Raw genomic sequence first — 57,671 nt, forward strand, 5'->3', positions numbered from 1 at the left:
GCGCTGGCGCGCCGGGCCCAGGAGGAGGGGGACGTCGACCCCGCCACCGATCCCGACGAGGTCGGGACCTTCATCTTCGAGACGTTGTTCGGCGTGCGAGTGGTCGCGCACGCGACCGGAACGCTCGACCAGGTGTCCGCCCGCCTGGAGCGGGCCTGGCACTTCATGCTGCCCGCACTGGTCGAGCCGTCGAAGGTCGAGTACTTCCGGCAGTTCGCCCACCGCCGCTCGCGGCGGTGACATCGCGCCGTTCCCGGCCATGACACGGCCCCGACCCGGCGGTGGCCGGGGTCCGGGACGGTCGGTCACCCGGCCTAGAATCGACCGTGGTCGTCGACACGGCGGCCGTACTCGTTCGGCGATCCAGGGGCGGTCACATTCACATGCCATCGACGCTGTCCACGGCCAACCCGGATTCCGGGCAGGCGCATCTTCCGCTCGCGGGCATTGCCCGGGTCGCGCTCGCAGGTGCGGCCTTCGACGCGGTCCGGGACGCCCTCGGTCGTGCGGAACTCGCGCTTGTCGCACCGAACCCCGTCCGGCCCTTCCTCGCGACGGCGATCGCCGAGCACAGTCAGCTGCTGCTGGTCACCGCGACCGGACGCGAGGCCGACGACCTGACGACGGAACTCCGGGAGATTCTCGGTGACGCGGTCGCCCAGTTCCCCTCGTGGGAGACCCTGCCGCACGAGCGGCTCTCGCCCGGAGCCGACACCGTCGGTCGCCGGCTCGAGGTGCTGCGTCGGCTGGCACACCCCGAGAACGCCGACTACGGTCCGCCGCTTCGGATCGTCGTCACCACCGTGCGTTCGTTGGTGCAGCCGATGGCTCCGGGCCTCGGCGAGATCGAACCGGTCAACCTGCGGGTCGGGAGCGAGGTCCCGTTCGAGGAACTGATCACGCGGCTCGTCGAGATGGCGTACACGCGGGTCGACATGGTCGGCAAGCGCGGCGAGTTCGCCGTCCGTGGCGGCATCCTCGACATCTTCTCGCCGACCGCCGATCACCCTGTGCGTGTGGAGTTCTGGGGCGACGAGGTCACCGAGCTGAGGTCCTTCTCGGTCGCGGACCAGCGCTCGCTGCCGGAGCTGACCGTGACCACCCTCATCGCGCCGCCGTGCCGGGAGCTGTTGCTCACAGAGAAGGTCCGGGACCGCGCGTCGGCCCTGGCGCAGGACAACCAGGCCGACGCGGCCCTGGTCGAAATGCTCGACAAGCTCTCCGCCGGTATCCCCGTCGACGGCATGGAGGCGCTGCTGCCCGTGCTGCAGAACGGGGAGCTGGTGCTGCTGACCGAGGCGCTGCCTGCCGGAACCCACGTCCTGCTGTGCGATCCGGAGAAGATCCGCACCCGCGCAACCGATCTGGTGCGCACCGGGCAGGAGTTCCTGGAGGCGTCCTGGACCGCGGCCTCGATCGGTGCCGCCGCCCCGCTGGACACCTCTACCCTCGACACCACCAGCGTCGGGGTGTCCGGCGTGGACCTGGCGGCATCGGCGTACCGGACGCTGCGACAGGTCCACGAGAGCGCGGTGGAGCAGGGACGGCCCTGGTGGACGGTCAGTCCGCTGGCGTCGGGCAGTGACACCGAACTTGTCCTCGACCTGCAGTCCGCCCCCGAGGTCCGCGGGTCGGACGAACTGCTCGCCGAGCTCTTCGTGATGCTGCGGGCCCACGTCACCACCGGCGGGCGCGCCGCGATCGTCGTCGCCGGATCGGGCACCGCGCAGCGGGTACTCGAACGCCTGTGGGACGCCGAGGTGCCCGCAGCACTGCTGGCGCCGGGCGCCGAACCGGCACGCGGGCAGGTGTCCGTGCTGTGCGGCACCCTGCAGAGCGGACTGATCCTTCCGGCGCAGCGCCCCGACGTCGGGCTGGTGCTGGTCTCCGAGTCGGATCTGACCGGCAATCGGGTCGCCGCGGCCGGTGACGGCCGGAAGCTGCCGCCGAAGCGGCGCAACCAGGTGGACCCGCTGGCACTGACCGCCGGCGACATGGTGGTGCACGACCAGCACGGCATCGGCCGATTCGTCGAGATGGTCGAGCGCACCGTCGGCGGCGCGCGCCGCGAGTACCTGGTGATCGAGTACGCGGCGAGCAAACGCGGCCACCCCGGCGACCGGCTGTTCGTCCCGATGGAATCCCTCGACCAACTCTCCCGCTACGTCGGCGGCGAGATGCCCGCGCTGAGCAAGCTCGGCGGATCAGACTGGGCCAACACGAAACGCAAGGCACGCAAGGCGGTTCGGGAGATTGCCGGCGAGCTCGTCCAGCTGTACGCCGCCCGGCAGGCGGCGCCCGGTCACGCCTTCGGCCCGGACACCCCGTGGCAGAAGGAGATGGAGGACGCCTTCGCGTTCACCGAGACCCAGGACCAGCTGACCGTCATCGACGAGGTCAAGGCGGACATGGAGAAGCCGGTCCCGATGGACCGGGTCGTCATCGGCGACGTCGGCTACGGCAAGACCGAGGTCGCGGTGCGGGCCGCCTTCAAGGCCGTCCAGGACGGCAAGCAGGTCGCGGTGCTGGTGCCGACCACCCTCCTCGCGCAACAGCATCTGCAGACCTTCACCGAGCGGATGGCCAGCTTCCCTGTCAAGGTGCGGGGGCTGTCCCGGTTCACCGATCCCGGTGAGTCGAAGGAGATCATCGCGCAGCTGGCCGACGGCGAGATCGACGTGGTGGTCGGGACCCACCGGCTGCTGCAGACCGGGGTGCGGTGGAAGGACCTCGGTCTCGTCGTCGTCGACGAGGAGCAGCGGTTCGGCGTCGAACACAAGGAGCACATCAAGGCGCTGCGGACCCACGTCGACGTGCTCACGATGTCGGCCACCCCGATTCCGCGCACGCTGGAGATGAGCATGGCCGGCATCCGGGAGATGTCGACGATTCTCACTCCGCCGGAGGAACGGCACCCGATCCTCACGTACGTCGGTGCCTACGCCGACAAGCAGGTCGCTGCCGCGATCCGGCGTGAGCTGCTCCGCGATGGCCAGGTGTTCTACGTGCACAACCGGGTCAGCTCGATCGACAAGGCTGCCAAGCGGATTCGTGACCTGGTTCCGGAGGCTCGGGTGGTGGTCGCGCACGGTCAGATGAACGAGGAGACCCTGGAGAAGACCGTGCAGGGCTTCTGGGAGCGCGAGTTCGACGTGCTGGTGTGCACCACGATCATCGAGACCGGGCTCGACATCTCCAACGCCAACACCCTGATCGTCGAGCGGGCAGATTCGCTCGGTCTCTCGCAGCTGCACCAGCTGCGCGGTCGGGTCGGGCGCAGCCGGGAACGTGGGTACGCCTACTTCCTGTATCCGCCGGAGAAGCCGCTCACCGAGACCGCGTACGACCGGCTCGCGACCATCTCGCAGAACTCGGACCTCGGTGCCGGCATGGCCGTCGCGATGAAGGACCTCGAGATCCGTGGCGCCGGAAACGTGTTGGGTGCCGAGCAGTCCGGGCACGTCGCCGGTGTCGGTTTCGATCTGTACGTGCGCCTGGTCGGTGAGGCGGTGGAGGCGTACCGCGCCGTCGCGGACGGCCGGCCGATCACCACCGACGAGGCACCGAAGGAGGTGCGGATCGACCTGCCGGTGGACGCGCACATCCCCCCGGACTACGTCACCAGCGACCGGTTGCGGCTCGAGGCGTATCGCAAGCTGGCGGCCGCGGGCAACGACGACGAGATCACCGCTGTCATCGACGAACTCGTCGACCGTTACGGTGCGCTGCCGGAGGAGGTCGGCCGGTTGGTGTCGGTGGCGAAGCTGCGGTTGCTGTGCCGTGAGTACGGGATCGAGGAGGTGGCCGTCACCGGTACCCAGCTGAAGATCTCGCCGATGCAGCTGCCGGACTCGAAGCAGTTGCGGCTCAAGAGGTTGTACTCGGCGGCGCAGTACCGGGCGACCACCGGCATGGTGCAGATGCCGTTGCCGCGGACCGGGGGTGTCGGTTCCGACCGGGTGCGGGATGTGCAGCTGTTGCAGTACATCGCGGACTTCCTGCTGGCGATGGACGGCAAGGCCGCGGGAGCCGTGGACGTGTCCGTCCCGGTGGGGGCGCCCGCGTGAGCGACGAGGGCGGTCGACTCGGGGACGGTCTCGTCGAGGCCGCCGAGGTGATGGACCGGCTGTGGTCGTATGGCGGCTGGGAGGTCACCCAGACCCACGACTCGCTGCGCCGGTACCTGCTCGAGGAGACCTACGAGCTGCTCGACGCGATCGAGGAGGGCGACCCGGTCGGTCTGCGCGAGGAGCTGGGCGATCTGCTGCTGCAGGTGCTGTTCCATTCGCGGATCGCACAGGAGTCGGCCACCGACCCGTTCACCGTCGACGACGTGGCACGGGGGCTGGTCACCAAGCTCGCCCTGCGCAGCCCGCATCTGACCAACGGTCACACCGGCCCGATCGATGTCGCCGAGCAGGAGCGGGCGTGGGAGGTCGCGAAGGCGGCGGAGAAGGCGCGCGCCTCCTGTCTGGACGGGATCGCGATGGCGCAGCCGGCTCTTGCGTTGGCGGAGAAGGTGATCGAGCGGGCCACCAGGGCAGGGCTGCCTGCCGAGCTGGTGCCCGAGGAGTTGCGGGTCGTGCGGATCGTGGTGGGCGAGAACGCCGAGGACATGCTTCGCAAGGCCGTCCTGGCCTTCGCTGCGCGGATCCGGGCGGCCGAGCAGGCGGCGCGCAGGGCCGGGCCGGACTCCGGGGCGATCGCACCCGCGACCTGGTCGCAGGTCTGGTGACGGCGAGCCGACGGTCCGACCGCGGGATGGTGTGCAGCGTGAGGGTGCCTCCTGCACGCGCCACGCGGTGACGAAGTTCTCCGAGGTGACCTCACTACGGCCGGGCGTGACGGGGGATAGTGAAGGCCGTGCGAATACTCGTGGTGGAGGATGACCGCAACGTCGCGGAGACGGTGCGCCGCATGCTCGTGGCCGAGAGTTGGGTCGTCGACGTGGTCCACGACGGTCGCGAGGGCCTGGAGAAGGCGAGCACAGAGCATTTCGACGTCGTGGTCCTCGACATCATGATGCCCGGCCTCAACGGGTACGAGGTGGTGCGGCAGATGCGGCACGAAGGTGTGTGGACGCCCGTGCTGATGCTGACCGCAAAGGACGGCGAGTACGACCAGGCCGATGCGTTCGATTTCGGTGCCGACGACTACCTGACGAAACCCTTCTCGTTCGTCGTGCTGATCGCGCGGCTGCGGGCGCTGGTGCGCCGTGGTGCACCGGTGCGACCGGCGGTGCTGACCGCAGGATCTCTCACCGTCGACCCGGCGGCTCATGTCGCCAGGCGAGGTGATGTCGAACTGACCTTGACACCAAGGGAATTCGGAATGCTCGAGTACCTGATGCGGCACAAGGGTGAAGTTGTGACGAAGGCCGGGATCCTCGAGTCCGTGTGGGACGTCAACTATCGCGGTGACGAGAACGTCGTGGAGGTCTACGTCAGCTACCTCCGAAAGCGGATCGACGCGCCGTTCGGGTGCAAGGCGATCGAGACGGTCCGCGGTGTCGGGTATCGGCTTGCCGCCGACGGCGGCGGCTAGCCATCCGGCAACGGCAGGGTGAATCCGACGGTGGCACCGTCTCGTCCGTCGGCGACGACCACCTGTCCGTGGTGTGCATGCACGATCTCGCTGACGATCGCCAGACCGAGCCCCGAACCGCCGCTACCCCGTTCGCGGGCGGTGTCGAGGCGGACGAACCGTTGCAGGACACGTTCCTTGTCGGCGTCGGCGATGCCGGGCCCGTTGTCGGAGACGGTCACGCACACGTGGCCGCGATCGGCGTCGACGGTGATGGCGAAGTCGAGGCGGTCACGGGTGTGGCGGGCAGCGTTGTCCGCGATGTTTCGCAGGGCGCGGGCCAGTTTCTCCCCGTCGCCTCGCACTCGGGCCGCCACGATGCGCGCCGTGATCGTGTGGCGACCGAGTGCCTCGAGGCGGGCGACCTCCGCGCTGACCACCTCGTCGAGGTCCACATCGGCGACTCGCAGCGGGACGCCCTTTTCGTCGGCGCGTGCCAGGAACAACAGATCCGAGACCATGCCCTGGAGGCGGAGGGCTTCGGGCAGCATGACCGTCTCGACGGTCTCGGGATCGATGGGCAGCTGCTTCGTTCGGGACAGATCGAGCAGGCCGACCAGCGTGGTGAGCGGGCTGTTCAGCTCGTGTGACGCATCGTTCACGAACCGCATCTGCTGGGTCCGGGCGGTGTCGATGCGGTCGAGCATCGCGTTCATGGTGCTGGCCAGCGTTGCGATCTCGTCGCCGGTGTCCGGTACGGGGACACGCTGATCGAGGTTTCCGCCCGAGATGTCGTCCACCCGTTTGCGGATGTCGTCGACCGGTTTCAGGGTGCGCGCGACGAACCAGTAGGTCAGCAGCGCCGTCCCGAGCACGATGAGCGGGATCACGACTGCGCCCAGCTTGGCGACGAGGTGGACGAGCGAGTCGAGGCGTCCTTCGGATGCGCCCACCTCGACCGTGACCGGACCGTCGTCGGGGGTGGTCACGCCGACCAGCGCGGCTCGGAATCCCGGACCGTCGGGCGTCGTCCTGAGGCCGCCGACCCGCGTCTCCTCGCCAGGCGCCAGACCGGGGCTGAGCGGTCCGGTCGGGTAGCGCACGTCGCTGAAGACGACCCGCCCGGAACCGTCGACGACCTGGATGATGTCGACATACCGGCTTGCGGTCAGCAGCGACGCGTCGAGAGCGCCGAGTCCCTCGGACTCGGCGACCGCCGCGATCTGCCTGGCTCTCGCAGTGGTGGCCACGTCGGCGGAGTGCCGTGACGAGTTGTGGATGGCGACGAGCACCACCGCGGCGGCGGCGGTCAGCGTGACCGCAACCAACAGGGTGGCCAGCAGCGTCAGGCGGATGCGGACCGGTTTCGCCCGCCGCCGGGCCCGGCTCGCCCACGCCGGGATTCGGGGTAGCACGGCTCCGACAGTAGCCGTGCCGCCCGGACCGTCTGTAGCGCTACTCAGCGTCCCCTAAGTATTCCTGGGTCAGGATGAATTCGCGCACAGCGCACCACACCTGCCGCCACCCGCTTGTGACGGGCTGACCAGCATCGTTCGCGACGATCGTCGCGGCGAGGCCGAAGGGACAACATTCATGGCTACTCGTACCGGACGCCGCCTGGCCGCCGTAGGCACGCAGAGCCTGCTCGGCGGCGTCCTGAGCCAGTTCAGCAGCTAAGGGTGGTCGACACCGAGCCGAAGGAACTGTCGATGACGATGCCCGCGCGTGTTCGCGCCGCGTACTCCGCCGAGATGTACGACGCCCGCACTGCGTACGACGAAGCACAGAAGTGGACGCACCTCGAGCAGGCTCACATCCTGTCTCAGCACCACGCGTGGCTGCACACCCGCAACCATCTCGCGATGCTCGCCCTTGCTCTGCGGCAACGGGATTGGCGTGAGGCCGCCGGGCAGCTCCTGCGGATTGTCGTGGCCGCGCCCGCCGCCGCCCTGCGGCGATATCCCTCCGGCAACACCGGACGTACGGCCGTGGGACTCACGACGCACGTTCCGATCCCGGAGGACATGGCTCGGTTCCTCTCCGAGGCCGCCTAGACCGTCGGCGACCGCCTGGAACCCCATGAGTGGCTCCCGGCGGTCGCCGACGAAGGGCAGACCCGATCGGAGCGGGTCAGCCCTCCCGCACGGTCTTCGTCAGCCAGTCGATCGTCTGCATGCCGAACAGGTCGGTTCCCCAGCCGTACATGTTCCCGACGAAACGCTCCGTGCTGCAATCGGTGCCCGCATAGGTGACATCGGTGCCGCCGGCCCGGTACCGGTCGGTGAGATCTCGCGAATCCTGCGCCGGTACCAGCGACATCGGGGAGTCATCGGCGCGGCACGAGGTGATCAGCACCTTCGACCGGGGCGCGGCACCGCGGCCGAGTTCGTTGTCGGCGTAGACGTGCTGAAAGTCCGGGATGTCGGCGGGGGAGGCGCCGCCGATGAACAGTGCATTCAGCGGTGCGAACGGCAACGTGAAGTAGGCGGGGGTCTGGCACTGTGTGCGGTACCAGTCCGCGACTTCCTTGCCGAGTGGGGTCAGCTTCTCGTCGATACGCATCTCCGGGTAACGGGGTTCGAGGCCGAGCAACGTGGCGAAGGCGAATCCCGCGCCGACCGACCCGTCCGCCATCCGGATGAAGTTCCGCTGGTCGACCACCATCCCCTCGAGCACCGTCGCGCGGATTTCGAGCTCCGGCGCATAGGTGTCGTGGTACTCGGCGGCGAAGGCCGCCCCGACGCCGCCACCGGCGATGCCGAACAGTCCGATCGGTGCCTTCGGGTTCAGCCCGGCCTCGTCGAGGGTGAGCGCCGCGCGGATCGCGTCCAGTTGTGCCTTGCCTCCGAAGCGGCCCGCGAACACGCCGTGCGGGTTCGGATCCGCGTCGTTGCCGACGTCACTGATCACCACGGCCTGGCCCCGGTTGAACATCTGTGCCAGCGGGCCGAGCGCGGACCACGACGATCCGTCGAGCGGGTTGGCGCCCGTCCACTGCGAGCTCGGATGGCACTTCGCGCCGATGCTGTCGTTGGCCTGCTGGTAGGAGATCACCTGACGTTCGGAGTTCGGGGTGCCGTCCACCGGAATCATCACGATGCCGGTGCTGATGGTGGGGCTGCCATCGAGATCCGACGTGACGTACATGATCTTCCATGCATCGAGGTTCGCCGGTCGATAGGCGGCGAACTGGACGTCGACCTTCTTCTCCTTGAGCAGGGTGCCGGGACGTTCGGAGCCCGTCAGCGCCGGCTCGGCGTAGAACGGGTCGTCGGCGGCCAGACCCGCGTCGAACTCGGCGCGGGTTGCGAATCGTCCCTGTTCGAGCGCCTCCAGCGAGAAGCCGGTGACGACCTCGCCGATGGCGGGCGTGGACACCGGCGGCGCGGCCGGGTCCGCGGACGCCGGTCCGGCGAAGGCGAGTGCGGCCACCGCCGCCAGCGCAGCGGTGGGGACCAGGGGAGCGATCCGCATCAGGACACCTCGACCTTCGTGTTGCGCAGGGCGGAGTCGAAGAACTGCGGCAACGTCAGCAGGGGACGCTTCGACTCGAACTGGGTCTCGTAGGGTACCTGCAGTTGCGCCTCGAGCACCGGCCAGTTGTTTTCGACCTGGAACTTGTAGCGCGGCAACAGCTCCGCGTTGATGTAGTCCCAACGATCCTCGAAGACCGACCAGTTCCACGAGGGCAGCGGTGTCGTCACCGTAGTGGCACGACCGTCGGGCAGCGTGACGCTCACCTGGATCGGGCGGACGGACCGCGGCGGCGTCACTCCCGCGACCGACGGCGAGGCGGCAACGGTCGACAGGTAGGTGATCGCCTCGCCGACATCGCCCTTGTAGCTGCGCACAGCGTCCCACTGATCCTTGATGATGACGCCCTGTTCGCGGCGCAGCAGCGTCCCGTTGCCCCGGGCGACACGCTCGGCATCGTTCGACGCGATGTCGTACCAGGCGTCGAGGATGTCGTCGCCGAACAGGCCGGCGCGGTGCATCTCCTCGAGCGCCGGCAGGCCGCCGGTCACGTATGCGCGGTGCATCGGCATCAGGTCGGAGAAGATGTTCTTCTGCATCACCAGGATCATGCCCAGGATGTAGCGCAGGTCCTCGGCAGTGATCGTCTCGCCCGCCGAGGCGAGGGCACGCAGCCCCTCTGGGAGCTGGGCCACGGCCTGCGGGCCCGCGGCGTCGGCGACGGTGGTGACGACGGCCCGCGACAGCCGGCTCAGCCCGGGCAGGTCGTAGGCGTCGGTGAGGAGGTCGAAGTCGGCGAGACCGCCACCGAAGTCGGCACCGACCTGGCCGCCCATCCCGGCCCACTGCAGCTCGCGGTGGTCGAGTTGCAGGTCCTCGTAGTAGCGGTACGAGCGGATCAGGTTGTCCCGGTTGGCCTTCACTCCGGCCCGCGGATCCCACGACGCGAGGTCGATACCGGCAGTGCGGGTGACGTCGGTGAGCCAGTACTGGTGCAGCAGGGCCGCATAGCTGGTTGGCGCGACCCCCGCGGCGCGGGCCTGGTCGAGGAACCCGCGCAGCACATCGGGGTCATTGGGCAGAGCGGGATTTGCGCCGCCCGGTGAGACCGAGGCGTCTCGGTTGACCAGCGGCAGGTCGAGGTAGTTGTCGGGGTTGTCGGCCTGCGCCGCGGGTGCGACCAGCGCGACGGTCGTGGTGACCGCGGCGGCGAGCGCGGTGGCCGTGATGGAGCGGCCGGCGCGAATGACGAGCTTCATTGGTCCCCCCGGACATTGTTCCTACTTTCCAGTAAGTATCCGAGGTGGTAGCTGAAGCGTTACTCCCAGACGATGGAGCGGGGACGTGGTGGGGACACCCGGGTAGCGCCGAGGTCGGCTCGGGGACGGTCTCGTCGAGGCCGCCGAGGTAATGGACCGGCTGTGGTCGTACAGCGGCTGGGAGGTCACCCAGACCCACGACTCGCTGCGCCGGTACCTGCTCGAGGAGACCTACGAGCTGCTCGACGCGATTGAGGAGGGCGATCCGGTCGACTCCGTGAGGAGCTGGATGATCTGGTGCTGCAGGTGCTGTTCCATTCGCGGATTGCGCAGGCGTCGGCCACTGACCTTTTCGCAGTCGAGGGCGTCGCACGCACTGTGGTGACCACACTGTCACGGCCCAGTCCCATCTGGCCAACGGTCACATCGGCCGATCGATGTTGCCGAGCAGGAGCGGGTTTGGGAGGTCGTGAAGGCGGCGGAGAAGGCGCCCAGCTGTCGGGACTGGATCGCGATGGCGCAGCCGGCTCTTGCGTTGGCGGAGAAGGTGATCGAGCAGGCCACCAGGGCGAGGCTGCTTGCCGAGCTCGACCCGTTGCGGATACCCTCACGTTTGGCCGATGGTCCACGTCCAGGGTCTTCGAATGCGCGGCATCGTCACAGGAGCAGGCTGGGGGTTGCCCCGGGTCCGCGTCTTTTCCCCGAACAGCAGCGTGTGAAGAACGCGCGTCCTCCGCACGGCTAGTTGCAATGCGATAGGTGCGGCGATACCGGCCACCAGTCCCACGACGAACAGCTCAGGCCGTGCGTGCAGACCGAGATGCTCGAGGGCAATGCGTGAGGCCGCCGTCGCGAAGACGTGGAAAAGGTAGATGCCGAACGAGAATCCACCGATCCACACCAGCACCCGGGCATTCGCCAGGTGGCGGGCTGAGTAGATCAAGACGACTGCGATTGCCCCGACGGCGATCGTGAGCGCCCGGTCGGAGTGCGCGTCGATGCGGTACACCCTGAAGACAACGAGCAGGCGCACGGAATACACGGCGGCGAACGCTGCGACCGCGAGCAGGGCTTGGTTGCCACGTAGATCGAACAATGCGTGCCGACGCAACCCGTAACCGAGCAGGAAGAATGGAAGCAGTCGCACAGCTCCGCTGATGGTGAAGACATCGGCAGTCGGAGGGATGTGAACGACTACGAAGGCGACAGACGCGGCGATTGTCATGACGGCCCACGATGGTCGCGAGGCGAGTGCGCCACAGCTGTCGAGAAGTCCGACGATCAGGAAGATGAGAAAGATCGACTGGAGGAACCACAGGTGCTCGAATCCGAAAACGTATGTGTGCCATAGTGCAACACCACTCGGCTTCGAATTTGTGTCCGGCACCGTCTCCAGCGCGACGTAGAGCAACGTGCCGACAGTGATCAGCGGGATCAACAGGCGCCGCGACTTTCCCGCGACGAGTCCCGGCAAATTTCGCCAATGCTCGACCGGGCGCATGGCGTACACGTACCCGGAGATCACGGTGAACAGTGGCAAGCGGATGTCGGCGAGAGCGAGATAGGCGTACCGCCATGGCGTATCGTCCGCTGCGAGAAGTCCTTGGCTGGCCGTCGCACCGATCACATGCCCCGCCACGACGAGGAGCACCGCGACGCCCCGCAGCGCTTGGATCGCCGGTTCTCGTCGGCGCGCCAGCGATGAGGTGAAATCTGTATGAGGTGGGACTGTGTGGGGCATAACCCCTCCGGCCGTGCGCATGTCGAACACGCGAGTCGGCGTCCCTCGGTTGCGCTCGAATAGGTGCATCGAAGCAGCCGCGGCCGCCCAGTATGGCGCTGACCACAGATGCTATCACCCTCACGAGCATCAGCCGATACTCGCTGACGGTGCCCGAGATCCATTCCGATGGCAGGTCATCAGGGCCCCCGGGGGCAAGCTTCCCGATTCCGGGCGGATCTGTGCCTGTGACGGACTGGGCAAGCAGCTGTATCCTTGGAACGCTGGAAGGCAACTTGTCGATTCCCAACGTTGACGAGTGTGCGCCCGGCCCGAGCCTGCAGTTGACTGCCTGGGGCGGGGCAACGAAACCTGTTGCGTCCGCAACGGCATGGCGATCGGATGGCGCCCGGCCCCGTGGACGGTCACGCGGAGGTTGAAATGTCACATCCAACCTTGCCGGCGAGGGTCCTGCCATCGGCGGTGATTGTTCCTGGCGCAATTCTCTTCGTGGTAGCACTGGCAGCGTTCTTGTTTCTCAAACGGGCTGTCGGATTCGATTCTTACGACCTCGCTGTGTATCTGATGGGGGGAGGGAATTTCGAGCACGGACTTCCTGTCTACGACGTTCAACTACATGGCACGGGGGCCTACTTCATTTACCCGCCAGTCACGCTGGTGGTGTTCGGTCCCCTGTCTGCCCTCCCGTTCGGCGCGGTCGAGGTACTTCTCTTCGCGCTGGGTATTGCCGCCTTGTGGGCCGTAGTCTGGATGACGTTTCGAATGCTCGATTTCCGGCCGAACGCAGGACTTGCCGGGGCGTCGCTCGGGGTCACTGGTTGCGCCTTGTGGCTCCAACCCGTGAACGGCACCCTCGATGTGGGGAACATCAACATTCTGCTGATGTTCCTGGTGGTGGCCGACTTTGCGATCGGAGGGCGGTTTCCGCGGTTCGCTGGGATTCTCATTGGCGTTGCCGCGGCGATAAAGATCACACCCGCGATATTCATTCTGTATCTTCTGCTGACGCGACGATTTCGCGCTGCGCTCAATGCGGTTGTTACGTTTTTGATTCTGATGGGGCTCGGCTTCCTCGTTGCTCCGGCGGAATCAGTGAAGTACTGGTTCGATGGAATGCTCGCAGATACCGCTCATTTATTGGGTCCCGTTCCGGTCGGTGACGTCTCCAATCAGTCGATCAACGGGACCGTGATCAGATTCTTCGACGACAGCGGAGGGGCGGTCTGGCTCGTTCTTGCTCTGGCGATCGGCATCGGTGGCCTCGCTGTCGCGGTTCGAGCGGATCGGTGCGGTGATCCCGTGGCGGGAATGCTCGCATGCGCGATCACCGGTCTACTGATCTCGCCCGTCAGTTGGCACGAGCATTGGATCTGGATGGTTCCGGTGGGAGTCTGGCTCGGCGCCACTGCCATACGGCTCAGCCCCACGAGACCGGTACTTGCAGGGGCTCTGCTGGCACCGCTGGTCGTATTTCTGACATGGCCGCAGGAATCTGCGCCGGGAGCAATTCGTCCGACGTCCATACTGGGGCCCGCCGGCTCCTTGTGGGATGACGGCAGTCGCAATCCGCTTGTGGCGCTCGCCGGTACCGCGTACGTTTCGGTCGGCTTGTTCCTCCTGGCTGTCGGAGCCTGGATCCTGTTCCGGCCCTGGATCCTGTTCCGGCCGTGGAGCGGAAAGACCACTGTGAAACCTGCCCGCCCGCGATCGCCGTCGGTTAGTGTCCCGGACCGATGATCACATTTCGATCCTCGAGGATTTCATGAAGCGGCCCTTCGAGATTGGTCCCTCGTCGAGGTGCCGGTTCTCTGGCGCGACGGTTAGGGGCTACGACAGACGATTCTTCAGGCAGTTTCATCGAACTGAGGACGAGACATGGGTTCATCGAGTGGAGTGATCCGCGCGATCGATCGTGACCTCCTGCATCAGCAGGCGCTCGCTGCGACTCCGTTTCCGCACGTCGTGATCGATGATTTTCTCACCACCGACTTTGCTTACGAGGTCTTGCGCTCATGGCCGAGTTACGCAGAGGCCGAGAAGGCTGGGAAGCGGTTCCGTTCGATCAACGAGAAGAACAAGGTCCAGGTGACGGACAGTGAGAAGTTTCCGCCGGCCTTGAAGGTGCTGAACGATGCACTCGCCACGCCCGAGTTCCTGTCGGCGGTATCGTCGATCTTCACCATTCCGCATCTGCTCGCGGACAGCGAGTTGGTGGGGGGCGGCCTGCATCAAACCGGACGGCGGGGCCGTCTCGACGTTCACATCGACTTCAACTACATCGAGGCCCGAAAACTACACCGTAGATTGAACATTCTCGTCTACTTCAACGAGGGTTGGTCGTCGAAGTGGGGAGGTCAACTCGAACTGTGGAACCGCGACGTATCTGAACGGATCCATTCGTTCGATCCGATATTCAATCGCTGCGTGGTTTTCGAGACCAGCGAGATCAGCTTTCACGGGGTCGCTGCGGTGACGTGCCCCACCGATGCCGTTCGTCGCTCCTTCGCGGGCTACTACTACACCCTGGAACCACCGGCCAATTGGGACGGCGAATCGCATTCCACCGTGTTCAAGCCTCGGCCCGAAGAGAATGTCAAACAGAGGTTGATGGCGCTGAAGAGCGCGTCGGGTATGGCAAAGCAGACGGTGAAGAAACTTCTCCACGGGCCGAATGTCCATCGAGCCGACTGAGCTCAACTGATCACCCGTGTGGGCTTTGGTGCGTCCCCCGAGCTGTCAACAGGGGTGGCACCAGGTCCCGCGCCACGCGAACGACTTTGCGGCCGCGGCGAGCCGCCGAGATCCGCTGACGGCGTGTGTACATTTGCGCCACCGCAAGCCTGGCTGTGCGGCGCTGTTGTTCGGTGAGGTCGCACTGCGTCAGCCATTGCAGCATCTCCCTGCACTGCAACAGTGTTGCGAAATGCGCCTGCCACGGTGGCACGTCCAGTCTGCGGGCCAGCACTGACATGTTCTCGTACTTCCAGATTCGCCTCGTGAGCACCTCGGGCACGTGACCCCAGGGTCCAGCGAGCGCGAGTTTGGTGGCGTACACCTCGTCCTCTCGCAGCATGTTGCGACGTCCGATGTGCAGGACGGACTCGCGCCGGAGCGTGCCGTAGAGGGGGTCGATCTGTAGGTTTTCGTCGGTGAGGAGACGAAGATACTCGGCGAACCGTGCGACCGGATCGCTGGAACCGAGGGCCGCCCCGTTGTAAGCGGCAATCCTCGGGACGCCGTCCTCACCGCGGTACTCGATCTCGTTGGTCACCAGGACCAGTCGGTCGTCGGCCGTAAAGATGTCGAGAGCTCGCGATATGCAGTGCGGATGTAGCCAATCGTCGTCGCTCACCCAGCGGAAATAGGTGCCTGTGGCCAGCCTGAGGGTGTTGGTGAAGTTGTTGAGGATTCCCACATTGACCGGGTTGCGACGATAGACGACGCGGCTGTCGTGTGCGGCCAGACTCCGGCACAGGTCCTCGGTGCCGTCGGACGATGCGTTGTCAGAGATCACCAGCTCGAGGTTCGCGTGGTCCTGAGCAAGTACCGATTCGACCACGTCGCTCATCCGCCCGGCACCGTCTCGTACCGGTAGCCCGACCGAGACGAGGATGTCGCCCTTGCGCACCATCAGCGCTCCTCGTAGTCGTCGGACGCGGGTCGCCCATCGCGATCCATCAGAAAGGGCCGATCGGGACAGGTTCGATGCGCACACTTCGCGTCGAAACCGAGCGGGCGGCAAGCGAGACCGAGGCGCACCCGCCAGGATGTGCCCGACATCCACTCGACTGTGACCCGAGATCGGGACAACGACCATTGATGTTATCACCGCCCCCGTCCGGTCAGTTGACACTTCACTCGCCGGGCCACTCGCAACTTCGGCGACATGCAATCACTCGAGATCCAATGCGGGAGAGGTAGATTCCGAACAGCGATCCATGGTCCACATTGACCTCGAACTCCATCGAGTCGACACACCACGGGTCCGAATCGAACAAGGAGGATCTCCGTGTTCGCTGATGCCGCTGATAACATCGAATGGCCGTTGGCTGCGACGGAAGGATCGCACCGATGCTGTTGGTGGCGGGGACGAGTGTCCGGTCGTTCACCTCGGGCGGTCGAAGCGACTGGCTCCGGTCTCGGGCAACGGACAGAGCTGGTGGGTTGATCCGGGTAGTGCACAGGCGGTAGGCCTGATGAGAACGACCATGTGGGGTCATCATGGCTGACGGCAGTTTGTCGTCGGGAATGCGATGGAGCGGTCTTTCCGTGATCGGTCGGGAAGTCTCCCGAACGGTGTTCACGATCATTCTGGCCAGACTCGTCGGGCCCGAGGCTTTCGGCATCGTCGCCTTGGGCGCCGTCTACATCGGGATCGTTGCCCTTCTGCTCGACCAGGGATTTTCGAGCGCGTTGATCCAACGACCCACAGTCGAGGCCGACATGCCAGGCGTCGTGGTCACGGTGAATCTCGCCGTCGGGGCGTCTTTGATGGTCGTGACCATCGTGATCGCCCCGGCCTGGGCCGCCTTCATGTCGACACCGGAACTAGCGCTGGTTCTTGTCGCACTCTCGCCGAGCCTGCTCGTGCGGGCTGCGTCGATCACCCCCCGCGCGTTGCTGCAGCGCCGCATGGAGTTTCGCACGATCGGAATCGCGGACGTCGTGGCGGCGATGACCGGAGGTGCGCTCGGGGTGGCGGTGGCGCTTGCGGGTGCGAGCTATTGGGCGCTGGTCGTCCAAGTTGTCTGCACCGATGTGGTTCTGTTGCTGCTATTGCTGGCGGTCGGGGCCGGAAGGAGGCCGAACCTGCGGTGGCAGCGGCTGCGAGAGATCGCATCGTTCTCGTGGCGGGCCTTCGCTGCCGGACTCCTGATCAACTCGGTGTCTCGGAACATCGACAACCTGCTGGTCGGCCGGTTCCAGGGGCCTCAGGCGTTGGCGTACTACGGCCTGGCTTATCGCCTGCTGCTACTTCCGGTCCAGTTGGCTACCACGACGGTGGGAACAGTGTTGTTTCCGGCGTTCTCGCGTCTTGCGGACAATCTCGAGTCACTACGTATCGACATGACCCGGGCGACGCGGGCCCTCGCGGCCCTGGCCCTGCCGGTCATGGCGCTTGTCGCTGCGGCTGCGCCGCAGTTGGTGCTACTGCTGTTCGGAAAACAGTGGGCGCCGGCCATCCCGATCGTTCAAGTCCTCGCAATGGCGGGTGCCGTGCAGGCGATCTATCAACCGTCGACGATGCCCCTGGTGCTGGGACTGGGGCATGCGAGGCTCAATCTTCGGTTTGCCTGGCTCACCACGATCGTCACCACAGTGGGCATCGTGTCCGGCCTGCCCTTCGGTCCCCTGGAAGTCGCTATAGGCTACAGCGCGGCCACCGGCATGTTGCTCCCCGTCGAGTGGTTCATCCGCGGCAGCCTGCTCCACATGACGCTGCGCAGCCAGGTCGCGTCACTGGTCCCCGGCGCTCACGTGGCGGCCTGGGTCGCTGCGGCCTACCTTGCAGTCTCGGTCGCCATCCCTGGACGCGAGCTGGTGGTCCTACTGCTCGGCGGACTGGCGGGGGCAGCGGCCGGCATCGGAGTGATGCGGCTGGTCCACAGGGCCCTGCTCGGTGAACTGGTGTACATGGTCAAGCGGATCTTGGGGACGGGTGAGCGAGACGAGTACCGCGCGGAGGCCCCCACCACTCGCGCCTGACATGTCTAGGGTTGACGGGTCGCTGCCAGCACCACCGGATGCATGCGTCGCTCCCACGAGACCTCGGCGACGAAACTCAGCCTCCGAGCTTCGGAGGTGTGCCCCATGGCGAGTGCTCGCGCGAGTCCGTCGGCCCAATCCGCTCGTTTGCTGATGTGCACGCGTTCGTCGTCAACTCCGTGGATCGGCGGCAGGTCGACCGACAGTACGGGGAGCCCGGCCGCGAGGTACTCGTACAACTTCAGCGGAGACATCGCGCGGATACAGGCGTGGTCACGGTGCGGGATTATTCCGATGTCGCACGCCTGCACCGTTGCGGCTAGTTCACGCTGGCTGACGGGGCCGAAGAGATGAACGTTGTCCAGCGAGCGCAGGTACTCGATCGTGCTGGGGTCGCCCGGGTAACCGACCATCACCAAAGACCCGACCCGGTCCGCGGTCACCTTCACCAGAGCTGGCTCGAGGCGGTCGTCAATGGTGCCCGTGTACACGGCGCGCGGTCTGGGCAGGGCGGCAATACGATCCGGCTCCGGGAAGCGCCGGCGCCAGACTTCGCCGATTACGCCGTTCGGAACGACGCTGGTGCGCGGAGACAACCGCCGGGCAAGCTCTTCGGATACTGCGAAGATTGCCCCCGCGCGCTCGTCGATGCGTTGATAGGCCACCCGGAACAAGTCCCACCACTGAGCCAGCGCGTCGCCGCTCGCCCAATCATCCTGGCCGACATACACGATGTTGCTGATCCAGGACGCATCGCAGAACGCAGCGACGAACGGGTGGTACGTGACCAGCGCGGCGGATGCCGGTTGGGCCGCCTGTTCGCCGCGGGCACGCGCCAGCGCGCGACCGAGCAGAGCGCCGTACCGACGGTAGGAGCGTTCGACCGCGTTGAGGCCGGTCGATTCCACAGTCCTGAGCCGGTGTGGCCGAACCCGGGTGGCGGTCCGATCGGCGATCGTCACCGGATCGTCCAGCCGGACGGGCCGGCGGCGCACGGCAGACGCGATGTAGGAGCGCCATGCGTCGGCGACCAGCAGGAGCCCCACGCGGTCGCTACCGGCCAGCGCAAGCAGAGTCTGGTCGGTAGGTCGGCAGAACTCCCGACCTACCGCGTCGTCGAACATCTCCATTCCGAATGTGAAGACGACGTCCGTTTCCGTTGTGGCCGACGATCCTCGCTGCACGACTCGAATTCTACGCAGCGCAATCGTGCACGGCTCGCTGTCAGGTGTGTTCGCCGCAAGATCTCGAGTGAGGTCGGATGCGTTGTCCCCACGCATCAGGGTTGGTCAGACGCGTTCGAGCCAGATCTCGCGCCAGAACGATACGAACTCGCGCGGACAGTTGGCGTTGTACACGCCGGCGCAGACGATGCCTTCCAGGACGATACAAGGGTTCTTCATGACAAGGAGCCTGCCGGTCTTCTCGTCCAGGCATCTGGTCACGCGCGAGTGCACTCGCGCGGTCCGGCCGCAGTAGCGGGACATCTCCTCGTCGAAGCCCATGCCGCGGTTGAGTCGGCCTTCGTTGAGGGTGGCCATTATCTGCTCCTTGGTCTTGATTCGGACCATCTCGCCTGGCCGCAAGTCGAGATGCTCCGTTGGAGTTCTGCCCATCAGCCTTCCGACAACGAATCCCCAGCGCTGGCCGTCTCGAAACCGCAGCCTGCGAGGCAGTGTCCGAGTACTGACGTCTTGCAGACGGTTGAAGAGTGCGACGCCGAACGCCCTTAGCGACTGGGTCGGCGTCACGTTGCCGCTCGTGACATCCGTTCTGAATTGGCGGAGGTCGCGAAATGGCAGGCAGGTGGGTGCGGCCCGCAGCAACTCTGTTGCCTGGCAGGAGTATCGGTCCTCGCCGTCCGGGCCAGGCTCCTTGTGCGCGTTGGCCTCCAAGAGCGGCAGTTCGACCCTTCGGTTGCTCGACGTCGATCGCGTCCCGGGCTCGATCCGCTTGAGCCAGACTTCTTTCCAATACAGTGAGCAAGCGGTCTGGCAGCCTCCGTGTGAGGCACCGTCACATCTGGACCCGGTGAGGTGCACGGTGTTCTCCATTCGGTGCATCCCGCTGCCACCAATCGTGTCGCAGAGTTTGTGAGCCACCTTGCGAACCGTCAGCTGTTTTCCGCAGAATGCAAGCATCTCGGGCATGAACGGGAGATTTTCGAATTCGCCCCGTTCGTCGAGGCTGGAGAGGATCTCGTCGGCACTGCGGACCTCCACCAGGTCGCCCGCACGCAGGCCGAGGGTAGTTGGTGGGAGCATGGGCCGCGACATTGTCGATGCACTCCTAGGCCAGGCCCGGTCAGCCCATCGAGGTGACCGCGGCGAACGGCATTCCGCATTCGCAAGAACAGGCAGCGCCCGCGCTCGCACCGTGTCGAGCCAGATACTAGCACCATCGCACGTTGAGACCGATTGTCAGCATCCCGGCTGCAGGACCGCCTTCAGATAGCCCACCGATTGGTAGGCGTACTCGTAAAACCATCGGGGAGATGATATTTCGCCTGGGCTTGCCACCATCGTCAGTTCCCCGTCGAAGCAGCGCTCCAGGATGAACCGGGCGCGCGAAATGTGCGGCGTAAATGTCACGACGATGACGTGATTCCAGTGGTACTGCTCGGCCAAGCGGTTCAGTTCCTTCGCTTCCCCTCGAGTCGTCGGCGGATCAGGAACAAAGCAGAGCAGCTCGAAATCGGGGTGGGGCTCCGCGCACGCCTTTGCCATCCAGTTATCACTTACCCCAGCAGGATTCGAGAAGATGACCTGCGGCGCCCACCCGTTCTGTGCGAGCTCGATTCCGTACGGGTATCGGCTCCAGTCAGCGCCACCCAGAACGATCACAGCGTCGGCCGGTCGAAGGGGATCGATCTGTGGGTGTACATATACGGGCACCCCACCAGCCGTCATTGCTGCAATCAGCAGGCTGATGACAACCACCCATCGGCGGGCGCCGACACGACTTTTGCCCGCCACTGTCGCGGTGTATCCGGCTTCGCCCACGGTGCCTCCGGCTTCGCCCACGGTGCCTCCGGCTTCGCCCACGGTGCCTCCGGCTTCGCTGACGTCGTCCCAGCACGCCCGGCCATCGTCAAGCGTTCTTGCCAATGCCGTGCAGGGAATGGAATTGAGAGTGCTGTCTGAGCTCCTTGGCCCCTCGGTGCCTCCAGGCTACCGCTCCCTTCACCGCTGCTGAAGTTGCTCATCGGAGTGGTCAAACGACAAACGGTGACCTGCTGGGCGGTGCCGTATTTGCGAGTCGGCGAGGTCTGGGAGCCCTATCGGAGCCCTGCTTTGCCGCCGACCCGCCAGTCTCGAGCTTCATCATGGGTGGATGGCTTGCTGCTGGGTGGTGAACCAGTCGAGGTGCGGCGAGGCAGTGGTGCACACCCGTCACCGGGGTTGTAGCGGTGTGAGCCGTCTGAACGGAAGCGGTTTGTGTGGGTGCAAGGAAGGGTGAAGTTGGTACCATGGAACCCATTCGATTCGCGCGCCGGTCAACAAGACTTAGAGACGGATTCAATTCGAAGAAGCGGATGGCCTCCGCCGATTCGACGGCGAGTGGGAGTTGGCGTGGACCTCTTCGACGTCGGACGATCCTGTGCCCGACGCTGGTACGTCTTCGTCCCGCTGATGCTGATTGTCGGGTGGTTCGGTTATTCCTTGTACTCGGGTGTGAAGCCCACCTACTATGCGAATGTCGCAATCGGTTTCGCTCCCCCCAGTGTGGTGCCGCCCGATGTCGGTGAGGTGCGGAGCAACGGTCTGGTGGACGCCGGAGGGGCACCACTCATCGCCAACCTGCTGGCGATCGGGTTGCGGAGTCCCGCTGTGGTTCAGCAGGTCGTCGCCGCGGGCGGGCAGCCCGGGTACTTCTCCAAGGTGATGGAACTTCCGCCCCCAGTCGGTCAGTTGCCCCTGGTCATGGTTGAGGTCACGAACCCCGACCCAGCCGCTGTCACGAAGACACTCGAGTTGGTTGCGGCACAGGCTGACGTGACGCTGCGAACTCTGCAGCGAAATGCCGGAGTGCCCGAGGACCGGATGGTTGCGGTGTATCCGGTGCAGGCACCGAGCGATCCGGTGCCGGCAATGCCCAGCAGGATACGATCGACGGTAGCAATACTTCTCGCAGGTATGGGACTTGCCGTGCTTGCCGCAGTCCTAGTCGACCTTGTGATGCTGCGGCGTCGGGAGAAGACGCCGCCTGGTTCGGAGCGTGCGAGTGAATCCAACGGCGCCGATCCGCGGGCGCCAGTGATGGACGGTGTGGTGGGAAAGACGGGTCGTAGCGCGGATTCGGTCGACTGATGTCTGCTCCCGCCCCGGTGACCGCGCCGGTCAGGACCGATGTGTCGGCGCCGAGTCGACCGGTCGGCGAGCCGACACCATGGGTGGTCGGGTTCTTCTGTCTACTCGTTCCCGCGTTACCGACGATCTCCGTTTTCCCCGGCCCGCTCAAAAGCAACGGATCACCCGCACGAATGATGGCTGTCGCGTTCTTCGCACTTGCCGTGACGGGCTTCGTCCTGGCGAGGCGCCGAGGCGGTCGTCAGGTGGTGAACCCGGGTGTCATCCTCATTGTCGTCTACTTCCTTCTCCAGCTTCTGATCTACGGGGTCGGGATCCTGCATCTGGACGGTTCCGTCGTAGAGGCGACGAAGACGCGGATGGCCATCGGGCTCATTGCGAATGCGGGTGTGGCGCTGTACGTACTCCACACGGTCAGGACAGTTCGACAGAGATCGATCGTCATGGGTCTGCTAGCCACCGGAATCACCTTCGCGTGTTTGGTTGCATTGCTGCAGAATTTCACGGGAATCGATCTGCGACTTCTGTTCCAACCGCCGGGATTCGTGCTGAATCTGGAGGTCGCCGGCATTGCCGAGCGGAATGGAGCCTTTCGTGTCGTCGGTACCTCACAGCACCCCATCGAGTTCGCGGTTCTGGCCGCGGTGGCGGTTCCATTGACGCTTCACCTCGCGCGGTTTGCCAATAGGCCGCTCTACCGGCGGTGCGCGGCCGGAGGCTGTCTGGTCGCCGGATTCGCCATGCCTGCGGCGGGCTCACGGGCCGGAGTGGTTGCGCTCGTGGCTGCCCTCCTCACGTACATGTTCGCGTTCACCGTTCGTCAGCTCGCCAATGGGATTCTGATCGGAATCGGAGTTGGCTTGGCTTATGTGGCAGCTGCTCCCGATTCCGCCTATGCCCTCTGGCTCACAGTGGTCATGGCAAAGGAGGACGGAAGCGTGCTCAGCCGCCTGGCCGACTACAGCACCGTATCGCGCACATTTCATGAGCATCCGTGGTTCGGGCTCGGCCTCGGCGGAAATCCGCCGACCGTGTACGGATTCCTGGACAACGAGTGGCTGCAGGCGATAGTGCAGGGAGGCGCTGTTGGATTGGTGGCGATGTTGCTTGTGATGACGGGCGCTGTGGCCGGAATGGTCACGTCGCTGCGGGCGGCGAGGTCACCGCGGGAGCGTGATCAGACATACGCAATCGGGTCCGCGCTGATCGGGATCATTGCATCGACCTTCACATTCGATCTGTTCACCTATCAGCAGGCGACATTCGTGTACTTTCTGCTATTCAGTCTCTTGTGGTCCGCCTGGCGTCGCGATGTTCACGGTCCATAGAGGCTGCCAGCGCCGACAGATTCGCAGCCCCGCAATGGCGGTACTCGCGGCGATGGCGATCGTCTGCGGGTCATGCGTGTCGACGAGTCCTTTCCCTGACACGGCCGTCTCTACCAACGGCACGATCTGGTCGGACGCGGTCGTTCCGCCGGTTCCGGTCGAACCGGACACCGGTCCGGCCGCGGTCGGAACCGAGTTTTCTCCGGTGAGTGAGGGCGAAATCTCCGCGGTGCGCTTCTATCAGGGAAGCGAGGACATGAAAGTAGACAGTGCGACCCTATGGACGTCGGAGGGTACCGCGTTGGCGACCGTGCCGGTTCCCGAGGGCCCGGCCGGATGGCGTGAGATCCCCTTCGAGAAGCCTGTGCCGGTGAAGGCCAATGAGGACTATGTGGTTTCGTACAACGCCCCGCGAGGCGGCTATCCAACCGATAGTCATACGTTCGTTCTGGGGCATACCGTGACCAGCGGCTGGTTGACGGCTCGAGGGGGCGTCTACGCCCGCGGCAGCGGGTTTCCGAACAATCGGAGCGCCGGAGTGAACTACTACGTCGACGTGTTGTTCACACCGACCGGCCCTACGCTGCGCCCAATCGATGGCGGCACAGGGTATTACGACGCGTTCACCAGCTCGCTCCCCGTAGCGGAGGACTTCTTTCCGATCGGGGTCTGGTTCACCAACACTGAGTCCGCTCCGGATGTGGCGGCCGATCGCGCGATGGGTCTCAACACTTATGTCGAGCTCACCGAGCAGAGCAACATCGGTCTCATCGCCGACAGTGGGATGTTCGCGATTCCGAGTCACGGCGATCCGCGCGCGGCCGGCCGGCTGACAGCCGACGAAGCCGATATGTGGGCCGGGGCGGGAGATGCTGCGTGGACCGGGCGCAGTCCGCCCGACAGTCCCATTTGTGCCCCGGCCGAGGCGGGGTGCGGGTACACAGTGATGTCGACAATGCGTCGAACGGTACCGCCTGGCGTGATGGTCTACGCGAACTACGGCAAAGGCGTCACCTTCTGGGAGCCCAGGGACGCTGCCGCACAGTTCGTGAACGACTTCCAGAACGTTGTCTCGGCCGACAACTATTGGTTCACCGACCCGAGTATCTGCCGCGCCGACGAGGGCGGGGCATTGCTGACGAACGGGGCACGGTCGCTGTCGAACTCGGAATGCCGCCTCGCTTCGAACTACGGCGTCACCACGAAGTACATCCGTTCCCTCGTTCAACCGAAGGCCGCGGTCCCGGTGTGGAACTTCGTCGAAGTTGGGCACCCGTTCGCCGAGGGCGCCGATCGCGCCGTGACGGGACCCGAGATTCGCGCCGCCGTGTGGAGCAGCATCATCAACGGTGCACGGGGAATCGTCTACTTCAACCACAATTTCGGTGGACCGTGCCTCTCGTACAATGTGCTGCGGGATACGTGCGGGGACGCGGTGCGCGGAGATGTCATCTCGGTGAACGCCCAGATCCGGCGACTTGCACCGGTGCTCAATGCACCGTTTGTCGATGGGTTTGCGCGTACCGATGCGCCGATCGACCTGTCCGCCAAAATGTTCGACGGCAGCTTCTATCTGATGGCCGGATCGAAACGGGCAGAGGACACGGACGCCGTTGTCACTCTCTCGTGCGGCGGAGCCACGAGTGTCGAGGTGGTCGACGAGAACAGGTCGATCCCGGTCTCGGACGGGGTCTTTCGCGACGACTTCGCCGACGGCAACGCGGTCCACATATATCGGGTCCACGGCGGCGACACCTGCGGTTTGCGGTAGGCGAGTCCGGTCCGGACACGAAGTAGTGGGCGAGGACGGCTACCGAAGCCTGGCCCGTACCTTCTCGAAGGGCTTCTCGATCAGGTAGTACAGGACGACTCCGGCCAGGACTGACACCAGTACCTTGACCAGAATCACTGCTGCGCCAACCACCCCCGCGCTGGTCCAACCCCCGACGCCCATGTCGACCAGCTCGTCCATTCCGTAGTGCACGAGGTAGATGCTGTAGCTCGCGAGTCCGATAACCTGAACAAGGCGAACGCCCACCACGGAGTCGAAAACGTGTTTGAAAGTGGTTTGGGTGGCGGCGAACCCGTAGAGAATGATCGCGCACGTAGCGATGCTCTGAATGCTGAACCGGAAGGTGTCTCGGAACCACGGATCTCGGATGACCAGTGATGTGAGATAGGCCGCGAGTGCTGTCAGAGGAATCCAGGTCCGACCGAACAGACGTTGCAGGTACGACAGTCGTTGGTGACCCCACGAGAAGTAGACGACCGCGGTGAGGACTCCCCATCCGATGGCGTCGAATCTGGTGTCGGACCCGTAGTAGATGCGATCCGCCTCAGAGACGGAGGCGGACGTCGCGATCACGACACGAGCCGCCGTGCTGACCGCGACCATCGTGACGGCCAGCGCCGTCAGCCATTTCAGGGCCGATCTCATCCTCGCGACCAACAGCCAGACAACCGCGACGACGACGTAGAACTGTTCCTCGATGGACAGGCTCCACACGACGCCACTGCCCGGAAGAACGCCGGCCATCCGCCCCTCGGCCTTGAACCAGTTGTAATAGAAGAACGTCTGGGCCGAGAATGCGGACCAGTCCACCCTGTTCCAGATCGCGAACACCAGTGTGGGGAGGACGATGATCGCTAACAACGGCGGCCCGATCTTCAACAGCCGACGGGAGTAGAACCTGCCGATGCCGAAGGCGCCTGTCCGGTCTCGCTCGCGGAGAAGGAGATATGTGATCAGGAACCCCGATATGCCGAAGAAGATCGTGACGCCGCTGCCGCCGGGAACGATGCCACCCAACCCGGCGTGCCCTATCACGACGAGCATCACAGCCAGCGCACGCATCGCGTCGACGTGGCTGTAGCGAGATCCTCCGGCGGTGGCGCCGCGGGCTGGATGCGGGCGATGTGTGGGAGGTCGCGCGGCTACTCTCGGATCTGCACTCATGGCGGCGAATCCCTCCTCGGGCGCATCCGGCCGGACCGACTGCTCGCATCCCGTTCCCAGGGCGGGGGTCCCGAGGTGCCGGGATTCCAGCGTGCTGCAAGGGCCATTCCTGCGTATACCACCGCATCCGCGGCGGATCCGGGTCCACGAATCGTGTGAAGCAATGTGCGGACGGTGCCCCCACTCGTTCGGCCCAGCAGCCGATCCTCGTGGATGGTGCCGCGGTGCCAGCGACGCAGGATCCGGAGCAGGTTCTTGGCGTCGGTGGGTGTGGTGACCACCGACGGTGGGGTTGGGACCACGGTCTTCTCGTCGGCCGCGAACTGCGCATCGACGAACAGGTCATCGGCTACGTGGTCGCTGAAGCGGCCCACGCGTTGGTGACCCGACTCGTTGAGTCCGTACACACCGGCGCCCCACATCGCAGTCCGGAACTCCGGAATGCGCTCCCGTGCGCGGAAGTAGCTGCGCACGAGGGTGCTGGCGCACCGGTGGTCGTAGCGAGACACCGGACGGGCCGCGAGCACATCCCCTTCTGCCAGTCGATCCAGCACTTGGAGTACCGCTGCGGCCGAGATCTGGATGTCGGCATCCAGATAGATCCGCGGCCACCACGTTGCAGCCTTGTCTCCCGCATCCAGCGCGGCAGGCTTCGACCCGCGGCCCAATTCGAGCACCGTCGTTCCCTGGACGGCACGGGCGATCTCGGCAGTTCTGTCGCGGCAACCGTTGCACACGACCACCAGTTCGAGGACGCCGCGTGTCGCGGCTCCGCTCAGCGGAGCGAGGGTGCGTTCGATCACGTCCGCCTCGTTATATGCGGGTACGATGACTGCGCCTCTACCCCTTTGTGCCGAATCGTAGTCGTCAGGTACCGATTTCGAGGCTGCGGGAAGATCCGCCCATCGCTTCCGATTCAAGAGCACGGCCAGCGTCCGGCGATGGTCGGCGTCGTACGAACGCAGCAACTCGGACAGCGCAACGCTTCCGCGTAACAGGGCCGAATACGGGGCGCTGTGGAATCGCGCGGAATAGCGGACTCGATTCACCGACAAAAGGGTGGTGAGCTCGGACGAGCTTCCAGATCCACCGCCACGATGTGTCACCACAGCAGCGGGTTCGAACCTCACTCGGTATCCTGCATCCCTGATCCTGCGGAAGTAGTCGGTCTCCTCCGAATAGAGGAAGAACTCCTCATTCCAGTCACCCACGTGACGGATCAGCGACGACCGGACGAGAACGGCTGCGCCGGTGGCCCAATCGATGTCGTGTGAACGCAAGTAGTGCGTGGAGCAGTGGTCGATTTCGGAGAGGACTGCGGGGCGTCTGCGCATCCTACGGCCGAACAGCGCATCGCCGACGGTTCGGGAGACGGAGGGCTCGCGCCGCACGGAATGATAGACAGCGCCGTCGCTGTCGAGGATCAGCGGCACCACTGCACCGACATGCGGATCGTCCAGTGCTGCAAGAAGATGTGTCACCGCGCCGCAGTGCAACAGAATGTCCGGGTTGAGGATCAGAACCGCAGTGCTCGGTTCCGTCAAGGGAAGGGCGGCATTGATGCCGCCGGCGTACCCGAGGTTCCCGCCGGTTCGGACTACTTCGATATCCGGCTGATTCTCGATGAACGTGACCGTACCGTCGTATGACTGGTTGTCAGCGACGATCACTCGGACCGCACGGTCGGCAGCGGTCACGCGCAAGCCTTCGATCAGTCCCGGGAGGTCGGACTCGCTGTTGTAGGTCACCACTACCACAGCCACCTCGGCCTGATCGCCGGGCGCGACGAATCTTCCTTGTGCCGCGTCGACTCGGTCGGACCTCGGTGGGACGGCCGCTGTCGCCCGCGACCGACACTCGAGGCGTAACAGCGAGGGCGGCGCTTCCACCAGATAGCGGTGCGCGAGTCGCCGCGGTTCTCGGCTCAGGCGCCACGCCCATTCGAGCCCTGCGTCCGCCACCCACTGCGGTGCTCGGCGAACCCGTCCGGCGAGGAAGTCCACCGCAGCGCCGAATGCAAGAAGCGCCCGCGCTCCGGTGACGGGCCCGAATTCGGAAATCCAGTTCTCCTGAAGTGGTTTTCCCAGCGAAACCACGAGTATCTCGACGCGCGCTTCACGGATCTCGAGCGCGAGCCGCATCGAGGCGGCCGAATTGGTCAACACGGACCGCTCAGGTGCCCAGGCGCCGACCGTCTCGAGCGTCGGAAACCGCTCCGCCATCGCCGTGAGCAAATGGCGATGCGTCGTAGGGGACCCGCCGAGGAACCCGACACGGACGCCGTCGGCTGCCGAGCGCGCGAGAATCGGCTCGAGGAGGTCGCTTCCGGACAGCTTCGGCCAGGTGCGTCCGGTCTCGGTCTTCGCCTTGCGGACCAGCGGGACTCCGTCGAGGAGGGTGAGCCATCTCTGTTCTTCGGCGATCGCACCGTCCTGCGAAATCGCCGGGGGGTGATTCGCCCAGGAGGCGTCCGTACCGAAGTGGTGAATGTGGTCCAAGTTCGCGGAAGCCACGGCCAGCGATCCGGCAGCCTCGAGTGCATCGAAGATGAGTTCGATGGCCGACTCGCGATCGAGCAGATCCACTGGAATCTGATCGACGACCATTCGGGGCCAGGGTGGTCGGGGCACCCTCGCGGTTCCGATGTGTTTCGTCCCTCGGCTCGCACCCGGTATCTCGACGATCCACCTGTCGGAAAGGTCGGGGTATCGGTGCCATAGTTCCGGGAGCAGGTCGGGAACGGTGACCAGCACTCGATCGGGGTCGGCTTCTAGCAGTTGTCGTGGAGAGACGATGGGGACATCGGTACCTGGCATGCGTCGGCCCCACTTGGCCTTCGATGCATCGGCGACGGCGGCGACGAGGTGGCGGTCGATCCCGGCGCGGGCGAACAAGGCCACGGCACGTGATGCGGCGCTGTACGCGAAGACACGTCGTCCGTCGGCGGCCATAGCCTCGAGCCAATCTCGAAGCGATGCGGCCTGCCTGTCGCAGCATTGCTGCAACTGCCGGACCTCTGACGGGTCGGTCGCGCCGAAAGTCCGCTCTTTCTGCAGGATCCGTTCGGCGGTGCCCGACTGGGAGGCACCCCGTCCGTGACGGGCGGAAACCAGGACCGTTCCGCCGTACAGAGGGAACTCCCACGCGTCGCTGATTGCCATCCCGACGCTCGTTAGCAGCCGCGTCAGTGCGGTCAGCGAGTAGTAGGCGAAGTGGCCGTGGCGCAGGGCGTTCCACTGACCCTGCTCGAGAATGGCGGCCAGTGAATGGAACTGGATGAGTAGCACGCCGTCGTCGGCTGTGGCCTTCGCGCGCTCCTGGAAGGCGAGGCGTTGGTCCGGCTCGTGCATGATGCCGAAGCAGTCCAGGACCAGCGACGCCGGTGTTCCCGTACGGGGGGCCCGATAGCCACGGTCGTCGAGGAGGGGGAGCCAGCTGCCCCCGTGTGGGCTGCCGAACTCGATCGCTGTTCCGCCGCGCAGCCACCCGGCGCCGTCGAGGATTCGAACGGCCTCTGCTGCTTGTTCTTTGAGTACCTGTGGCTCGACCCCCCGCGGCTCCTGCACGGTGGTGTCGTCCTCGGCGAGCTGCGCCAGCCCGCAGCGGCGGCACAGTTCCATCGCGAGGGGATGGGAGGTCTCGTCCGCGGACACCGGCGTCGACGCGGGAGGGAAGTGGTCCGCGGCCGGCACCCGACCGAGGTCGAGGACCCGCTCGGTGCTGGTGTCGCCGCAACCCCGGCATTTCATCACGCGACCCCCGCGGCATCGAATCGGTGGATTCCGGTGCCGGGACGGAGCAGGATGACGTCATGCGCGTCGAGACCACCGACCTGAAGGACGTTCTGGTATTCCGGCCCGAACCGTACCGGGACGAGCGCGGTCTGTTCACCCGCACCTTCGACGTCCGAGTGGGGGAGCGGGTGGGGGTTCGGTCGGCGGACTTCGTTCAGGACTCGCAGTCCCGGTCCGTGCGCGGCGTGATCCGTGGCATGCACGGGCGCGGGGGACGCGGCGAGGCGAAGCTCGTGCGATGTGCGCGGGGGGCAGTGTTCGACGTGCTCGTCGACATCAGGAAAGAGTCTCCGACCTTCGGCGAGCAGCAGGCGTTCACCCTCGATGATGTCGACTTCGCGCATCTCTACGTTCCGCCCGGCTTCCTCCACGGATTCCAGGCGCTGACGCGGGTCGCGGACGTCTGCTACCGGATCGATCGCGAGCACGACCCGGATGAGGACATCGCGGTTGCGTACGACGACCCCGACCTCGGCATCGCGTGGCCGCTGCCTGTGACGGTCGTCAGCGCCCGTGATGCCGGTGCCGGCGCGTGGGCCGATCTGATTGGTCGGCTCTGAGTACTTGCCTTCACCCATTCCCGGCCCCGATCGCCTGGGGTCGCATCGTCTCGTCCAGGCCGCCGCTGTTCCGAAGCAGCTCGAGGCGGGCGAGTCTGGTGAACCTGGAATTGAAGTCGGCCTCGTTCAGGCCCCACCGGGTGTACTGCTCGAACAACTCGACAGCTCCATCCGCAACGCTCCACCGGGCCTCGAATCCGCCCAGCATGGTTCGGATTGCGGAGAAGTCGACGCGGTACGAACGGGTATCCGGCCCGGATTGCCCTGTGATCACGACACGGGAACCGGGGACTGCGCCGGCAACTGCGTCGGCAATCTGAGCGACCGTGAGGTTGTTCGCTTCTGTTCCGACATTGTATGCGGCGCAGTGAATTCGGTGGGATGGGGCTTCGAGTGCGGCGGCGAACGCGGCCGCGATGTCCCGCGCGTGGACGAGAGGTCTCCACGGTGTTCCGTCGGACAGGACGCGCACCTCGCCGGTCAACAGTGCGAGCCCGACCAGATTGTTGAGCACGATGTCCGCACGGAGTCGGGGTGAGAACCCGAAGGCTGTGGCGTTGCGCAGAAACACCGGCGAGAAATCGGAATCGGCGAGCGCCATCACGTCGTCCTCGACCCGAACCTTGCTCTCGGCATAGGGAGTCAGTGGGCGTAAGGGCGCCTGCTCGGTGACGAGATCGTCGCCGGCCGACCCGTACACCGAACAGGTGGAGGCGTACAGAAACCGTTGCACACCAGCATCCTTCGCCAGGCGCGCCAGTCGTACCGATGCGAGATGGTTGATGTCGTAGGTGATCTGCGGTGCGAGAGATCCGAGCGGGTCGTTCGACAGGGCGGCCAGGTGGATCACGGCGTCGTACCCCGTCAGGTGAGACATCGTCACATCACGCAGATCAACGGCGACCGTCGGCGGGTCGTCCGGTGGTGGACCGAGAATGCAGTCCGCGAACAACCCGGAATCCAGCCCGACCACGTCGTGCCCTCTGGCACGCAGTACCGGCACCATGACCGTCCCCAGGTAGCCCTGATGACCCGTGACGAGGACACGCATGTCATTCCCCCTTGAACGTCAACGTTGCCTTCTCCACCACGAACGCCTCCGCGTGCGGATGGTGGCACTGGACACCCCGTAGCCGCGACAGTCCGAGGAAGGCGCGCTCGTCGAACCAGTCGTGGTCGGCCTGTGACGGGTAGTGCTTGAGGAGGATTCGGGCCTTCTCCTCGGCGATCTTCACCGGGAGCGGGTGGAACACCGTGGGGGTGGGCGCGTCGGTCTCCCACTTGAGGATCTCGTATCCGAGCACCAGGTGGTCACGGAACACGGTCGGGACCAACTCGGCGAGCAACCGGTGATCCTGGTGCGCGTCGCCTCGGTGCGGAGCGAACACCACGTCCGGGCTGACTGCGCCGCGAAAGGCCTCGAGAGCATGCTTGATCGGGTCCCAGTAGGCCGGCGCGTGACCGTCGGGGACATCGAGGACCGTCACCTCGAGATCGGCGTCGGGGCAGAGTGCGGCCAGCGCATGCCGTTCCTCGATCTCGCGACCCGTATCGGTTCCGGACAGCGTCAGGGCGCGTACGCGCAGCCCAGGATGCGAGGTGGCGAGGGTGAGCAGTGTGCCGCCTGCACCGATCGCGATGTCGTCGCAGTGCGCTCCCAGGACTGCCACCTCGTCGATGCGGGTGGGGCGGAGGTCGATCATGAGGTCGTCGTCGCTTCCTCGTCGGCCCACAGCATCCACGGGTGCTCGCCGCGGGCGAAGCCGGCGTCCAACTCGGCCCGCTCTTTGAACGTGTCGGCGGGTTTCCAGAAGCCCTCGTGTCGGTAGCCGAACAGGCGGCCCTCGCCGGCGAGGGTTCCACAGACGTCCGCGACGAGATCGCCACCAGGGGGAAGCAGATCGAAGATCTCCTGCGTGAGCACGAAGTAGCCGCCGTTCTCCCAGATCGGGAACTGCCCGATCGGCGTCAACTGTTTGATCTCACCGTTCTCGGCCACATCGACGCAGTGGAAGGACGACTGCGGCGGAACCACGAGCAGCGAGGCGACCGCGCCCGACTGGTGGAAACGCTCGATCACGAGGTCGAGCGGGGCGTCGGTGAGGACATCCGCGTAGTTGGCCAGGAAGCACCGATCCCCGTTCAGATACCGCCGGACGCGGCGCAGCCGTTCGCCTATCGGAGATTCGAGTCCGGTGTCGGCGAAGGTGATCGACCAGTCACTGATGTCGGTGTGCAGCAACTCGACCTGGTTGCCGTGGAGAACGAAGTCGTTGGATTGCTCCTCGTGATAGTCGAGGAAGTAGTCCTTGATCTTGGCGGCGCCGTATCCGAGGCAGAGGATGAACTCGGTGTGTCCGAAGTGGGCGTAGTAGCGCATGATGTGCCACAGCAACGGTCTCGGGCCCACCATTTGCATCGGTTTGGGGATCTCGTCGTCACGGGTGTTTCTCATGCGCATCCCGTAACCGCCGCAGAACAGCACGACTTTCATGGTGTCCGCCCTCCTTGCGAGCCCACCCGGGCGATCACGCCGCGGCCTTGTGCAGACGGGGGAGTGGAAATACGAGCTCGCCACCCCATTCCTTGATGTAGCGAAGTTGCGTGGTGAGCTCCGGTTCGAGGTTCCACGGCAGCGCGAGCACCACGTCCGGTCGGTCCTTGACGATCTGGGCCGGCTCGAGGATCGGAATCCGGGTCCCCGGTGTGAACCGTCCGTGCTTGTACGGGTTTCGGTCCACCGTGTACTCGAGCAGGTCGGGGCGGATGCCGCAGTAGTTCAGCAGGGTGTTGCCCTTGCCCGGTGCGCCGTAACCGACGACGGAGCGGCCCTCCATCCGGCGGTCGAGGAGGAAACGCAGCAGCTGGTGGCGGACGGACCGTGCCTGGTCGGCGAGGTGGAGATACCCGTCCACCTCGTGCAGGCCCGCCGCTGCCTCACTCGCGAGCACCTCGTGGACTCGTGTGCTTGCCGACTCGGCCACCCGTTCGGGTCGCGCCCAGATCCGGAGGGACCCGCCATGGGTGGAGAGCAACTCGACGTCGACGACGGCGAGCCCGGCGGTCGAGAGCGCACGGGCCGCCGACAGCACGGTGTAGTACTGGAAATGCTCGTGATAGACCGTGTCGAACTGGCCGAGTCCGACGAGATTCAGCGCGTGATGGACCTCGATGCTGAGCCACCCCGTGTCCGCCATCAGCGCGCGGAGCGACTGGGTGAATCCGAGCAGGTCGGGGACGTGCGCGTACACGTTGTTCGCAACGACCAGGTCAGCTGGCCCGAACTCGTGTCGCACGGCGGCCGCTGTCTCGATGTCGAGGAAGGCCGAGCGAGTCGGGACGCCGCGCTGCACGGCTGCGGCGCCCACATTGATCGACGGCTCGATCCCGAGACAGGGAATGCCGGCGCCTACGACGTGCTGGAGCAGGTAGCCGTCGTTGCTCGCGACTTCCACCACCCGTGAGCGGGCGTCGAGTCCGAGACGGTGCACGGTCTCCTCGACGAATCGCCGGGCGTGCTCCACCCAACTGTCGGAGTAGGACGCGAAGTAGGCGTACTCGGTGAAGGTGTCCTCGGGCCTGATCAATGCGGGGATTTGGAGGAGCAGGCAGTCCTCGCACAGGCGTAGGTGTAGGGGATACGTCGGCTCAGGGGCGTCCAACTGAGCGGCGGTGAGGAATCGCTCGCACGGCGGTGTCGCGCCGAGGTCGAGAACGCTCAGGAGGCGGTCCGAGTCGCACAGTCTGCACCGCATTGGTCTGTCTTCCCCTCGTGCGGACCTTCGAGTGGTGGACTGCGTCCAACTAACCACACTTTGCACCCGCTTTCAAGGGCAATAAAGTACTTGAAGTTTGTTTATATCCGACTTTTGAATCGTCGAGTTTGGTGCTCGAATGGTTTGGCGGGAATAGGGATTTCGTCATCAGGTCATGTCTCCCCAACGCCACGAATTCGCGGTTATGGTGGATCTGCGGTGACCGGACCGGGTGTCGTTGCGAGCAAAGGGAAACCCGTTCCGGGGAGGGAGCGTGGTGGAATTGCGGTCCGGGGAGATTGAAGTCGTCGAACTCGGCCAGACGTTCGTGGGGGGACTGCCGGTGCGAAGTCCCAAGCGTCCGTTGGGGATGCTGCGGGATCCGAATCTCGAGCGAGCCTGGTCCTCGGTGCTCAAGCAGAATCCCCCAGGGCCGCTGGCGTCGATCTACACGGATCATTCCGCCGAGGCCGGATCCTTCTACACCCAGGTCGTGGGTTACCGCTGCGAGTCGATCGAGGACGTGATGCGCGGTCATGTCATGGCCAGGATTCCGGGCGGACGGTATGCCCGGTTCGTGTCGACCGGCGAATTCCCCGACGTAGTGAGCAACCTGTGGCAGCAGGTGCGGGAGGCGGAGGATGCGGGGCGGATCGGCAGGGTCGCCGCCGGCGCTTACGAGTGCTACCCGCACGCGTACCGGATCGATCTCTACATCGCGGTCGACGCCCCGTCCCGGAGATCCGGTCATGAGCTTTGAGATCGTCAAGTGCGGCGTCGTCGACGTCGGAGGACTGGTCCTGCCGAATGTGGATCCAGCGTCGGGGGAGCGGTCGGGCGCGGGCGGGCTGATGGAATTCACCCGCGAACGCATACGTGAACGCGGCATCACCGAGATCGTGACGGTGTACACCCCGAACAAGGAAGGCGACTCGATCGCGGTCGTCGGGTACAGGTGCGACAGTGTGGAGCACCTCGCCGAAGGCGATGTGATGGTGCGGGTTCCGGCCGGCTACTTCGCGCGATTCGTCCCGGACGGACCTGTCGACGATCCGATAGCCGATGTGTGGAACCAGGTGGAGGTTGCGGCAAAGGAAGGGATGATCGACCGTGCCCTCGCCGAGGAAATCGAGATCACCCGCGCGCCGAACGGGTTCGAACTCTTCATCTCGCTGACCTAGGCGCACGCTCCGCGGATGGTCGGGTTTCCGGTACGAATCCGAACTCGAACAATCCGAAACTGGAGGCAGTGATGGCCCGTGCACTTTTCTGTGCAATTCGGGGGGCCGAGAAGAAATTCGAAGAGACCAGTGTGTGGGATCCGAGGTCGGAATGTCGATTCGTCGCGGCGCGACCGGACGAGGAACCCGAGTTGTGGTCGGCATATCTCGCCGGTGCGTTCGAGAGTTACTCGAAGCACGGTGTGGTCGAGGCACTGGAGTACGACCGCATCCGCGACGGCAGGACGACCACGCTGTTCTTCGTCGCAGTCGCGGCGGACGGCACCGTGAACGGCGGCCTGCGGGCGCAGGGGCCGTACGACGCTCCGGAACAGTCCCACGTGATGGAGGAATGGTCGAACCAGGTCGGGGAGGGTGCCGCGCGCGAGATGATCGCAGACCGCATTCCATTCGGCGTGGTGGAGATGAAAGCGGCCTGGGTTCGCGACGGGGCACCGAATCGGCGGGCCCTCACCCAGTCGTTGGCCTCCGTCGGGGTGTGCGCGCTCGAGTTGCTCGACGTTCAGTTCCTGATGGCATCGGCCGCCGATCACGTGCTGGACCTGTGGGCGTCGTCGGGGGGAGTGGTGGCCACCCGGATTCCTCCGGCGGCCTATCCGGACGACCGCTACCGCACGCAAATGATGTGGTGGGACCGTGACAGCCGCCGTATCCGAGCGGTGGCGCAGCAGTTCGCCCGCCTGTGGGCGGTGCACGAACCGGGCCGGTCCGGGGCGGTCCGGCAGGCCGGCGAGGACTGCGATGCCAGTGCATGAGCATGAGGATGACTACACGGCAACGCTTCTCGACGAGGGGTCGCCTGCCGATTCCTCGTACATCGTGGAGCTGCGTGAGGGCGATGGGGTGCGATGGCACGACGAGCTCGAGGCCCAGCGCGCAGCGCTCCGGGCACTCGTACCGGAGCCGCACCCGTCGATTCTCGACGAGTCGGCCCGGTGGGCCTACTACCCATGGCGGCGCGCGGCGGTACGGATCCTCGGCCCGACCGGCTACCGGCTGCTGCGGCTCGACCGGAACCGGAACAAGATCACCGACGACGAGCAGTTGCGCCTGGCCGAGCTGCACGTCGGCATAGTCGGGCTCAGCGTCGGGCACGCCGTCGCCCTTGCCCTCGCCCTGGAGTCCTCGGTCGGCGCGATTCGGCTCGCGGACTTCGACACCCTCGAGCTGTCCAACCTGAACCGGGTGCCCGCCACGGTGTTCGATCTCGGCGTGAACAAGGCGATCGCAGCCGCGCGCCGGATCGCGGAGATCGACCCGTACCTGCAGGTGTCCGTCTGGCCGGACGGGGTCACCGCGGACACGGTCGGTGCCTTCTTCGACGGTCTCGACCTCGTCGTCGAGGAATGCGATTCGCTCGATGTGAAGGTGGCGGTGCGGGAGGAGGCCCGTCGTCGTCGCCTGCCGGTTCTGATGGAGACCAGCGACCGGGGCCTGATCGATGTCGAGCGATACGACCTGGAGCCTGGCCGCGCACTGTTCCACGGTCTGCTCGGTGAACGCGACAGCGCGGAGCTGTCCGGGCTGTCGGCGCGGGACAAGATCCCGCACATCCTGCGAATCCTCGGCGCGGCGGACCTGTCGACCAGGATGGTTGCCTCCCTCATCGAGGTCGGCAGCACGATCTCCACCTGGCCGCAGCTCGGCGGCGACGTCCTCCTCGGCGGCGCCAGCGTGGCTGCGGCCGTCCGTCGGATCGGTCTGGGGCGTCCACTGCAGTCAGGGAGGGTTCGGGTCGACCTCGACGAGCGACTCGACGACGTGCGCGCCCCGATCGTCGAGGCCGGCGGCGACGCAGTCCCGGACCAGGCTGTCGAGGTCCTGCCGACGGACGGTCCGACCGCGGTTGCGCGGGCCGCCTGCCTTGCCCCGTCGGGAGGCAATGCCCAGCCGTGGCGGGTCGTGGTGACGCCGGACGAGTTGCGGCTGTACCTCGACCCCAGCCGGTCGACGGCGATGGATGTGCAGTACCGCGGGAGCCACGTGGCGATCGGCGCGGCGCTCTTCAACGCGCGAGTCGCCGCCGCCACCCAGGGACTGCTCGGGCCGGTCGAACTGTTCGGCGACGTCACCACGCCCGCCCTGGTAGCGACGATGACCTTCGGCTCCGGCACGGACCCGGAGCTGGCCCGCCGTTTCGACGGCGTGGTTCGGCGAGGGACCAACCGGCGGGCAGGCTCACGCCGACCGTTTCCCGGTGAGGTACGTGAGGCGCTGGCGGGAGCCGCGAGAGCCGAAGGTGCGCGCCTGGCTGTCGTCACCGAGCGGTCTGCCATCGACTCGGCGGCGAGGGTGTTCGCCTCCGCAGAGCGGATCCGGTTTCTCGACCCGCGGCTGCATGCCGAGATGATCGGTGAATTGCGTTGGCCCGGTGTGGATCGAATGGACACCGGCATCGACGTGCGATCGCTCGAACTTGACGACGCCGACCTCTCGGCTCTGCGGGTGCTGTGCCGGGCCGACGCGATGGAGGTGCTGGCCGACTGGGGGCTGGGACAGTCGCTGGGCGCGGCCAGCCGGGACCGGATCAGGTCCAGCACCGCCCTGGCGGCCGTCGTGGTGAGCGGAACAGATCCGGCGGATTTCGTTCGAGGCGGGTGCGCGGTGGAGTCCGTGTGGATCGCTGCCGAGGCTCACGGCTTGTCGGTGCAACCGATCTCGCCGGTGTTCCTCTATGGACTGGAGGAGGATGAACTGGCGGGGTTGGCCCCCGCGTACACGGCGGAACTGGCCGTGGGGAGTGCAGCATGGCGCGAGTTGTTCGAGGTCGATGGGGATTCCGCCCTCGCGTTGGTGCTGCGTCTGAGTCACTGCGCATCCGCGTCGGTCCAGAGTCGCCGCCGACGGCCCTCCACCGACCCTCCGGCTGCGTTCACGTCCTGAGGAGCTCGCCATGTCAGCACACACACTCGAGGAGCTCGTCACCGGCGTCGCCTCCCGTTTGACCGCGACCACCGCCCGGACTTGGGTGAACAGTGCCGAGGAGGTTCTGCACGACCTGGTCGACTACTTCGAACTGGACGCGTGTTTCCTGCGGCGTAACGACCACGACATCCGTGCGACGGTCCTCGTCGCGGAATGGCCGCACCGAACGGACGTTCCCGACCCGGATCCCCTCGCGGTTGTCTACTTCGAGAATGCCGACCCGGAATTTGCCAGGGCCGAGCACCTCAAGGAGGTCGGCTTCATCCGGCCAGGGGGGGAGGACACCGGCTATCAGGATCGCGTGACTGCGGGCTCGGGCATACCGGCGGTGACACTGGCGGCGATACCGTTGCTGTCCGGTGACGTGACGACCGGGACGTTGGGTTTCGTTCGATTCGGTGACCGGGACTGGACCTCGGCTGAAATCAATGTGCTCAAGGCGATCGCCGCACTTCTCACCCAGGTGCAGGAACGGGTGCGTGCCGAGAGCCTGCTGCTCTACTGGGCGCACAACGACGCGCTGACCGGGTTGGCCAACCGACGCTCGCTCGTCGAACAGCTCGATCGCCGGATGGCGTCCGGAGGGCGGGGTCCGGTGGCGATGCTGTTCCTCGATCTGGATCGGCTGAAGACCCTCAACGACTTCCTCGGCCACACCGCGGGCGACCGGTTCATCATCGAGATCGGTGCCCGGTTGGCGGGCAGATGCGCTCCCGATGACCTGGTGGCGCGGTTGGGTGGGGACGAGTTCGTAGTGGTTCTCGGAGCAGATGCGGGCGTGGATGAGGCGCGAGACGAGGCGGAACGGATCAGTGAGTTCGTCAACGAGCGGGTGACGCTCGGCAATGTGTCTTTCGGTCGCAGTGTGAGTATCGGGATCGCCGTGGGGACGCCAGGCGAATGCACGGCCGTCGACCTGTTGTGGCAAGCCGACCAGGCCGTTATCGCGGCGAAAGCGCGGGGCGGCAACGCGATAGCTGCGTTCACTGAGGACATGCGCGCGGAGATCGAGGTTCGGAGCATCATCGAACTGAGCCTCAGGTCGTCGATCGACGAAGACCGGCTCCACCTCGTGTACCAGCCGGAGGTCGATCTGCGGACCGGTGAGATCCTTGCGGTCGAAGCGCTGGCGCGGTGGGACCATCCGGCGCTGGGGCTGCTCTTGCCGCAGTCGTTCATCTCGGTTGCCGAGTCGACCAATCTCGCGGGTGAGCTGGGGGCGTGGGTGCTGCGTCGGGCGTGCAGTGACTACGCGCGGTGGCGTGCGGAGATTCCTGGGCTCGACGTCACGCTTCGGGTGAACGTGTCTCCGGCGCAACTGGTGGGGCTCGAGTTCCTCGACGTCGTCTCGCGGATCCTCGACGAGTACGGTGTGACAGGGGATCGGATGTGCCTTGAGATCACCGAGAATGCGGTCGTCGGCGATCTCGATCGCACCCGTGTCGCGCTCCAGGGGCTGGCCGACCTCGGGGTGCGGGTGGCGATCGACGACTTCGGGACCGGGTACAGCTCACTGGCCCAACTCAAACAGCTACGATTCAACGTGCTGAAGGTCGACCGCGAGTTCGTGCGCGACCTCGGCAATTCTCCGGGTGACCTCGCGATCGTCAAGTCCATTGTGGGACTGGCCAAGTCGTTCGATCTCGACCTGGTGGCCGAAGGGGTGGAGACCGAGACGGCCGCGAAAGTGCTTCTGGGGTTGGGCTGCAACCGTGCTCAGGGTTACCTGCTCAGCCCACCCGTGACGGTGGAACGCTGCGGCGACCTGCTCCGCACCGGGTGGATTCCGGTGGCGGCGTCTCTACCCACGCCCCCTAGTCTCAACGTCTAGCGAACCTTCTAAAACAAGGGTAAGAGTATCACTTGAGCACACGAACCAACTTGGAGTATGTTTTAGCCCAAGTTTGTTGGGGCGGATTGCAACAGGTTGGGCATTCCAGATGTGCGAATGCAACACGACGGTCGGTTCGGGGACCAAGCCGACCACACGAGACACGGCGAGCCTCGTGTGTCCAGTGTGTGGACGGCCGTTCGTGGAACCCGCCCGCGCATCCGGAGCCTGGCGACTTCCGTTGCCGCTCCCGGCACCGGCACGGCCGGGTTGGGAAGCTCGATACGGCAGGATGGCGTTCGGCATCGACGCGCTGAGCCTGCTGGCTGCGGACGCGTTCGTGTCCACGATTTATCACGACCTGTCGGTCCTCAACCTCCCGGCCAATCTCGCTGTTGCGCTCGCGGTTCCGTCACTGGCACTGTCGGCGCTGGCGCTCAATCACGCATGGGATCCACGGGTTCTCGGCTGTGGTCCCGACGAATTCCGCCGCGTCGCGTCGGCATTCGTGACGGTGATCGCGCTGATGGCGGTCGTCGGGTATGCCGCCGAGACCGCGGGCGGACACTCCTGGGTGTTCGGGGCACTGCCGCTCGCTGCGATGTCGTCGCTGGTCGGCCGCTACCTGCTGCGCAAATGGCTCCATCACCGGCGCAGGTCGGGTGCGTACCTGCGGTCGGTGGTCGCTGCAGGTGACGAGACGTCGGTTCGGGAGTTGATCCACCGAACCAAGGGGGCGGCGCACGCCGGATGGAACGTCGAGGCGGTCTGCCTCGGAGGTGCTGTGCCCGAGAACCTGCCAGTCGACGTCGCCGGGGTTCCCGTCGTCGGCACCGAACGGGACATCGTCGGGATCGTCACCCTGCACGGCTACGCGGCCGTGGCCTTGTTGCCGTCGATCGGGTGGTCGCAGTCGCGCACTCAGCGGCTCGCGTGGGACCTCGAGGGCACGGGGGCGGATCTGCTGATTGCTCCCGCGCTCATGGACATCGTCGGGCCGCGGCTGCACATCAGCCCGGTGGCGGGCACGCCGCTGCTGCAGTTGAGCGCGCCGCGTTTCACCGGACCCGCGTGGGTGGTCAAGTCGGTTCTGGATCGCGTTCTGGCGTTGGCACTGCTGGTCGCGCTGTCGCCGTTGCTGGTCTCGGTGGGCTGTGCGGTCCGGCTGACCAGTCCCGGTCCCGTGTTCTACCGGCAGACCCGGGTCGGACGTGCAGGCACGACATTCGAAATGATCAAGTTTCGGAGCATGTTTCGGGACGCCGACGCACGCTTGGCCGAGCTGGCCCGTGCCAACGAGGGAGCCGGTGTCCTGTTCAAGATCCGCGACGATCCACGCGTGACCAAGGTCGGTCACTTCATCCGGCGGTACTCCATCGACGAGCTGCCGCAGCTGTTCAACGTCGTCGCCGGGCACATGTCCCTCGTCGGTCCCCGGCCGCCGCTGATCGCCGAGGTCGAGAAGTACGACGACGGCGGTGTGCGCAGGCGGATGCTCGTCAAACCCGGTCTGACGGGCCTGTGGCAGGTCAGCGGCCGCAGCGACCTCTCCTGGGAGGAATCGGTGCGGATGGACCTGCGGTACGTCGAGAACTGGTCGATAGCGCTCGACGTGATGATCCTGTGGAAGACCGCCGCCGCCGTGTTCCGCGCCGAGGGCGCCTACTGACCGCTCACTTCTCCGCCTGACCGTTCTGGGCGAGGGAGCCGCCGAACAGTGAGGATCCCCAGAACGCGTCGCCCTCGACGCCCGGCGGCACCGCGAACACCGCGGAGCCGACGTGTTTGATGTACTCGTTCATCGCGTCGTTGCGGGCGAGGTTCTGCTGCATCGGCACGAACTGCTTCTGCGGATCCCGGCAGTAGGCGATGAAGAACAGTCCCGCGTCGAGGTGGCCGAAACCGTCGGAGCCGTCGGTGAAGTTGTATCCGCGGCGCAGGATTTCGATGCCGCCGAGTTCCTCCTTCGATGCCAGGCGCACGTGCGCGGCCTCGTCCACGAGCGGGCCCTTCGGGCCCTTCGAGTCGAGGTCGAGCTCGTCGAACTCGTCCTGCTGTCCGAGCGGAGCGCCACTGCCCTTGGCGCGGCCGATGACACGCTCCTGTTCGGTCAGCACGGTGCGGTCCCACGACTCGATCAGCATTCGGATGCGCCGGGCCACCAGGTAGGAGCCGCCGCCCATCCAGGACTGGTCGTCGGCCGGGTCCACCCAGACGAACTGGTTGACCGAGGCGTCCTCCTCGGCCTTGATGTTGCGCGTCCCATCCTTGAACCCGAACAGGTTTCGCGGAGTGGTCTGGCTCGTCGACGTGGACGAGGTACGTCCGAACCCGAGCTGCGACCACCGGACCGCGACGGTGCCGAACCCGACCCGGGCCAGGTTCCGCACCGCGTGCACCGCGACCTGCGGGTCGTTTGCACACGCCTGGATGCAGATGTCGCCGCCGCTGCGGGCAGGCTCCAGCGCGTCACCGGTGAACTTCGGCAGATCGACCAGGGCGGCGGGCCGCTTGTCCGCGATGCCGAAGCGGTCCTTGCCGTCCTTCTCGAACAGCGACGGGCCGAAGCCGATCGTCAGCGTCAGCTGGCAGGCGTCGAGATCGAGGGCCTCGCCGGTGTCGGAGGGCGGGTTGTGCGCGCCGGCACCCAGAGCGCCGTCCTCGGCCGCCTCCTTGCCGGCTGTCATCCGCTCGGCCATCACGGTCCACTTCTGCAGCAGCGCCACCAGGTCGTCGCGCGAGTCGGTGGTCACGTCGAATGCGACGAAGTGCATCCGGTCCTGCGCGGGGGTGACGATGCCGGCCTGATGGGCTCCGCGGAACTCGACCACCTCTCCGTAGGAGGAGCCGGTGTCGGGTGCGGTGAGGCGACCGACGGCAGCGCCCGCCCCGGCGGCAACGACGCCCGCTCCGACCGCGCCGAACAGGGCACGGCGGGAGATCCCGGGCCGGGAATCAGACATGGAATCAGGCTTCGGCGACGACACCTTGCACCTGGCTGACCTCGACGGACAATGCGTCGATCTTGTGCGACAGTTCCTGACGCTGCGGCTCGGTCACCGTGTCGTACGAGACGAACCCGTCACCGGCGCGGAACTGGGCGAGGGCGGCGTCGAGGTCGGCGAACCGCTGGTCGATCCGCTGACCCAGCTCCGGGTTGCGCTCGTCGATGATCGGACGGACGGAGGCGATCGCGGCCTGGGAGCCGTCCACGTTGGCCTGGAAGTCGTACAGGTCGGTGTGGCTGAAGATGTCCTCCTCGCCGGTGATCTTGGTGCGGGAGATCTCGTCGAGCAGGGTCTGGGCGCCGCCCGCCACCTGGATCGGGTCGACGGTGAAGTCCTCGGCGGCGATGCCGTCGGCGAGTTCCTGCAGGTCGGCGATCAGCTGGTCGGCCATCGCGTTGGTGTCAGGCTGCAAGCCCGTCACCCACAGGTCCTTCTCGAGCCGGTGGAAGCCGGTCCACTTCTGGCCCGGCTCGACGTCGACCTCCCGCAGGTCGATGCGCGGGTCGAGGTCGTCGGGGAAGGACTCGGCGATCGGCTCGATGCGCTCGTAGTAGGTGCGGGTGGTCGGGTACTGCGCCTTCGCCGCCGCGACGTCGCCGGCCTTGATCGCGGCCACGAAGTTCGCCGCCGTCTCCTGCAGTGCGGTGACCTGGCTGGTGACGTAGCGCTTGTAGCCGTCGGCGGCCTCGGCGAGCCGGCCCGACTCGTCCGTGGAGACCTTCGCCTCACCGGTGACGGTGAACTCCGAGCGGATGCCCTCGCCGACCATGCCCGGCTTGCAGGCGGTGTGGAAGGTGCCGGGCTCGGGCAGGTTCACGATCAGCTGCCGGGTCAGACCCGGACCGACGTTCTCGACCTCACCCATCACCCGGTCACCTGCGCCGTAGACGTAGAACTCGGTGACCTTCGATCCGTTGTTGGTGATCGAGAAGGTGGTGGTGCCGGTGGTCGCGGTGTTCGCCGCGATGTCGCAGGTGGTGTCGGTCGCGGTGACCGCGATCGCGTCTGCGTCCGACTCGGTCTTCGCGGTGCACGCCGCGAGCGCGAGCGGGGTCAGCGCCAGCAGGGCCAGGGCGGGGGTGGATCGACGCACGGTGGTGGTGCCTTTCGGTTACGCGGGAAGGTCGGACGTTGCGGATGACGCGGGCTTCGGCGCCGCGGGCTGCTTCTTGGTGACCGGGCGCAGGAACAGCGGCAGCACGATCACGATGTAGGCGACCCACGCGACGACCTGCAGCACCGTCGGGTCGGGGCGGAAGTTGAAGATGCCCTGCAGCACGGTGCCGTACCAGCTGGAGGTGTCGAAGCTCGCGGACGCGTCGAACGCGAGGTTCGAGCCGCCGGGCAGCCAGCCGGCGATCTGCAGGGCGCGGACACCGTAGGCGAGGATGCCTGCCGCGACGACGATCAGGAAGACGCCGGTGTACTTGAAGAACTTCGCGAAGTTGATCCGGACGGCGCCGAAGTACAGCAGCACGGTCAGCACCGCGGCGACCGCGATGCCGAGCAGCAGTCCGATGAGCGGCCAGACGCTGTTGCCCGCGTTCTCCGCGTACCCGACGAGCAGTAGCGCGGTCTCGACGCCCTCGCGGCCGACGGCGAAGAACGCCATCGCGGCGACGGCGACCGGGCCGACCGCGAGGGCCTTCCCGAGGCTGTCCTTGAGGTGGCCGGAGATGGACGCGGCGGCGGTGCGCATCCACAGCACCATCGCGGTCACGATCGCGACCGCGACGAGAGAGGCGATGCCGCTGATCAATTCGGCTGCGGTGCCGGTGACGGTGGAGGTGCCGAAGTGGATGGCGGCGAAGATGATCGCCACCATCGCGACGGCGGCGCCGACGCCGAGCCACACCCACTTGAGGGCGTCGCGGCGGTCCGACTTGACCAGGAACGCGATCAGGATCATGACCACGATGCCGGTTTCGAGGCCTTCGCGGAGTCCGATGAGGCCGCTGCCGAACAGCTGGGTCGCGATGCTCGGCGCGGTGGCGTCGGCGGCGAGTGCGAGCACGGGTGGCCCCTCATTCTGTGCGTGGTCACCCGCCCGAATTCAGGGAAGGCGAACCTTGGTAGCTCCCGGATAAGGTAGCACTTACCACAAGCCGGATTCGGGGTGGTGCCTGGGTGCCCGATATGCCCGGATTGGTTGCCGAGGGTTCGCGGTGTGGATGATGGACACGGTGACCCGCCGAACCGTGACAATGGGAGGCGTCGCTGCCTCGCTCACCTTCGCGGCCGTCCTTTCCGGCTGCTCGCAGCAGCCGACGGTGCCGATTCCGCAGGACGTCCCACCGCGGCCCGGCGCGCCGCTGCCGCCGATCGACGTCGACGGTCCCGGCCGCACCGCCGACCGGCTCGCCGACTGGGCCTCCGGGGTGTCCGACGCGATCGGCGTCTCGGGGACCGCGCTGGAGGCGTACGGGTACGCCGCTGCGGTGATGGCGCAGTCGCGGCCCGACTGCGGGCTCGCCTGGACCACACTCGCCGGCATCGCCGGGGTGGAGAGCAGGCACGGCACTCATCGGGGTGCCCGGGTGGCCGCCGACGGCACTGTCGCCCCGCCGATCCGCGGCATCCCGCTCGACGGCGGACCGGGTGTCGCCGAGATCCCCGACACCGATGGCGGTGCGATGGACGGCGACCCGGTGCACGACCGGGCAATGGGACCGCTGCAGTTCATCCCGGAGACCTGGCGCCGCTGGGGCGTCGACGCCAACGGCGACGGGGTCGCGGACCCCGACAACATCGACGACGCCGCGCTGACCGCCGGTCGGTACCTGTGCGCCCGCGGCGGCGACCTCACCACCGAAGCGGGCTGGCGGCAGGCGCTGATGGCGTACAACCTGTCCGGCCAGTACCTGCTCGACGTCCGGGACCGGGCCAACACCTATGCCGTGAAGAGTGCACCGTGAGTCGCCGTGTGGGGCGCGCTGTGACTCGCCGTGCGGAGCGCGCTGTGACTCATCACCCGGCGTGTGCCACGGCACCGCAGCCGGTTGCCGCGGTTAGGCTCAGACCTGGCACTATGTAGCGAAATCGTCAACGCCCCGCGCAGCCGGGCCGTGTTGGCGTCGCCCACACAACGAAAAGCCGCCAATAAGGAGAACCATCCGTGGCCATCATTGAGCAGGTCGGAGCCCGCGAGATCCTCGATTCGCGAGGCAACCCCACGGTCGAGGTCGAGGTGCTGCTCGACGACGGCACGTTCGCACGTGCCGCGGTGCCGTCGGGTGCGTCGACCGGCGAGCACGAGGCCGTCGAGCTGCGTGACGGTGGCGACCGCTACAACGGCAAGGGCGTGCAGAAGGCCGTCGAGGCCGTGCTCGGTGAGATCGCACCGGCCATCATCGGCATCGACGCCGCCGAGCAGCGCGCCGTCGACCAGGCCCTCCTCGACGAGGACGGCACCCCGGACAAGTCCCGCCTCGGCGCCAACGCGCTGCTCGGCGCGTCGCTGGCCGTCGCGCGTGCTGCTGCCGAGTCCTCCGGCCTCGAGCTCTTCCGCTACGTCGGTGGCCCGAACGCGCACGTGCTGCCCGTGCCGATGATGAACATCCTCAACGGTGGCGCGCACGCCGACACCGGTGTCGACGTCCAGGAGTTCATGGTCGCGCCGGTCGGCGCCGCCACGTTCAAGGAGTCGCTGCGCTGGGGCGCCGAGGTCTACCACTCGCTCAAGTCGGTGCTCAAGGCCAAGGGCCTGTCCACCGGCCTCGGCGACGAGGGCGGCTTCGCGCCCGACGTCGCGGGCACCAAGGCCGCGCTCGACCTGATCAGCGAGGCCATCGGCAAGACCGGCCTGAAGCTGGGCACCGACGTCGCGCTCGCTCTCGACGTCGCGGCCACCGAGTTCTACACCGACGGCACCGGCTACAAGTTCGAGGGCCAGAACCGCACCGCCGCCGAGATGGGCGCGTTCTACGCGGAGCTGCTCGGCGCGTACCCGCTCGTGTCCATTGAGGACCCGCTCAGCGAGGACGATTGGGAGGGCTGGGTCGCGCTCACCGAGGCGATCGGCGACAAGATCCAGCTCGTCGGCGACGACCTGTTCGTCACCAACCCGGAGCGTCTCGAGGACGGCATCGTCAAGGGTGCGGCGAACGCGCTCCTGGTGAAGGTCAACCAGATCGGCACCCTGACCGAGACCCTCGACGCCGTCGACCTCGCGCACCGCAACGGCTACAAGACGATGATGAGCCACCGGTCCGGCGAGACCGAGGACACCACCATCGCCGACCTCGCCGTCGCCGTCGGCAGCGGCCAGATCAAGACCGGTGCCCCCGCCCGCTCCGAGCGCGTCGCCAAGTACAACCAGCTCCTGCGGATCGAGGAGTCCCTCGGGGACGCCGCCCGCTACGCCGGCGAGCTCGCGTTCCCGCGTTTCGCGTTCGGCGCCTGATCCGGCCGACCGATCATGAGCCAGCGCGGCAGGTCCCGACCGGGCGGTAGCCCGGGAGGCCGTGATCCCCGTCGCAGCCGCGGCGGGGAGGGGGCGCGACGCCCGTCGTCGCGGACCCGCCCCACGGGATCTGCCGCGCCCGGCGACCCGGACACCTCCGGCCCGCCGGAGGCCACCGGAGCAACACCGTCGCCGACCGAGAAGCCGGTCGGCGCACGGTCCCGTCGTCGCCGACCGGTGGCGCCGACCCCCGAACGGACCATCCTCGGGCTTTCCACCGCCCGTGCGGTCGTCCTCGCGATGGTGATCTGCGCGCTGGCACTGACCCTGGCGGTCCCGCTGCGCACCTACCTCACCCAGCGCAGCGAGGCCGAGCAGGTCGCCGAGCAGCGGGAGCAGCTCGAAGCCGACGTCGCGCGGCTCACGCGCGAGAACCAGCAGGCCGACGACCCGGCCTACGTGCGGGCGCAGGCCCGCGAACGGTTGCAGTACGTGATGCCGGGGGAGACCCCGTACCAGGTGCAGTTGCCGGGCGCGACCGCCCCGCCCGTCGAGGACCTCACCAAGCCCAAGCACGACGGCGACCCCTGGTACACGGACCTGTGGCGGCCGATCGTCGAGCCGCAACCCGACCCGACCGCGACCCCCGCACCGGCGCCGCAGGCACCCGCCCCCGCACCCGACGGTGCCGGGTCGATGACCATTCCACAAGATCAAGGAGGGCCCACCGGGTGACCGAGCCGGCCGAGAACAACGTTCCCCAGGCGGACCTGGAGGTCGTCGCAGCGCAGCTGGGCCGCGAGCCGCGCGGTGTGCTCGCGATCGCGTACCGCGCACCCGACGGCACCCCCGGAGTCGTCAAGACTGCGCCGCGCCTGCCCGACGGCACGCCTTTCCCCACGCTCTACTACCTCACCGACCCGCGGTTGACCGCCGAGGCGAGCAGGCAGGAGTCGGCCGGCGTGATGAAGGAGATGACCGAGCGCCTGTCCAGCGACCCCGAACTCGCTGACGCGTATCGCCGCGCGCACGAGTCGTATCTCGCCGAGCGCAACGAAATCGACTCGCTCGGAACGGATTTCACCGGCGGCGGGATGCCCGACCGGGTCAAGTGTCTGCACGTGCTGATGGCGCACGCCCTGGCCAAGGGGCCGGGCGTGAACCCGTTCGGTGACGAGTCCGTCGCCCTCGCCGCCGACGCCGGGCTGCGTGGCACCGCCATTCCCGAGGACTGGCCGCGGTATGTCGCACCGGAAGGCCGCGCCGAATGAGCAGCGTTGCCGGGCAGCGGGTCGCCGCGATCGACTGCGGCACCAACTCGATCCGTCTGCTCGTCGCGGACGCCGACGAGAGCGGCCGCCTCACCGACGTGGTCCGGGAGATGCGTGTCAACCGACTCGGCCAGGGCGTCGACGCCAACGGGCGGTTCGCCCCCGAGGCGATCGAACGCACCCGGGTTGCGCTCGAGGAGTACGCGGGGATGATCCGCGAGACCGGTGCCGTCAAGGTCCGGATGGTCGCGACGTCCGCCACACGGGATGCCGCGAACCGTGAGGACTTCTTCGCGATGACGCGTGAGGTGCTCGGCGCCGTGATCCCCGGGGCCGGCGCCGAGGTGATCACCGGCGACGAGGAGGCGCGGCTGTCGTTCGCCGGTGCGGTCGGCGAACTCGACCCGGCGACAGGACCTTTCGTCGTCGTGGACCTCGGTGGCGGTTCCACCGAGGTGGTCCTCGGCGACGGGGGAGGGGTACACGCCGCGTATTCCACCGACATCGGTTGCGTTCGGCTCACCGAACGGTGCCTGCACGACGATCCGCCCACAGAGGACCAGGTCCTGGCGGCGCAGGCCTTCGCGGCCGAGAAGCTCGGCGAGGCGTTCGACCGGGTACCCGTCGAGCAGGCGCGCACCTGGGTCGGTGTCGCGGGCACCATGACCACCCTCGCCGCGGTGTCTCTGGATCTGCCGCACTACGACGCCGAGCAGGTGCACCTGTCGCGGATGTCGCTGGAGCGGCTGCACGAGGTCAACCACAGCCTTCTGCACATGACGCACGAGCAGCGCGCCGCGATCGCCACGATCCATCCGGGCCGGGTCGACGTGATCGGTGGCGGCGCGATCGTCGCCGACGTTCTCGGCCGGGAACTCTCCCGCCGCGCCGGCATCACCGAGCTGATCGTCAGCGAGCACGACATCCTGGACGGGATCGCACTCTCGGTGCTCTGATTTCCACCACGGCTTCGGCCGGCCCCCATAGCCCAATTGGCAGAGGCAGCGGACTTAAAATCCGCAAAGTGTCGGTTCGAGTCCGACTGGGGGCACTCGATCGCCACGCCGCGGGACACCTCCGACGTGGTCGCCGACTGACGCCGCCGGCGAGCCCGGACGGTACGTGTTCGGTTGGACACCGCGCTTCGTGGGTCGTTGCAGGCTCTCTGCGCGGCCATTCTGTCCCCAGGTCGGTCGCCGGCCTCGTCACCGTCCCGGGGCGCGCCTCACATCGGGACCATCGCCATGGATTCTCAGCCGCCCATTCGCGTAATACCCGGTCATTCTTCACATTTGGAACCGCCTGCTGTGGTGTGACCGGGAGCGGTGCCTCTTCGTGTCGGGTCCATTGGGGAAACTCCAGGTATTGCGGAGGTTGCTTGCCGGCGAACTCTGTGTGCTCGTCCAGGGTGTTTGCCTGAGGTTCATGTAGAGGGCGCCATTACGGTGCTTTTCCTCTGGTACCAATGTGTCCGGCGCGCGAGAGATGCGCCGAAATCACCTCTCGATCAACAGGAGTCGTTCCATGGGTTCGTCCGAAGAAGACCTCAAGCTCATCAAGCAGATCCAGCCGATCGTCAGCGGTGTCGGCACCATCGTCGGTGGTCTGGGTGCAGTCCTGACCGTCGTCGGTGCGGCTGCTGCCTTCAGCTGATCGACGCTGACCGAGCTCCAAACGAAACGCCTCCCACCGCAGCCCCCCTCAGGTGGGGGGCGTTTCGTCGTTTCGGGGGGTCTGCATCCACCCGCATACCCCGTTGCGACGGGTGCGGCGACGAGATCGATGTCGAGATGGTCGGTTCAGATTCCCACTGCCGCAGCCGTTCTCGTCGCATCTACGTGCCCGGGAAGCGGTGACCAGAGGTGCCGGCGCGGCGTACCGGGGAGTGATGTGATGGAGGCCGGCGCGAGATATCCATAGCGAACTTTTAGCCGATGACGGCAGGAGGAGCCCGATCGGGTGCTCCGGCGCCGACTGGCGGCGCCGGAGCGCGGCGCGCCCCAAGAGTCCCATCCCGGGCGCGCCGCGGTAACTGTAGCCAATCGTCGGTGAAAAATGTTGCAGCCGATTTGAACAGTGTGGAACGCGCGCTTCGGTCGACTCGAGGTTGACCAGAGAGGTCTCTGTCGGTTGGGGGTGGTCTGTGAGATCGCCGGGGTGTGCACTCGCCGGCCGGACGGAGTTTGCCTGTCAATAGCACGGGCGAATCGGCGCGGGGTGGTCAACTGGACCGCCGACGGGTCCGGCCGTACGGTCGCCTGCGGTGGTGACGTAGCGCGAGTTTCTGCCAGGCGAACCGGTCTGTCGGTCGAACGGGGGCCGGGTCGAACCCGTCGGGTCGCGCCCGGCGGCCGTCCGGCACCCGAGCGGTCATCAACTTTTGGACGACTGTTCAGTTGAAACACACCCACGGGGCGCCTCGGTGTCGTACCGTTCCGTTCGACAGTACGAAATGCACCGAAGGAGCAATCATGGGTAGCGCGGAAACCATTCTCATCGGCGTTCTCTCGCAGGTTCTGACCGATCTGCTCAAGGATGCGCTGGGCTCGTAGGTGCCGACGGCCTCTGGGGTCGAATTCGCCGCGAAACGCGCGCGGGCGCGCCTGCGCCGGGACGTGCGGATCGATGCCCGCCACTCCGTCTGGAGTGGCGGGCATCGATCGTTCCGGGTGGGGATGCGCCCTGCGACGCGTGTCGTTCAAACGTCAGATAGCAACGCTGGAGCAAAATGGTGTGCGATGCTGTGCGCGCGCGGCCTGGACCACGGGTTCGGGGTGCGTTCCCTCGGGGGCGCGGTTCGTCCCTCGAAGTGCGTTGCCCCGTCCCGGACCACGGGGTGGGTCCTCCTCGTGAAAGTGGTTGCACCTCATGCTCGACTCGTTCTGGGAACTGCTCTGGTACACCCTGCTCGTCTTCGCCTTCGTCGCGTACCTGATCGTCCTGTTCCAGATCATCGGTGACCTGTTCCGGGACCGGAAGACCAGCGGCTGGATCAAGGTCGTGTGGATCATCTTCCTCGTCGTGTTCCCGTACCTGACCGCGTTCGTGTACCTCATTGCCCGTGGCCGGGGCATGACCGAACGGTCCGTCGCGGCGCATGCGGAGGCGCAGGAGGCAGCCGACGCGTACATCAAGAAGGTTGCGGGCGCCACGCCGGCCGACGCGATCGCGTCGGCGAAGTCGCTGCTCGATGCGGGCACCATCACGCCGGCCGAATACGACCAGCTCAAGGCCAAGGCGCTGGCCTAGGCCTCCAGGGTCCCGAAGGCCCCTGCCCCGCGTCCCCGAGGACGCGCGGCGGGGGCCTTTTTCGTGTCCGGAACCGAGCACGGCCGAGCCGGATCTCGCCGCGAAACGGCGATACTGTGACTGATATCACTGTGCAGTGTACGAACTTCAGGAAGGTGCTGGACCTGCCGTTTTCGGCATCGGCCTCATCAAGATCAATTTTTGATAAATATTTGGTCACGATCGACGTGTCGAGATGACTTCGTTACGTTCGTCTGCGTTCCGGGGGATCCCGGTCGTGCTGGGGAAGTGCGCGACCGAGCCAGTGGATGACGACGCGCCCCGCGTCGCGACGAAGATTGAAGGAAACAACTGTGGCCAACACCCACAGGACGGTTACTCGTTCTCACACGCTCACCCGCCGCTTCACTCTCTCGGCTGCCGCAGTCGTGACCGGCGCCATCGCCGTCGCCGGTGTCCAGTTCGGCGCCGGCGCCGCCTCGGCCCAGCCGATTCAGGTCCCGGCCGGCGTCCTGCCCGCCGGGGTTCAGGTCCCCGCGATCGACGTGCCCGCCGGTCCCGCCGGGGACTGGGCCGCGGGATTGCTCGCCGCGGTCGGCCCCGGCAGCGGCACGCCCTTCAAGGCTCGGACGGTGCAGCCGGTCTCCGGGACCCTGAGTTCGGGCTACGGCGCGCGCTGGGGGACTCACCACGGCGGTATCGACATCGCCGCGCCGATCGGTACGCCGATCCAGGCCGCTGCCGACGGCGAGGTCATCAACGCCGGACCCGCGTCCGGGTTCGGACAGTGGGTTCGCATCCGGCACGACGACGGCACGGTCACCGTCTACGGCCACGTCGACACGTACTCGGTGCACGTGGGTCAGCGGGTCGCGGCCGGGCAGCAGATCGCCACCGTCGGCAACCGAGGCCAGTCGACCGGCCCGCACCTGCACTTCGAGGCGTGGGACGCCGCAGGCAACCGGCTGAACCCGAATGCCTGGCTCGGCGACCGCGGCGTCGTGCCCACCTGGGGTTCCTGATCCGACCCGACATCAAGGTTCGGTAAATGTAGACGGGGTCGAGACCATCTTGTTATCTTCGGACGCGGACAAACGGTGCGCAGGAACCTGCGGGCCGCCGACCGAAGAAACGGATGAGGTATCGCCCGTGGCAGATCATCGCAGTTCAGGGGCGCGCACCGTCGCGTTCGCCGTCGTCGATCCCGACGCCGTCCGCGGTCGTCACCGCGCTCCTGCTCAAGGTCACGGAACGGGCGTCAAGGCCGCCACCGTGGCTGCTGCGACCGGTGCGATCATCGTCGGCGGTGCTCAGCTCGGCGGTGCCACCGCCGGGGCGGCCACCGTCGACATTCCGGTTCTGCCGTCCGACGTCACCGCTGGTCTGCGCTCGGTCGGTGTCGAGGTGCCCGCGACGGTGGAGGTGCCGGACCTCGCCGCGGACTCGATCCCCGGATTCGCGACCGCCAAGCAGTGGGTCGAGGACCAGAACTTCGGTTCCACGAACCCGTTGCCCGCGCGCACCGTCCAACCGGTCAACGGCACGCTGACCTCCGACTTCGGTTCCCGGTGGGGCGCGCACCACGGCGGCCTCGACATCGCCGCGCCGATCGGCACCCCGATCCTCGCCGCCGAGGACGGAACCGTGATCTCCGCGGGGCAGGCATCCGGCTTCGGGTTGTGGGTGCGGGTGATGCACGCCGACCGGACGATCACCGTCTACGGCCACGTCAACGACTACCAGGTGGCCGTCGGGCAGCAGGTCTCCGCCGGCCAGCAGATCGCGACCGTCGGCAACCGTGGCCAGTCCACGGGGCCGCACCTGCACTTCGAGGTGTGGGATCCGCAGGGCAACAAGGTCGACCCGTCGGCGTGGCTGCGCGACAACGGCGTCTCGGTCACCTGGGGCAACAACGGCCGCAACGTCTGAGTGGGACCGGTCGTGACGCCCCGGAATTCGACTCTCTAGGATCGGAATTCGTGACCGACACCGCCGTGGAACCCGCAACCCTCGCGACCCTGCTCTCATCGCGATTCAGTTGCCGAGCGTTCCTTCCCGATCCGGTCCCCGAGGACGTGATCGTCGAGATCCTCACGATGGCCCAGCGAACGCCGTCGTGGTGCAACACCCAGCCGTGGCAGGTCGCCGTCACCGATGGTGACGCCACCGAACGCTTCCGGCGCGGGCTCGCCGAGGCCGTGCGCTCGGTCGCGCAGGCCCCGGACATCGAGTTCCCCAGCGGATACCACGGGGTGTACCAGGATCGGCGCAAGGAGTGCGCGCTGCAGCTGTACTCGAGCCTCGGCATCGCCGGAGATCGGCAGGCATCCGCCGAGCAGACGCTGAAGAACTTCGACCTGTTCGGTGCCCCGCACGTCGCGATCGTCACCACCGACGCCGCTCTCGGCACCTACGCCGCCGTCGACTGCGGGCTCTACGTCAACACCTTCCTGCTCGCCGCGCAGAGCCTCGGGGTTGCCACAGTGCCGCAGGCGGCACTGGCCGGATGCGCCCCGTACGTGCGGGACTTCTTCGAGATCCCCGACGACCGGAACGTGCTGTGCGCCATCTCCTTCGGGTATCCCGACCTGGCCCATCCGGCGAACACGTTCCGCACCGGCCGCGCCGACCTGGATTCCGTCGTCACCTGGGTGTCCTAGCGGCGGGATCCGGGGACGGATCGGGAGACCTGCCGCGCACCTGAGAGACTGGGCGGGTGCCGGTCCCCGAGGAACTCTTCGCCACCCTGCGTCGCCATCCCGACGTCGAGGCGCCCAACCTGTATGCCGTCGACGGTGCCGACCGGCTGATCCTCGACGAGGCCGCTGTGGCGCTCGCGGCGGCGCCGCCGGGCGCGGTCGCGGTGATCGGCGACCGGTACGGCGCGCTGACCCTGGGGGCGGTCGCCGGGTTCGGGGCGAGCAAGGTTCGGGTGCATCAGGATCCGTTGACCGGGGAGCTCGCGCTCGCGGGCAACGCCGACCGCGCGGGCCTCGTCGGCAGGTACCGGCAGTGCGCGCTGGGGGAGGAGCTGCTCGCCGGTGCGACGGTGGTGCTCGTGCAACTGCCGCGCAGCCTGAGCGCACTCACGGAGATGGCGGAAACCGTTGCGCGGTATGCGGATCCGTCGGTGGTCGTGTACGCCGGCGGTCGCGACAAGCACCTCACCCACGCCTTCAACGACGTGCTCGCCTCGTGCTTCGCCGACGTGCACGCAACCCGGGGACGGCAGAAGTCCCGCGTCCTCGTCGCCGCGAAGCCGATACCGGTGCCGGGGACCTATCCCCGGCGTGAACGCCTCGCGGAACTGGGGCTCGACGTGGTCGCGCACGGTGCGGCGTTCGCCGGACCGGCGCTCGACATCGGCACCCGGTTCCTGCTCGATTTCCTGCCTCGCACCGACCCGACCGCACGCACGGCCGTCGACCTGGGCTGTGGCACCGGGATCCTCGCGGTCTCCCTCGCGCGGCTGCGACCGGACCTGACCGTGATCGCCACCGACCAGTCGGCGGCCGCCGTCGCGTCCGCCGCGGCCACCGCCCACGCCAACGGGGCGGCCGGGCGCGTCACCGCGCTGCGCGACGACGCGATGTCGACCCTCTCCGACGGCAGCGTGGACCTGATCGTGTGCAACCCGCCGTTCCACGTCGGTGCCGCGGTGCACACCGGTGCCGCTCTGGCGATGTTCCGGGCCGCCGGCCGCGTCCTGCGCCCCGGCGGTGAGCTGTGGACGGTGTACAACTCACATCTCGGCTACAAACCCGAGCTGACCGCGGCCGTCGGGCCCACCGAGCAGGTCGGGCGTAACCCGAAGTTCACCGTCACCCGCTCCGTGGCGCGGTGATCCGGAGGTCGGGACGGTAGAGTCCGAATTGTCCGTCCCCGGGAACTTACTCGCAGGGCGCGGTCGTTGTACGGACAAGTGGGCGGGACAGACCCGCCGCAGTCGCGTCAAAATGACACGACAGGCCCACGGGCCATGAAAGAAGGGACACGCACGGTGCGCACCACCAGCAACCCGGTGTTCCGCAACCTCCCGAAGCAGGAGGGCGGATACGCCTCGTTCGGTTCTGCCGCGGCGGGCGCCGGGCAGATGACCCAGCAGTTCGGCCAGCCGCAGTACACGCAGGCCGAGCCCTACACCACCGGACCCGCCCAGCGGTCCATGACAATTGACGACGTCGTCACCAAGACGGGCATCACGCTCGGTGTGCTGACGATCGCCGCGATCATCTCGTACTCGCTCTCGCACGGGAACCCGGGCCTGGCGTCGGCGTTCGTCATCGGTGGCGGTCTCGTCGGCCTCGTGCTGGTGATGGTCGCCAGCTTCGGTCGCAAGATGGACAATCCGGCGATCGTGCTGGCGTACGCGGCCTGCGAGGGACTGTTCCTGGGCGCGCTGTCGCTGATGTTCACCGACGTCCAGTTCGGCGGGGTCGGCGGAGCCGCACTGATCGCGCAGGCCGTGCTCGGTACGTTCGGTGTGTTCTTCGGCATGCTCGTCGTCTACAAGACCGGCGCCATCCGCGTCACGCCGCGGCTGACCCGGATGATCATCGGCGCCCTGATCGGTGTCGTGGTGCTCTCGCTCGGCAACCTGATCGCCAGCTTCTTCATCGATGGTGGACTGGGTCTGCGGGACGGCGGCGGACTGGCGATCATCTTCAGCCTCGTCTGCATCGGCATCGCCGCGTTCAGCTTCCTGCTGGACTTCGACGCCGCCGACCAGCTGATCCGCGCCCAGGCGCCGGAGAAGGCGGCGTGGGGCGTCGCCCTCGGCCTGACCGTCACCCTGGTCTGGCTGTACGTCGAGATCCTGCGTCTGCTGAGCTACTTCAACAACGACTAGCGGACTCCGCCGAACGGGCGGTTACCGGGCAGGCACTGAAGCCGATGCTCAGGTAACCGCCCGTTCGGCGCATCCGGGGGGCATCATCGGGCGGGTGGACCACGACTTCTGCGTCATCGGCGGTGGGATCGTCGGGCTGGCGACGGCGCGGGCGCTGCTACGACGCAACCCCGGCGCGTCGGTGGTGGTGCTCGAGAAGGAACGTGAGGTCGCGGCCCACCAGACCGGGCACAACAGCGGTGTCATCCATGCGGGCATCTACTACGAGCCCGGCAGCCTGAAGGCGGACCTGTGCAAGCGCGGTGCCGAGGCGACGAAACGGTTCGCCGAGCGCCACGGCATCGAGTACCGCGTCACCGGGAAACTACTGGTGGCGACCGACCCGACGGAACTCGCACGGATGGACGCGCTCGTCGACCGCGCCCGGATCAACGGCATCGACCACGAACGGCTCGGCGCCGCCGAACTCCACCACCGCGAACCCCTGGT

At 66.6% G+C, this 57,671-nt stretch carries 49 protein-coding genes, 1 tRNA gene and 2 pseudogenes (2 of these 52 cut by a window edge); 34 read left to right on the forward strand and 18 right to left on the reverse strand.

Annotation, left to right across the window (positions count from 1 at the left end):
• The 4 genes from ACWDU4_RS11870 to ACWDU4_RS11885 all read left to right on the forward strand — a co-directional run.
• Window positions 1-240 carry the 3' end of a ScbR family autoregulator-binding transcription factor gene (locus ACWDU4_RS11870; protein ID WP_450114100.1) on the forward strand. 396 nt of this gene lie to the left of the window's left edge, so the window shows 240 of its 636 coding nt (coding positions 397-636); its start codon lies off the left edge, out of view; the stop codon is at window positions 238-240.
• Between the two features lie 143 nt (window positions 241-383).
• Window positions 384-4,067 (forward strand): transcription-repair coupling factor, encoded by a 3,684-nt coding sequence (gene mfd, locus ACWDU4_RS11875; protein ID WP_450114101.1) that lies wholly within the window; start codon window positions 384-386, stop codon window positions 4,065-4,067.
• Window positions 4,064-4,735 carry a MazG family protein gene (locus ACWDU4_RS11880; RefSeq protein WP_450114102.1) on the forward strand — a complete coding sequence of 224 codons (672 nt, stop codon included), beginning with the start codon at window positions 4,064-4,066 and terminating at the stop codon, window positions 4,733-4,735. The genes mfd and ACWDU4_RS11880 overlap by 4 nt, the downstream gene beginning before the upstream one ends.
• A gap of 128 nt (window positions 4,736-4,863) precedes the next feature.
• The gene (locus ACWDU4_RS11885) at window positions 4,864-5,544 is read left to right on the forward strand and encodes a response regulator transcription factor (RefSeq protein WP_450114103.1); all 681 of its coding nucleotides are present in this window, start codon (window positions 4,864-4,866) and stop codon (window positions 5,542-5,544) included.
• On the opposite strand, the gene ACWDU4_RS11890 is transcribed toward ACWDU4_RS11885, so the two are convergent.
• Window positions 5,541-6,938 (reverse strand): ATP-binding protein, encoded by a 1,398-nt coding sequence (locus ACWDU4_RS11890; RefSeq protein ID WP_450114104.1) that lies wholly within the window; start codon window positions 6,936-6,938, stop codon window positions 5,541-5,543. The genes ACWDU4_RS11885 and ACWDU4_RS11890 overlap by 4 nt on opposite strands.
• A 264-nt stretch (window positions 6,939-7,202) precedes the next feature.
• Between ACWDU4_RS11890 and ACWDU4_RS11895 the strand changes: the two genes are divergently transcribed.
• Window positions 7,203-7,577: a DUF3703 domain-containing protein gene (locus tag ACWDU4_RS11895; RefSeq protein WP_450114105.1), complete on the forward strand. Its 375-nt coding sequence runs from the start codon at window positions 7,203-7,205 to the stop codon at window positions 7,575-7,577.
• Window positions 7,578-7,653: 76 nt separating this feature from the next.
• On the opposite strand, the gene ACWDU4_RS11900 is transcribed toward ACWDU4_RS11895, so the two are convergent.
• Together ACWDU4_RS11900 and ACWDU4_RS11905 are read right to left on the reverse strand one after the other, a co-directional pair.
• Entirely contained in the window at window positions 7,654-8,997 is a 1,344-nt protein-coding gene (locus ACWDU4_RS11900) for a lipase family protein (protein WP_450114106.1), read from the reverse strand.
• Window positions 8,997-10,256 carry a hypothetical protein gene (locus ACWDU4_RS11905; protein WP_450114107.1) on the reverse strand — a complete coding sequence of 420 codons (1,260 nt, stop codon included), beginning with the start codon at window positions 10,254-10,256 and terminating at the stop codon, window positions 8,997-8,999. Before ACWDU4_RS11905 ends, ACWDU4_RS11900 begins: the two co-directional genes overlap by 1 nt.
• Before the next feature lie 151 nt (window positions 10,257-10,407).
• Between ACWDU4_RS11905 and ACWDU4_RS11910 the strand changes: the two genes are divergently transcribed.
• Both ACWDU4_RS11910 and ACWDU4_RS11915 read left to right on the forward strand, forming a co-directional pair.
• Window positions 10,408-10,641: a MazG nucleotide pyrophosphohydrolase domain-containing protein gene (locus ACWDU4_RS11910; RefSeq protein ID WP_450114108.1), complete on the forward strand. Its 234-nt coding sequence runs from the start codon at window positions 10,408-10,410 to the stop codon at window positions 10,639-10,641.
• The gene (locus ACWDU4_RS11915; RefSeq protein WP_450114163.1) at window positions 10,563-11,015 is read left to right on the forward strand and encodes a hypothetical protein; all 453 of its coding nucleotides are present in this window, start codon (window positions 10,563-10,565) and stop codon (window positions 11,013-11,015) included. Before ACWDU4_RS11910 ends, ACWDU4_RS11915 begins: the two co-directional genes overlap by 79 nt.
• A gap of 1 nt (window position 11,016) precedes the next feature.
• On the opposite strand, the pseudogene ACWDU4_RS11920 reads toward ACWDU4_RS11915, so the two are convergent.
• Window positions 11,017-12,066 (reverse strand): annotated as a pseudogene (locus tag ACWDU4_RS11920) (acyltransferase family protein); the annotation flags it as partial.
• A gap of 351 nt (window positions 12,067-12,417) precedes the next feature.
• Here ACWDU4_RS11920 and ACWDU4_RS11925 point away from each other — a divergent pair.
• Together ACWDU4_RS11925 and ACWDU4_RS11930 are read left to right on the forward strand one after the other, a co-directional pair.
• Window positions 12,418-13,734, forward strand: a complete 1,317-nt coding sequence (locus ACWDU4_RS11925) for a glycosyltransferase 87 family protein (protein WP_450114109.1) — start codon at window positions 12,418-12,420, stop codon at window positions 13,732-13,734.
• A 138-nt stretch (window positions 13,735-13,872) separates the two neighbouring features.
• The gene (locus tag ACWDU4_RS11930) at window positions 13,873-14,688 is read left to right on the forward strand and encodes a 2OG-Fe(II) oxygenase (protein WP_450114110.1); all 816 of its coding nucleotides are present in this window, start codon (window positions 13,873-13,875) and stop codon (window positions 14,686-14,688) included.
• A 10-nt stretch (window positions 14,689-14,698) separates the two neighbouring features.
• On the opposite strand, the gene ACWDU4_RS11935 is transcribed toward ACWDU4_RS11930, so the two are convergent.
• A complete protein-coding gene (locus ACWDU4_RS11935; RefSeq protein WP_450114111.1) occupies window positions 14,699-15,628 on the reverse strand; it encodes a glycosyltransferase family 2 protein in 930 nt (309 codons plus the stop codon).
• Window positions 15,629-16,218: 590 nt separating this feature from the next.
• On the opposite strand from ACWDU4_RS11935, the gene ACWDU4_RS11940 reads away from it, so the two are divergent.
• A complete protein-coding gene (locus ACWDU4_RS11940; RefSeq protein ID WP_450114112.1) occupies window positions 16,219-17,703 on the forward strand; it encodes a lipopolysaccharide biosynthesis protein in 1,485 nt (494 codons plus the stop codon).
• 5 nt (window positions 17,704-17,708) lie between these two features.
• Here ACWDU4_RS11940 and ACWDU4_RS11945 read toward each other — a convergent pair whose 3' ends face one another.
• From ACWDU4_RS11945 to ACWDU4_RS11955, 3 genes are all read right to left on the reverse strand, one after another.
• Window positions 17,709-18,887 (reverse strand): glycosyltransferase, encoded by a 1,179-nt coding sequence (locus tag ACWDU4_RS11945; protein ID WP_450114113.1) that lies wholly within the window; start codon window positions 18,885-18,887, stop codon window positions 17,709-17,711.
• Between the two features lie 105 nt (window positions 18,888-18,992).
• Window positions 18,993-19,979, reverse strand: a complete 987-nt coding sequence (locus ACWDU4_RS11950; protein ID WP_450114114.1) for a hypothetical protein — start codon at window positions 19,977-19,979, stop codon at window positions 18,993-18,995.
• Between the two features lie 144 nt (window positions 19,980-20,123).
• A complete protein-coding gene (locus ACWDU4_RS11955) occupies window positions 20,124-20,747 on the reverse strand; it encodes a YdcF family protein (RefSeq protein WP_450114115.1) in 624 nt (207 codons plus the stop codon).
• Between the two features lie 528 nt (window positions 20,748-21,275).
• Between ACWDU4_RS11955 and ACWDU4_RS11960 the strand changes: the two genes are divergently transcribed.
• From ACWDU4_RS11960 to ACWDU4_RS11970, 3 genes are read left to right on the forward strand one after another with little or no spacing between them, the layout of a single operon-like run.
• Window positions 21,276-22,013 (forward strand): hypothetical protein, encoded by a 738-nt coding sequence (locus ACWDU4_RS11960; protein ID WP_450114116.1) that lies wholly within the window; start codon window positions 21,276-21,278, stop codon window positions 22,011-22,013.
• Window positions 22,013-23,341, forward strand: a complete 1,329-nt coding sequence (locus tag ACWDU4_RS11965) for an O-antigen ligase family protein (RefSeq protein WP_450114117.1) — start codon at window positions 22,013-22,015, stop codon at window positions 23,339-23,341. Before ACWDU4_RS11960 ends, ACWDU4_RS11965 begins: the two co-directional genes overlap by 1 nt.
• 34 nt (window positions 23,342-23,375) lie before the next feature.
• A complete protein-coding gene (locus ACWDU4_RS11970) occupies window positions 23,376-25,112 on the forward strand; it encodes a DUF4082 domain-containing protein (protein WP_450114118.1) in 1,737 nt (578 codons plus the stop codon).
• 39 nt (window positions 25,113-25,151) lie between these two features.
• Here the strand turns inward: ACWDU4_RS11970 and ACWDU4_RS11975 are convergent, their stop codons facing one another.
• From ACWDU4_RS11975 to ACWDU4_RS11985, 3 genes and pseudogenes are all read right to left on the reverse strand, one after another.
• The gene (locus ACWDU4_RS11975) at window positions 25,152-26,297 is read right to left on the reverse strand and encodes an acyltransferase family protein (RefSeq protein WP_450114119.1); all 1,146 of its coding nucleotides are present in this window, start codon (window positions 26,295-26,297) and stop codon (window positions 25,152-25,154) included.
• Window positions 26,294-28,903, reverse strand: a complete 2,610-nt coding sequence (locus ACWDU4_RS11980; protein ID WP_450114164.1) for a WecB/TagA/CpsF family glycosyltransferase — start codon at window positions 28,901-28,903, stop codon at window positions 26,294-26,296. Before ACWDU4_RS11980 ends, ACWDU4_RS11975 begins: the two co-directional genes overlap by 4 nt.
• Window positions 28,904-28,924: 21 nt before the next feature.
• Window positions 28,925-30,046, reverse strand: a pseudogene (locus ACWDU4_RS11985) (class I SAM-dependent methyltransferase); the annotation flags it as partial.
• A gap of 62 nt (window positions 30,047-30,108) precedes the next feature.
• Here ACWDU4_RS11985 and rfbC point away from each other — a divergent pair.
• Window positions 30,109-30,651: a dTDP-4-dehydrorhamnose 3,5-epimerase gene (gene rfbC / locus ACWDU4_RS11990; RefSeq protein WP_450114120.1), complete on the forward strand. Its 543-nt coding sequence runs from the start codon at window positions 30,109-30,111 to the stop codon at window positions 30,649-30,651.
• Between the two features lie 10 nt (window positions 30,652-30,661).
• Here rfbC and ACWDU4_RS11995 read toward each other — a convergent pair whose 3' ends face one another.
• The 4 genes from ACWDU4_RS11995 to ACWDU4_RS12010 are packed head-to-tail and all read right to left on the reverse strand — an operon-like array spanning window position 30,662 to window position 34,406.
• Window positions 30,662-31,702: an NAD-dependent epimerase/dehydratase family protein gene (locus ACWDU4_RS11995; protein ID WP_450114121.1), complete on the reverse strand. Its 1,041-nt coding sequence runs from the start codon at window positions 31,700-31,702 to the stop codon at window positions 30,662-30,664.
• Window position 31,703: 1 nt separating this feature from the next.
• A complete protein-coding gene (locus ACWDU4_RS12000) occupies window positions 31,704-32,354 on the reverse strand; it encodes a PIG-L deacetylase family protein (RefSeq protein ID WP_450114122.1) in 651 nt (216 codons plus the stop codon).
• Entirely contained in the window at window positions 32,351-33,145 is a 795-nt protein-coding gene (locus tag ACWDU4_RS12005) for a glucose-1-phosphate cytidylyltransferase (RefSeq protein ID WP_450114123.1), read from the reverse strand. Before ACWDU4_RS12005 ends, ACWDU4_RS12000 begins: the two co-directional genes overlap by 4 nt.
• Before the next feature lie 34 nt (window positions 33,146-33,179).
• Complete coding sequence (locus ACWDU4_RS12010) at window positions 33,180-34,406, reverse strand: class I SAM-dependent methyltransferase (protein ID WP_450114124.1); 1,227 nt, start codon at window positions 34,404-34,406, stop codon at window positions 33,180-33,182.
• Window positions 34,407-34,680: 274 nt separating this feature from the next.
• Between ACWDU4_RS12010 and ACWDU4_RS12015 the strand changes: the two genes are divergently transcribed.
• The 6 genes from ACWDU4_RS12015 to ACWDU4_RS12040 all read left to right on the forward strand — a co-directional run bounded on the left by ACWDU4_RS12015 (window position 34,681) and on the right by ACWDU4_RS12040 (window position 42,072).
• A complete protein-coding gene (locus tag ACWDU4_RS12015; protein WP_450114125.1) occupies window positions 34,681-35,166 on the forward strand; it encodes a GyrI-like domain-containing protein in 486 nt (161 codons plus the stop codon).
• Window positions 35,156-35,587, forward strand: coding sequence for a hypothetical protein (locus ACWDU4_RS12020; protein WP_450114126.1), 432 nt, complete (start codon window positions 35,156-35,158; stop codon window positions 35,585-35,587). The genes ACWDU4_RS12015 and ACWDU4_RS12020 overlap by 11 nt, the downstream gene beginning before the upstream one ends.
• 191 nt (window positions 35,588-35,778) lie before the next feature.
• Window positions 35,779-36,402 carry a hypothetical protein gene (locus ACWDU4_RS12025; protein ID WP_450114127.1) on the forward strand — a complete coding sequence of 208 codons (624 nt, stop codon included), beginning with the start codon at window positions 35,779-35,781 and terminating at the stop codon, window positions 36,400-36,402.
• The gene (locus tag ACWDU4_RS12030) at window positions 36,395-38,530 is read left to right on the forward strand and encodes an Rv1355c family protein (protein WP_450114128.1); all 2,136 of its coding nucleotides are present in this window, start codon (window positions 36,395-36,397) and stop codon (window positions 38,528-38,530) included. Before ACWDU4_RS12025 ends, ACWDU4_RS12030 begins: the two co-directional genes overlap by 8 nt.
• A 10-nt stretch (window positions 38,531-38,540) precedes the next feature.
• Window positions 38,541-40,403 carry a putative bifunctional diguanylate cyclase/phosphodiesterase gene (locus ACWDU4_RS12035; protein ID WP_450114129.1) on the forward strand — a complete coding sequence of 621 codons (1,863 nt, stop codon included), beginning with the start codon at window positions 38,541-38,543 and terminating at the stop codon, window positions 40,401-40,403.
• Between the two features lie 292 nt (window positions 40,404-40,695).
• Window positions 40,696-42,072 carry a sugar transferase gene (locus tag ACWDU4_RS12040; protein WP_450114130.1) on the forward strand — a complete coding sequence of 459 codons (1,377 nt, stop codon included), beginning with the start codon at window positions 40,696-40,698 and terminating at the stop codon, window positions 42,070-42,072.
• Between the two features lie 4 nt (window positions 42,073-42,076).
• Here ACWDU4_RS12040 and efeB read toward each other — a convergent pair whose 3' ends face one another.
• The 3 genes from efeB to efeU are packed head-to-tail and all read right to left on the reverse strand — an operon-like array spanning window position 42,077 to window position 45,425.
• Window positions 42,077-43,366 (reverse strand): iron uptake transporter deferrochelatase/peroxidase subunit, encoded by a 1,290-nt coding sequence (gene efeB / locus ACWDU4_RS12045; RefSeq protein WP_450114131.1) that lies wholly within the window; start codon window positions 43,364-43,366, stop codon window positions 42,077-42,079.
• A 4-nt stretch (window positions 43,367-43,370) separates the two neighbouring features.
• Window positions 43,371-44,504: an iron uptake system protein EfeO gene (gene efeO / locus ACWDU4_RS12050; protein ID WP_450114132.1), complete on the reverse strand. Its 1,134-nt coding sequence runs from the start codon at window positions 44,502-44,504 to the stop codon at window positions 43,371-43,373.
• A gap of 18 nt (window positions 44,505-44,522) precedes the next feature.
• Window positions 44,523-45,425 carry an iron uptake transporter permease EfeU gene (gene efeU, locus ACWDU4_RS12055; protein WP_450114133.1) on the reverse strand — a complete coding sequence of 301 codons (903 nt, stop codon included), beginning with the start codon at window positions 45,423-45,425 and terminating at the stop codon, window positions 44,523-44,525.
• 190 nt (window positions 45,426-45,615) lie between these two features.
• On the opposite strand from efeU, the gene ACWDU4_RS12060 reads away from it, so the two are divergent.
• The 14 genes from ACWDU4_RS12060 to lhgO form a co-directional block, all read left to right on the forward strand.
• Window positions 45,616-46,326, forward strand: a complete 711-nt coding sequence (locus ACWDU4_RS12060) for a lytic transglycosylase domain-containing protein (protein ID WP_450114165.1) — start codon at window positions 45,616-45,618, stop codon at window positions 46,324-46,326.
• 200 nt (window positions 46,327-46,526) lie between these two features.
• Window positions 46,527-47,813: a phosphopyruvate hydratase gene (eno, locus tag ACWDU4_RS12065; RefSeq protein ID WP_450114134.1), complete on the forward strand. Its 1,287-nt coding sequence runs from the start codon at window positions 46,527-46,529 to the stop codon at window positions 47,811-47,813.
• 237 nt (window positions 47,814-48,050) lie between these two features.
• The gene (locus ACWDU4_RS12070; RefSeq protein WP_450114135.1) at window positions 48,051-48,548 is read left to right on the forward strand and encodes an FtsB family cell division protein; all 498 of its coding nucleotides are present in this window, start codon (window positions 48,051-48,053) and stop codon (window positions 48,546-48,548) included.
• Window positions 48,545-49,084: a DUF501 domain-containing protein gene (locus ACWDU4_RS12075; protein ID WP_450114136.1), complete on the forward strand. Its 540-nt coding sequence runs from the start codon at window positions 48,545-48,547 to the stop codon at window positions 49,082-49,084. Before ACWDU4_RS12070 ends, ACWDU4_RS12075 begins: the two co-directional genes overlap by 4 nt.
• Window positions 49,081-50,040, forward strand: coding sequence for a Ppx/GppA phosphatase family protein (locus tag ACWDU4_RS12080; RefSeq protein ID WP_450114137.1), 960 nt, complete (start codon window positions 49,081-49,083; stop codon window positions 50,038-50,040). Before ACWDU4_RS12075 ends, ACWDU4_RS12080 begins: the two co-directional genes overlap by 4 nt.
• A 21-nt stretch (window positions 50,041-50,061) precedes the next feature.
• A tRNA-Leu gene (locus ACWDU4_RS12085) sits at window positions 50,062-50,135 on the forward strand.
• Between the two features lie 473 nt (window positions 50,136-50,608).
• Window positions 50,609-50,737 (forward strand): hypothetical protein, encoded by a 129-nt coding sequence (locus ACWDU4_RS12090; protein WP_450114138.1) that lies wholly within the window; start codon window positions 50,609-50,611, stop codon window positions 50,735-50,737.
• A 1,215-nt stretch (window positions 50,738-51,952) separates the two neighbouring features.
• The gene (locus ACWDU4_RS12095; protein ID WP_450114139.1) at window positions 51,953-52,333 is read left to right on the forward strand and encodes an SHOCT domain-containing protein; all 381 of its coding nucleotides are present in this window, start codon (window positions 51,953-51,955) and stop codon (window positions 52,331-52,333) included.
• A 353-nt stretch (window positions 52,334-52,686) separates the two neighbouring features.
• Window positions 52,687-53,355 carry a M23 family metallopeptidase gene (locus tag ACWDU4_RS12100; protein ID WP_450114140.1) on the forward strand — a complete coding sequence of 223 codons (669 nt, stop codon included), beginning with the start codon at window positions 52,687-52,689 and terminating at the stop codon, window positions 53,353-53,355.
• A gap of 127 nt (window positions 53,356-53,482) precedes the next feature.
• The gene (locus tag ACWDU4_RS12105) at window positions 53,483-54,262 is read left to right on the forward strand and encodes a M23 family metallopeptidase (RefSeq protein WP_450114141.1); all 780 of its coding nucleotides are present in this window, start codon (window positions 53,483-53,485) and stop codon (window positions 54,260-54,262) included.
• A 50-nt stretch (window positions 54,263-54,312) separates the two neighbouring features.
• Window positions 54,313-54,993: a nitroreductase gene (locus ACWDU4_RS12110; protein WP_450114142.1), complete on the forward strand. Its 681-nt coding sequence runs from the start codon at window positions 54,313-54,315 to the stop codon at window positions 54,991-54,993.
• Window positions 54,994-55,049: 56 nt separating this feature from the next.
• A complete protein-coding gene (locus ACWDU4_RS12115) occupies window positions 55,050-56,177 on the forward strand; it encodes a class I SAM-dependent methyltransferase (RefSeq protein WP_450114143.1) in 1,128 nt (375 codons plus the stop codon).
• A gap of 156 nt (window positions 56,178-56,333) precedes the next feature.
• The gene (locus tag ACWDU4_RS12120; RefSeq protein ID WP_450114144.1) at window positions 56,334-57,182 is read left to right on the forward strand and encodes a Bax inhibitor-1/YccA family protein; all 849 of its coding nucleotides are present in this window, start codon (window positions 56,334-56,336) and stop codon (window positions 57,180-57,182) included.
• A gap of 94 nt (window positions 57,183-57,276) precedes the next feature.
• Window positions 57,277-57,671: the start of an L-2-hydroxyglutarate oxidase gene (gene lhgO / locus ACWDU4_RS12125; RefSeq protein ID WP_450114145.1), read on the forward strand. 793 nt of this gene lie beyond the right edge of the window; the window shows 395 of its 1,188 coding nt (coding positions 1-395); the start codon lies at window positions 57,277-57,279; its stop codon lies off the right edge, out of view.

This window comes from Rhodococcus sp. NPDC003348 (assembly GCF_053589375.1).

What these genes read in the sequence shown, in the direction of transcription:
- ACWDU4_RS11940 (WP_450114112.1), top strand. Translation starts at nt 16,219, where the DNA reads ATGGCTGACGGCAGTTTGTCGTCGGGAATGCGATGGAGCGGTCTTTCC.
- ACWDU4_RS12040 (WP_450114130.1), top strand. Translation starts at nt 40,696, where the DNA reads ATGGCGTTCGGCATCGACGCGCTGAGCCTGCTGGCTGCGGACGCGTTC.
- ACWDU4_RS11910 (WP_450114108.1), top strand. Translation starts at nt 10,408, where the DNA reads ATGGACCGGCTGTGGTCGTACAGCGGCTGGGAGGTCACCCAGACCCAC.
- ACWDU4_RS12020 (WP_450114126.1), top strand. Translation starts at nt 35,156, where the DNA reads ATGAGCTTTGAGATCGTCAAGTGCGGCGTCGTCGACGTCGGAGGACTG.
- ACWDU4_RS11975 (WP_450114119.1), bottom strand. Translation starts at nt 26,297, where the DNA reads ATGAGTGCAGATCCGAGAGTAGCCGCGCGACCTCCCACACATCGCCCG.
- ACWDU4_RS12000 (WP_450114122.1), bottom strand. Translation starts at nt 32,354, where the DNA reads ATGATCGACCTCCGCCCCACCCGCATCGACGAGGTGGCAGTCCTGGGA.
- ACWDU4_RS12060 (WP_450114165.1), top strand. Translation starts at nt 45,616, where the DNA reads ATGGGAGGCGTCGCTGCCTCGCTCACCTTCGCGGCCGTCCTTTCCGGC.
- ACWDU4_RS11925 (WP_450114109.1), top strand. Translation starts at nt 12,418, where the DNA reads ATGTCACATCCAACCTTGCCGGCGAGGGTCCTGCCATCGGCGGTGATT.
- ACWDU4_RS11950 (WP_450114114.1), bottom strand. Translation starts at nt 19,979, where the DNA reads ATGTCGCGGCCCATGCTCCCACCAACTACCCTCGGCCTGCGTGCGGGC.
- ACWDU4_RS11930 (WP_450114110.1), top strand. Translation starts at nt 13,873, where the DNA reads ATGGGTTCATCGAGTGGAGTGATCCGCGCGATCGATCGTGACCTCCTG.
- ACWDU4_RS11935 (WP_450114111.1), bottom strand. Translation starts at nt 15,628, where the DNA reads ATGGTGCGCAAGGGCGACATCCTCGTCTCGGTCGGGCTACCGGTACGA.
- efeB (WP_450114131.1), bottom strand. Translation starts at nt 43,366, where the DNA reads ATGTCTGATTCCCGGCCCGGGATCTCCCGCCGTGCCCTGTTCGGCGCG.
- mfd (WP_450114101.1), top strand. Translation starts at nt 384, where the DNA reads ATGCCATCGACGCTGTCCACGGCCAACCCGGATTCCGGGCAGGCGCAT.
- ACWDU4_RS11900 (WP_450114106.1), bottom strand. Translation starts at nt 8,997, where the DNA reads ATGCGGATCGCTCCCCTGGTCCCCACCGCTGCGCTGGCGGCGGTGGCC.
- ACWDU4_RS12005 (WP_450114123.1), bottom strand. Translation starts at nt 33,145, where the DNA reads ATGAAAGTCGTGCTGTTCTGCGGCGGTTACGGGATGCGCATGAGAAAC.
- ACWDU4_RS11995 (WP_450114121.1), bottom strand. Translation starts at nt 31,702, where the DNA reads ATGCGTGTCCTCGTCACGGGTCATCAGGGCTACCTGGGGACGGTCATG.
- ACWDU4_RS11970 (WP_450114118.1), top strand. Translation starts at nt 23,376, where the DNA reads ATGGCGGTACTCGCGGCGATGGCGATCGTCTGCGGGTCATGCGTGTCG.
- ACWDU4_RS12095 (WP_450114139.1), top strand. Translation starts at nt 51,953, where the DNA reads ATGCTCGACTCGTTCTGGGAACTGCTCTGGTACACCCTGCTCGTCTTC.
- ACWDU4_RS12035 (WP_450114129.1), top strand. Translation starts at nt 38,541, where the DNA reads ATGTCAGCACACACACTCGAGGAGCTCGTCACCGGCGTCGCCTCCCGT.
- ACWDU4_RS11905 (WP_450114107.1), bottom strand. Translation starts at nt 10,256, where the DNA reads ATGAAGCTCGTCATTCGCGCCGGCCGCTCCATCACGGCCACCGCGCTC.
- rfbC (WP_450114120.1), top strand. Translation starts at nt 30,109, where the DNA reads ATGCGCGTCGAGACCACCGACCTGAAGGACGTTCTGGTATTCCGGCCC.
- ACWDU4_RS12090 (WP_450114138.1), top strand. Translation starts at nt 50,609, where the DNA reads ATGGGTTCGTCCGAAGAAGACCTCAAGCTCATCAAGCAGATCCAGCCG.
- ACWDU4_RS11965 (WP_450114117.1), top strand. Translation starts at nt 22,013, where the DNA reads ATGTCTGCTCCCGCCCCGGTGACCGCGCCGGTCAGGACCGATGTGTCG.
- ACWDU4_RS11980 (WP_450114164.1), bottom strand. Translation starts at nt 28,903, where the DNA reads ATGGTCGTCGATCAGATTCCAGTGGATCTGCTCGATCGCGAGTCGGCC.
- ACWDU4_RS12080 (WP_450114137.1), top strand. Translation starts at nt 49,081, where the DNA reads ATGAGCAGCGTTGCCGGGCAGCGGGTCGCCGCGATCGACTGCGGCACC.
- ACWDU4_RS12010 (WP_450114124.1), bottom strand. Translation starts at nt 34,406, where the DNA reads ATGCGGTGCAGACTGTGCGACTCGGACCGCCTCCTGAGCGTTCTCGAC.